Source organism: Streptomyces sp. NPDC101118 (genome assembly GCF_044759445.1).
Lineage (GTDB): Bacteria > Actinomycetota > Actinomycetes > Streptomycetales > Streptomycetaceae > Streptomyces.
The window spans coordinates 1-54,142 of record NZ_JBIVZG010000002.1 but is presented as its reverse complement, the minus strand read 5'-3'; the positions used below and the strand labels follow the sequence as shown (position 1 = coordinate 54,142).

Genomic DNA, 54,142 nt, shown 5'->3' with positions numbered 1-54,142 from the left:
CCCCGCCCCCGCGCCCCCCCCGCCGGGGCCCCCCCCCGGGGCGCCCCCCCCCCGGGGGGGCCGGGGGGGCCGGCGGCCGGGGGGGGGGGGGCCCCCGCGGGGGGGGGCGGCCGCCCCGCCGCCCGGCGTGAAGGCGGCTCCCCCGTGCTGCGGCCTGCACCGTTCCTCAGGCGGCGATGAGTTCCCGGCCGATGTGGTGGGCCCAGGTCTGGATCCGCTCGGGGTTGCGGAAGTCGCCTCCCTTGCCCTGGCGGACCATCGCCCTGGCGATGAGACCGGGCGTGCCGTCGGTGATGCTGCCGCCGAAGGTCATGTGCTCGCGCGCGCCGAGCCGTTCCATCTGCCGTGCCACTGCCTTGACCGGCGGGATCTCGTGCTGCTCCGCGGAGCTGTCGACCGGCCCGCTGCTGAACAGCCAGACGGGGCGGTTCCTGAGGTACTGCTCGTTGCGTTCGGCGCAGCGCTTCGCCTTGCCGCTCCAGCGCCCGGCGTACAGGGCGCCGCCGAGCACGACGGCGTCGAAGCTGCGTACGTCGGCCACGTCGTCGGCGGGCAGGACGACGGCGTCGAGGCCGTCCTCGCGGAGGGTCCTGCCGATTTCCTCGGCGATCCCCGCCGTCGCACCGTGCCTGGTTCCGTAGGCGACCAGGACCCGCTTGGTGTTCATGACTCTCCCTCCGTGGCATCGCCACCGCCGCGTACGACGGGGATGCTCCGGCCGGTCCGGGCGGCCGGCAGGCGCCCCGGACGGTTTCCGGTTCCAATGTCGGGCGCCGGCGGTCGGCGGCGCTTGGGCCGGTCGGTCCCCGTCGGGGACCGACCGGGCTCCTCCCGCCCGCGCCGGCGGGGACTCGTCCTCCACCCCGGCGGGCACATCCTCGGCTCCACCTGGGCGAGCCTGACCCTGGAGGACGGCCACACCCTCGCCTTCAGCGGTGACCTCGGCCGGCCCGGCCACCCGCTCCTCCTGCCGCCCGAGCCGTTCTCGGGGGCCGACGTCCTCCTCATGGAATCCACGTACGGCGACCGCCGCCACGACCACGAGGGCGCACGGCGCGCATTCGCCTCCGTCGTCGCCCGCACCCTCGCCCGTGGCGGCACCGTGGTCGTCCCGGCCTTCGCGATCGACCGCACCGAGGTCGTCCTCCACGAACTGGCCGCCCTCCGCGCCGAGGGCACCCTCCCGCCCGGCGTACCGGTGTACGTCGACAGCCCCATGGCGCTGGCCGCCCTGGACGTCTACCGCGACGCCCTGCGCACCCGCTCCCCCGAGCTGCGCCCCGAGGTGGTGGCCCGCGGCGAGGCGGCACTCAGCCCCGAACCCTTCCTGGCCGCCTCTCCGCACACGCCGACGCCGGCCAGGTCGTCGACTGGCTGCGGGGCGCCCCCGCCCCGCACACCACCTACCTGGTCCACGGCGAGGAGGGCGCCTCCGCGGCCCTGCGGGACCGCATCGACCGGCAGTTGGGCTGGACGGCGGTCGTACCCCGGTCCGGCGAGGCCGTACTGGTCCGCTGACCCGGCCCCGGGAGGGCCCGCGTGTCAGCGGCGGACGCGGGGCATGCCCAGGCCGATCCACGAGATGATCTCGCGCTGGATCTCGTTGTTGCCGCCGCCGAACGTGAAGATGACGGCGGAGCGGTAGCCGCGTTCGAGTTCGCCGTGGAGGACCGCGCCGGCGGAGCCGTCCTTGAGGGGGCCGGCCGCGGCCACCACCTCCATCAGCCAGGCGTACGCGTCGCGGCGGGCCTCGGAGCCGTAGACCTTGACGGCCGAGGCGTCCTGGGGGGTGAGCGTGCCGTCCTGGACGGCGTTGACCATCTGCCAGTTGAGCAGCTTCATCGCGTCGAGGCGGGCGTGGGTGCGGGCCAGGCGGCCGCGGACCCAGCCGAGGTCGATGACGCGGCGGCCGTCGGCGAGCTTGGTCGCGGACGCCCAGCGCTGTACGTCGTGCAGGGCGCGGATGGCCATGGTGCCGTGGGCGGCGAGGGTGACCCGCTCGTGGTTGAGCTGGTTGGTGATCAGACGCCAGCCCTTGTTCTCCCGGCCGACCCGGCGCGAGGCGGGGACGCGGATGTCCTCGTAGTAGCTGGCGGTGGTGTCGTGCGAGGCGAGGGTGTTGATGAGGGTGCAGCTGTAGCCGGGGTCGCTGGTGGGGACCAGCAGCATGGTGATGCCCTTGTGGGCGGGGGCATCCGGGTCGGTGCGCACGGCGAGCCAGACCCAGTCGGCGATGTCGCCGTTGGTGGTCCAGATCTTCTGGCCGTTGACCACGTACGTGCCGGTCTCCTCGTCGCCCTCCCGTACCGCCTTGCACTTGAGGGCCGCGAGGTCGGTGCCGGCGTCCGGCTCGCTGTAGCCGATGGCGAAGTCGATCTCACCGGACAGGATGCGCGGCAGGAAGTACGCCTTCTGTTCCTCGGTGCCGAACTGCATGATCGTGGGGCCGACGGTGTTGAGCGCCATCAGCGGCAGCGGCACCACGGCCTGGGCGGCCTCGTCGAAGAAGATGAACTGGTCCATCGGGGACATGCCGCGGCCGCCGTACTCCTTCGGCCAGCCCACCCCGAGCCAGCCGTCGGTGCCCAGGCGGCGGATGGTTTCGCGGTAGAAGCGCTTCTGGGCGGCCGGGTCCTCGTAGCGGGCGTAGACGTCCTCGGGGACCAGCTCGGCGAAGTAGGCGCGCAGTTCGGCGCGCAGCCGCTGCTGCTCAGGCGTGTATTCGAGGTGCACGGCCCCTCCAGGAGTCTCCCGTGGCGAACTGTTCCGTCCACTGCGCGGCGCACAGACTAGAACCTGTTCCAGGATTCCGGAAGGGTCGTGACGTGCCGTCAGATCCGGGCGCGGGCCGGCACTCCGGCCCGGAGGGCGGTGATCAGGGCGGCGGCGGTGCGGACCATGGCGGCCCGGCCCTCGGAGAGGTACTTGCGGCTGTCCACCGCGCTGGGATGGGCGGTGAGGTACGCACGGATGGCGTCGGTCATGGCGAGGTTGAGGGCGGTGCCGATGTTGACCTTGCTGATGCCGCCGGCGACGGCGGCGGCGAGTTCGGCGTCGGGCAGGCCGGAGGAGCCGTGCAGGACCAGGGGCACGCTCAGCGCCGTGGAGAGCCGGGCCAGCAGGTCGTGGTCGAGGGCCGCCGTGCGGGTGGTCATGGCGTGGCTGGAGCCGACCGCGACGGCGAGGGCGTCCACACCGGAGGCCCCGACGAACTCGCGGGCCTCCTCGGGGTCGGTGCGGGCACCGGGGGCGTGCGGGTCGAGCGGGGCGGCACCGTTCTTGCCGCCCACCTCGCCCAGTTCCGCCTCGATCCAGAGGCCGTTGGCGTGCGCCCAGTCGGCGGCGGCGCGGGTGGCGGCCAGGTTCTCCGCGTACGGCAGGTGCGCCGCGTCGTACATGACGGAGCCGAACCCGGCGTCGGCGGCCTGGCGGAGCAGCTCGGGGCTCTTCACGTGGTCGAGGTGGAGGCCGACCGGCACGGTGGCGGCCGCCGCGGCCGCCGCGGCGGCCCGGGCCAGCGGGAGCACCCGGCCGTGCCGGTACTTGACGGCGTTCTCACTGATCTGGAGGACGACGGGCGAGCCGACGGCCTCGGCGCCGGTGACCACGGCCTCGGCGTGCTCCAGGGTGATGATGTTGAACGCGGCGACGGCACCGCCGGTCGCCGCGGCCTCCGCGACCAGGTCTCCGGTGTTGACCAGGGCCATCAGTGCTCATCCTCCAGGACGACGGAGCGGGTGAGGTGGCGCGGCCGGTCCGGGTCCAGGCCCCGCGCGGCGGCGACCGCGAGCGCGAGGCGCTGCGCGACGACCAGTCCGGCGAGCGGGTCGAGCGTGACGTTCACCCAGCGGGCGCCGGTGGCGCGCACCTGCTCCTCCAGCCCGTACGGCGCCTGGCCGAGCATCACGGTGGCGCCGCCGGAGGTGGTGACGCTGATCGGGCCGTGCCGGTATTCCATCGCCGGGTACGCCTCGGCCCAGGAGAGGGAGGCCTCGCGCATCTTGAGCGCCGCCTCCTCGGCGAGGCCGGTGGTCCAGCCGCGGCCGAGGAAGGTGAACTGGCCGCAGGCGGCGAGCCCGGGCGGGAGGGGCTCGGCGAGGGCGGTGCGGGCGTCCTCGACCAGCCATTCGGGGTTCAGGCCCAGGTGGGCGCGGAGCAGGGTGAGGGCCGTGGTGGCGAAGCGGGTCTGGACGACGGAGGACTCGTCGGCGAAGTCGAGTACGACGAGGTCGTCGGCCAGGTCGACGACGGGGGTGCCCGCGTCCCCGATCACGGCGGTGGTGCGGGTGGTGCCCCGCACCCGGGCCAGGAGGTCCAGCACCTCGGTGGTGGTGCCGGAGCGGGTCAGGGCGACCACCCGGTCGTAGCTCCGGCCGACGGGGAACTCGGAGGCGGGGAAGGCGTCCGTCTCCCCCAGCCCGGCGCGCTCGCGCAGCACGGCGGCGGCCTTGGCCATGTAGTAGGAGGTGCCGCAGCCGGTGATCGCGACGCGCTCGCCGGGGGCCGGGAGGCGGTCGCGGTGGCCGGGCGCGAGGTCGGCGGCGCGCTGCCAGCACTCGGGCTGGGTGGCCAGTTCACGGGCGGCGTGGCTGGTGGTCGCGGCGTGGCCGGCGGCGGTGCGGCCGGGGGCGGCGACGCTCGCGCCGGCCGCCGGGCGGCGGGCGCCCTTGGTTTCCGTACTGCTGGTTCCTGCGCTCACGTCTGCGCTCATTCCTGACGGACTCCTTCGAGATGCTCGTTCTTGCAAGTTAGCGCGTGGTTTCGAGCAACTTCAAGCATCTGGCCGCGTTATTGTCGGGATAGGGTGCAGGCGGTACGGCCGGACGCCGTCCCAAGACTCGTCCCCCGAGAGGTTGGGAGCCGCCTCCATGTCCCGCGACGCGCGCTGGAAGACACTGCTGGACCTGCTCGTGGAGCGGGGGCGCCTCGACGTGGAGGCCGCCGCGGAGGCCCTCGGGGTGTCCGCGGCCACGATCCGGCGGGACTTCGACCAGCTCGCGGAGCAGCAGTTGCTGGTCCGCACCCGCGGCGGTGCGGTGCTCCACGGGGTCTCGTACGAACTCCCCCTGCGCTACCGCGGCTCGCGGCGGGCCGCCGAGAAGCAGCGGATCAGCGCGGCGGTCGCGGAGCTGGTCGCGCCCGGCGAGGTGGTGGGCCTGACGGGCGGTACGACGACCACGGAGGTGGCCCGCGCGCTCGCCGCCCGCCCGGAGCTGGCCGAGGGCTCCCCCGCGCTCACGGTGGTGACCAATGCCCTCAACATCGCCGCCGAGCTGGCCATCCGCCCCCAGTTCAAGATCGTGGTGACCGGCGGGGTCGCCCGTCCGCAGACGTACGAGCTGATCGGCCCGCTCGCGGACGGCGTCCTGGGGCAGATCACCCTGGACACCGCGCTGGTCGGCGTGGACGCCTTCGACCCCGAGCACGGCACCGCCGCGCACGACCAGGACGAGGCGGCCATCAACCGGCTGCTGTGCGAGCGGGCCCGGCGGGTCGTGGTGGTGACGGACTCCAGCAAGCTCGGCCGGCGGGCCTTCGCCGCCATGTGCCCCACGGAGCGGGTGGACGTGCTGGTCACGGACGCGGCCGTGCCGGCGGAGACGGCGGAGCGGTTCCGCGAGGCGGGCGTCGAGGTGATCGCCGTCTGACCGGCGAGCCGCCGGACCGGCGGCCGGACCGGCGGCCCGACCACTCCGGCCGCCCCGGCCGCCCCGCCCGGAAGGGGGCGCACCACTCCCCGACCGTCGGTGTGATGCGCGCCACCGCCCGGCCGGTCCGGGTCCGGACGTACACGACCATGAGCGGATGGACGCCCACTTCCTCGCGATCGACGACCTGGCCGAAGTCCCGACCGTGGCGGTCGTGGTCGACGTCATGCGGGCCTTCACGGTGGCCGCCTGGGCCTTCGCCCGGGGGGCGGAGAAGATCGTTCTTGCCGAGTCGCTGGACGAGGCCCTGGAACTGAAGGCCCGCCACCCGGCCTGGGTGGCCCTCAAGGACGGTCCGCCCTCGGCCGGTTTCGACCACGTCAACTCGCCGGGACTGCTGCGGTCCGCCGACCTCGGCGGACGCACGCTCGTGCAGAAGACCACCGCAGGGACGGTCGGCGCCCTCGCAGTGAAGGAGGCGTCGCTGGTGCTGTGCGCCTCGTTCGCGGTGGCGGAGGCGACGGCCCGGCTCCTGCGGTCACGCGGGGGCGACAGCATCACGTTCGTGGTCACCGGCGAGGACGGGCGCGCCGAGGAGGATCTGGCGTGCGCCCAGTACATCGCCCGGCGGGCCACCGGGGCCCGGACGGACGCCGCCCCGTTCCTCCACCGCGCCCGCACGTCGCGCGCCGCCGCCGAGCTGGCGGAGGGCGTGCGCCGGGGCGTGCATCCCGACGACGTCGCCCTGTGCCTGGAGCTGGACCGGTTCCCGTTCGCCATGGTGGCGTCCCCGGAGGACTCGCTGATGGTCCTCCGCCCGCACTCCGCGCCCTCGCCGGCCCCCGGCGCATCGGTCTGACCGCTCCAGCGCATCACGGCCCCGAACGCGCCGAGGGCCCCGGAACCGGTTCCGGGGCCCTTCGCGTCCCAGAACGCGGTTCTGCGGCGCGGACGCGGCCGGTCCGTCTGAACCCCCGTACGAGACGGCGCCGGGTGTCACCTCGCGTCTTCCTAGAGGATGGATCAAGCCCCCGACCAGGAACAACGCCAAAAGCTGCAACAATCGGTCACCCAGGATTACCGATAGGAGACACGGTGCTGGAGCGCCACGAGATGGACGCCTTCCTCGTGCTGTCCGAGGAGCTGCACTTCGGCCGCGCCGCGGACCGGCTCCTGGTCTCACGCGCCCACATCAGCCAGACGATCAAGAAGCTGGAGCGGCGGATCGGCGCCCCGCTCTTCCTGCGCACCAGCCGCACGGTGGCCCTGACCCCGCTCGGCCGGCAGCTCCTGGACGACCTGGCCCCGCACCACCGGGCGATCCTGGAGGCGGTGCGCCGGGCCATCGCCACCGCGCACGGGACCACCGGCACGCTCCGCGTGGGCTTCGTCGGCGCCCTCTGGGGACAGATCTTCGTCTGCGCCGCCGACCACTTCCGCACCACGCACCCCGACTGCGAGGTGCGGCTGTCGGACGTGCCCTTCGGCGTCGCGCAGGACCCGGTGCGCGAGGGGGAGCTGGACCTGATCAACGCGAGCTTCCCGGTCCGCGAGGACGACGTGGTCACGAGCGAGCCCCTGGTGCGCGAGCCGCGGCTGCTGGCCGTCTCGGCACGGCACCCGCTGGCCGCGCGGCCGGAGGTGACCCACGCCGAGATGGCCCGGGTGACGATGCTGAGCACGCCGACGATGCCGGACTACTGGGCGCGGGAGCGGACGCTCCGGGAGGAGGCCGACGAGGAGCCGCCGCCCCCGCCCGGGCCGCGGATCGCGTCGCTCCAGGAGGGGCTGGCACTGATCGCGGCCGGCAAGGGGGCCTTCCCGGTGGGCGCCCAGGTGACGCGCTTCTACCAGCGCTCGGACATCGCGTACGTACCGATCGTGGACGCCCCGCCGCTGGAGTGGGGGCTGGTCTGGCGGGCGGGCGCCGAGACGCCTCTGCTCCGGGCCTTCATGGGGGCGGTGGAGTACGTGGTCGAGCGGTACGAGCGCGCCGGCGGCGCGGCGGCGGACGGCGGCCGGCCCGCACCCCAGTCGATGGCCTGACGCCGGGCGGTCCCGGAACGCCGCGGCACCGAGCGGCCCGGACGGCGGCCCCCTCGCTCAGCGCGACGTGGACAGGTTCCCGGCCTCCCGCCGCAGCGCGTCCAGCACCGGGCGCAGCAGCGGGTGGGCCTCGGCGCCGCGCCGGGTGGCCGCGAAGACGCGGCGGGTGGCGGCGGGGCCGGTGACGGGGCGGACCACGGTGTCCTTGAGCTCCATGCCGCGCAGCGCGGAGCGGGGTACGAGCGCGACGCCGGCGCCCGCGCCCGCGAGGGCGACCACGGCCCGGAAGTCGTCGGAGGAGTGGGCCAGCCGGGGCTGGAAACCGGCCTGTTCGCAGGCGGTGACCATCACGTCGTGGCAGGGATTGCCCGGGTAGGGGCTGATCCAGTCGCTGTCGGCCAGCTCGGCGAGGGCGACGGCGGGGTGGATGCTCAGCGGGTGCGAGGCCGGCAGGACGGCGTCGAACGGCTCTGCGTACAGCGGTACGAGGGACAGCCGGCCGTCGTCGGGGGCCGGGCCGCCCCTGTACTCCACGGCCAGGGCCAGGTCGGCCTCGCCGTCGAGCAGCAGGGGGAGGCTCTGGTCGCCTTCGGCGTCGCGCACCCGGACGCGTATGCCGGGGCACTCGTGGGCGAGCCGGGCGATGGCGGGGGCCAGCACCTCGGCGATGCCGCTGGCGAAGGCGGCGACGGTGACCTCGCCGGCCGCACCGCCGGCGTAGGCGGCGAGTTCGGCTTCGGCGCGCTCCAGCTGGGCCTGGACCTCGTGGGCGTGGGCGAGGAGGATCTCGCCGGCCGCGGTCAGGCGTACGCCGCGGCCGCTGCGGGAGAGCAGGGCGTGGCCGGTCTCCTGTTCCAGCGCGGCGAGCTGCTGGGAGACGGCGGACGGGGTCAGGTAGAGCGCGGCTGCCGCAGCGGTCACCGTGCGGTGGTCCGCCACGGCGCGCAGGATGCGCAGCCGCCGTGGGTCGATCACTCCGCCATTGTGACAGGCGGGACGCGGGGGTCCGTACCCCCGCGTCCCGCCTGCGGTTCCGGAGGGACACGCCGGCCCGGTCGGGCCGGCGGTGTCCGGCGGGCGCGGCCCGGGGGTCTCCCGGGCCGGGCCCGTGATCAGCCCTGGAGGGCGGCGCGGGCGTCGGTGAAGGCGGCGACGGCGCGCTCGACGTCCTCGGTCGAGTGGGCCGCGGACAGCTGCACGCGGATGCGGGCCTGGCCCATCGGCACGACCGGGTACGAGAAGCCGATCACGTACACGCCGCGCTCCAGCAGGAGCTCCGCCATGCGGGCGGCCTCGGCGGCGTCGCCGATCATCACCGGGGCGATGGCGTGGTCGCCGGGCAGGATCTCGAAGCCGGCCTCGGTCATCCTGGTGCGGAACAGCTTGGTGTTGTCCGCCAGCCGCTCGCGCAGGTCGCCGGCGGACTCCAGCAGGTCGAGGACCTTGAGGGAAGCGGCGGCGATGACCGGGGCGAGGGAGTTGGAGAACAGGTACGGGCGCGAGCGCTGGCGCAGCAGCTCGACGATCTCGGTGCGGGCGGCGACGTAGCCGCCGGAGGCGCCGCCGAGGGCCTTGCCGAGGGTGCCGGTGATGATGTCGACCCGGTCCATGACGCCGTGCAGCTCGGGGGTGCCCCGGCCGCCGGCGCCGACGAAGCCCACCGCGTGGGAGTCGTCGACCATGACCATGGCGTCGTAGCGGTCGGCCAGGTCGCAGATCTCGGTGAGCGGCGCGACGTAGCCGTCCATCGAGAAGACGCCGTCGGTGACGATCAGCTTGCGGCGGGCGCCGCCCTCGACGGCGGCCTTGAGCTGGGCCTCCAGGTCGGCCATGTCGCGGTTGGCGTAGCGGAAGCGGCGGGCCTTGGAGAGGCGGATGCCGTCGATGATCGACGCGTGGTTGAGGGCGTCGGAGATCACCGCGTCCTCGGCGCCGAGGAGGGTCTCGAAGACGCCGCCGTTGGCGTCGAAGCAGGAGGAGTAGAGGATCGTGTCCTCCTGGCCGAGGAAGCCGGAGAGACGGGCCTCCAGCTCCTTGTGGACCTCCTGGGTGCCGCAGATGAAACGGACGGACGCCATGCCGTAGCCCCAGCGGTCCAGGGCGTCCTTGGCGGCGGCGACGACCTCGGGGTGGTCGGCGAGGCCGAGGTAGTTGTTGGCGCAGAAGTTCAGCACCTCACCGGGCGCGCCGCCGGCGGTGACGGCGACGGAGGCGCTCTGCGGGGTGCCGATGACGCGCTCGGGCTTGTGCAGGCCGGCGTCGCGGATCTCGTCGAGGGTGCTGCGGAGGTCGGCGCGTACGGACTCGAACATGCGGCTCTGGGCTCCTTGTGCGGCGGAGTGCGGCTGACTGGTGACGGCGGGGGGCCGGGTCCCGCGGGAGGGGGAGGGTCGGGCGGGACCCGGCCGGGGAGGGTGGTCCGAGGAGGTCCGGACCGCTTACGCGGTCCAGTCCAGGATGATCTTGCCGCTGCGGGCCGTGGCGGCCTCGTCGAAGGCGGCCTCGAAGTCCTGGTAGGCGTACTTGCCGGTGATCACGGGGGTGAGGTCGAGGCCGCCCTCCAGGAGGACGGTCATCGCGTACCAGGTCTCGAACATCTCGCGCCCGTAGATGCCCTTGATGGTGATCATCGAGGTGACGACCTTCGCCCAGTCGACCGGGAACTCCTGCGCCGGCAGGCCCAGCATGGCGATGCGGCCGCCGTGGGTCATGTTGTCGATCATGTCGCGCATGGCCTCGCCGCGGCCGGACATCTCCAGGCCGATGTCGAAGCCCTCGCGCAGGCCCAGCTGCCGCTGCGCGTCGGCGATGGAGGACTCGGCCACGTTCACGGCGAGTGTGGCGCCGGCCTTGCGGGCCAGTTCCAGCCGCTCGGGGCTCACGTCGGTGATGACGACGTTGCGGGCGCCGGCGTGCTTGGCGACGGCCGCGGCCATGATGCCGATCGGGCCCGCGCCGGTGATCAGCACGTCCTCGCCGACCAGCGGGAAGGACAGCGCGGTGTGCACGGCGTTGCCGAACGGGTCGAAGATCGCGGCCACGTCGAGGTCGACCCGGGTGCGGTGCACCCACACGTTGGAGGCCGGCAGGGCGACGTACTCGGCGAAGGCGCCGTCGCGGCCGACGCCCAGGCCGATGGTGGAGCGGCACAGGTGGCGGCGGCCGGCCAGGCAGTTGCGGCACTTGCCGCACACGAGGTGGCCCTCGCCGCTCACGAGGTCGCCGACGGCGATGTCCCGCACGTCATGGCCGATCGCGGCGACCTCGCCGACGAACTCGTGGCCGAGGACCAGGGGCGTCTTGACCGCGCCCTGCGCCCAGCCGTCCCAGCTGCGGATGTGCAGGTCGGTGCCGCAGATGCCGGTGCGCAGCACCTTGATGAGCACGTCGCCGGGGCCGTACTCGGGCTCGGGCACGTCCATGAGCCAGAGTCCGGGTTCGGCCTTGTGCTTGACGAGTGCCTTCATGGGTGCGGCTCCATGCATGCGTGCGGGCGCGCGTCTGGTGGGGCGCGCGGTGCGGGTGTGACGCGATCGCGTGACGGGACCAATCTGCCGACAGGGGAAGGTTTCAGTCCATCGAGGATTTCTTAAGCGGGTCGACAGCAGAACTTCACGCCTATGCTCCGTACGTGACGTCGCCAGGGGTGGTTGGGGAGGAGAAGGACGTGCCGAGCCTGCGCAGCCGTGCGCTGTCCGCTGCATTGATGGCCTCGGGCCGTCGCAGGCGGTGGTCGAGCGCGGAGGCGGTACGTGAGGTGGTGGCGGCCAGCGCGCGCCGTCCGGCCTCCCACCTGCCCCCCAGGGCCCTGGGGCGGGTGGCCGAGCTGTCGCGGACGATCGTCGGCGCCTGGCCGGTGTACGACGCGGCGCCGCTGGGCGTGGAACCCACGGCCCGGGTGCTGTACCTGCACGGCGGGGGGTTCATCCACGAGCTGCGCCGGCAGCACTGGTCCCTGGTCCGCACGCTGGTGACGGAGGCGGGCGCGCAGTGCGTGGTGCCGGCGTACACGCTCGCGCCGCGGGGCACGGCGGACCGTACCGTGCCGGTCGCCGCGGACCTGCTGAGCGGGCTGATCGAGAGCGGCGGGGCCGGCGGCACCGTGCTGGTGGGCGACTCCGCGGGCGCGGGACTGGCCCTGGCTGCCGCGCAGCGCCTGCGGGAGCGGACCGGGGCGCAGCCGTCGCGGATTGTGCTGATCTCGCCCTGGCTCGACGTGTCGATGAGCCATCCCGGGCAGGCGGCGATAGAGGCCAGGGACCCGATGCTGGCACGGGCGGGGCTGCTGGAGGCGGGCCGGCTGTACGCGGGGACGCTGTCGGCGGCCGACCCGCGGGTGAGCCCGCTGCACGGCGACTTCGAGGGGCTGGCGCCGATGACGGTGTTCACCGGCACGAGGGACGTGCTGGGCACGGACGCCAGGGAGCTGGTGAACCGGGCCCGCGCGGCCGGCGTCGAGGTCGACCTCCACGAGGCCGAGGGCCTCCCGCACGTGTACCCGCTGCTCCCGGTCCCGGAGGGCCGCGAGGCCCGCCGCCGCCTGGTGGACCTGGTCCGCACCGCAGCCTGACGGCGCGGCAGCCGGCCGGCCGCCCCACCGCCGCCACGGCCTGCCGGGCTCGCCGACGCCGGCAACGCCGGCAACGGCGGCAGCGCCCGCGGCGCTCGGCCCCCTACGACCACGACGACCGCCCGCCGCGCCGCGCAGGGCGGCGGGGCGGGCGGTCGTGGGTGTACGGCTCCCCCCGGGGGGATCAGGCGTCGACGCCGCCGAAGCGGGCGCGGTACGCCTCCAGGTCCTCCTCCGCGATCTTCGCGAAGAGCACCGGCGGGACGGTGAATGGCGTGCCGGCCGGCACCGCGTCCAGGGCCTTGGCCTGCTCGGCGGTGACCCAGGTCGCGGTGTCGTCCGCGAGGGAGAACGCACCGCGCATGGCGGCGGCCGAGGCCGGGATGAAGGGCTCGGAGACCACCGCGTACAGGTGGATGAGGTTCATCGCGGTGCGCAGGGTCAGCGCGGCGCCCTCGGGGTCGGTCTTGATCTCCAGCCAGGGGGCCTTCTCCTCCAGGTAGGAGTTGCCCGCGGACCACAGGGCGCGCAGCGCCGCTGCGGCCTTGCGGAACTGGAGGGCCTCCAGGTGCTCCTCGTACTCGGCGAGCAGCCGGGCGATCTCCTCGCCGAGACGGGTCTCGGCCTCGCCGGCCGCGTTGCCGGCCGGGACCTCGTCGCCGAACCGCTTGCGCGAGAAGGACAGCACGCGGTTGACGAAGTTGCCGAGGGTGTCGGCCAGGTCCTTGTTGACGGTGGCGGTGAAGTGCTCCCACGTGAACGACGAGTCGTCGGACTCGGGGGCGTTGGCGATCAGGAAGTAGCGCCAGTAGTCGGCGGGCAGGATCTCCAGCGCCTGGTCGGTGAAGACACCGCGCTTCTGGGAGGTGGAGAACTTGCCGCCGTAGTACGTCAGCCAGTTGAAGCCCTTGACGACGTCGACCTTCTTCCACGGTTCGCGCACGCCCAGCTCGGTGGCGGGGAACATCACGGTGTGGAAGGGGACGTTGTCCTTGGCCATGAACTGCGTGTACCGGACCGACTCGTCGGCCTCGTACCACCAGGACTTCCAGTCGCGGGCCTCGCCGTCGCCGGCGGCGTCCGCCCACTCCTTGGTGGCGCCGATGTACTCGATCGGGGCGTCGAACCAGACGTAGAAGACCTTGCCCTCGGCGGCCAGCTCGGGCCAGGTGTCGGCCGGGACGGGCACGCCCCAGTCGAGGTCGCGGGTGATGGCGCGGTCGTGCAGGCCCTCCGTCAGCCACTTGCGGGCGATGGAGGAGGACAGCTGCGGCCACTGGTCCTCGTGGCGGGAGACCCAGTCCTCGACCTCGTGCTGGAGCTTGGACTGCAGCAGGAAGAGGTGCTTGGTCTCGCGGACCTCCAGCTCGGTGGAGCCGGAGATGGCGCTGCGCGGGTTCACCAGGTCGGTCGGGTCCAGCACACGGGTGCAGTTCTCGCACTGGTCGCCACGGGCCTTGTCGTAGCCGCAGTGCGGGCAGGTGCCCTCGACGTAGCGGTCCGGCAGGAAGCGGCCGTCGACGGGCGAGTAGACCTGGCGGATCGCCCGCTCCTCGATGAACCCGTTCGCGTGCAGCTGGCGGGCGAAGTGCTGGGTGATCTCGCGGTTCTGCTCCGAGGAGCTCCGGCCGAAGTGGTCGAAGGAGAGCCGGAAGCCCTCGTAGACGGCCTTCTGCGCGTCGTGGGCCTGGGCGCAGAACTCGGCGACCGACAGACCGGCCTCCTTGGCGGCCAGCTCGGCGGGGGTGCCGTGCTCGTCGGTGGCGCAGATGTACAGCACGTCGTGGCCGCGCTGGCGCAGGTACCGCGAGTAGACGTCAGCGGGAAGCATCGACCCGACCATGTTGCCCAGGTGCTTGATCCCGTTGATGTAGGGAAGCGCGCTGGTGACCAAGTGTCGAGCCATCCTGGGATGCTCCATTTCGCATAAGGGGGTGACGGGCCGTGTCGGGCGGCCGCCGCCATCGTAACCAACCCACCGGGTCACTCCGCCCGCGGTTTTACCCCTCGGACGTGCCCGGGGGCCCGCGGCGGGTGACCGGAGGCACGGCGGGGCGGGGTACGGGGACAGGTCCGCCCGGCACCGGCCCGCCCGGAAGCCGCCCGATCCGACGACGCGGAGGGCGGGCCGGGGGGACCGCGCGACCGGACGCGCGGGGCGTCAGGCGGCCATCGGGCCCCGTTGGGCCGCACCGAATTCGGCGAGGAACGCCGCGCAGAAGGCGTCCAGGTCCTGCGGCTTGCGGCTGGTGACCAGCGGGCCGGCGGCCGCGTGGCAGACGACCGCCTCCTCGTCCTTCCAGGTGCCGCCCGCGTTGCGGATGTCCGTGCGCAGGCTCGGCCAGGAGGTGAGGGTGCGGCCGCGGACGACGTCCGCCTCGACCAGCAGCCAGGGCGCGTGGCAGATGGCCGCGACCGGCCTGCCGAGGCCGAAGAAGTGCCGGGCGAACCCGACGGCGTGCCGGTCCGTGCGCAGGAAGTCGGGGTTGGCCACGCCGCCCGGGAGGACCAGGGCGTCGTAGTGCTCGGCGGAGCTCTCCGCCACCAGCGCGTCGACCGGGAAGGTGTCGGCCCGGTCCAGGTGGTGGAAGGCCTGCACCCGTCCGCTCTCGGTGGAGAGCAGCTCCGGCCGGCCGCCCGCTTCGGCGACCGCCCGCCACGGTTCGGTCAGCTCGACCTGCTCCACGCCCTCGGGGGCGCTGAGGAACGCCACCCGCATGCCGTCGAGACCCTTCATCGTCACCACTCCTCTCGCCCGCGTCCTCCGTGTCCTCCCGCCCCTGCCCGGCCCGGCACCGTTTACGTGCCCGCCGGCCGGGCAGCCGGGGGGCATGGCACACGTGCTGGTGGCGGTGGAGGTCGCCGTGCCCGTCCGCACCGCCTACGACCAGTGGACGCAGTTCGCGGAGTTCCCCCTCTTCATGCCGGGCGTGGAGAGCGTGACGCAGCGGGCCCCGGACCTCACCCGCTGGGTGGTCGACCTCCAGGGCGTCCGGCGGACCTTCGACGCGCGGATCACCCAGCAGAGCCCGGACGAGCGGGTGGCCTGGGCGACGGTCGGCGGGGAGGTCAGCCACTCGGGTTCGGTGACCTTCCACCCGCTGGGCGACGCGGCCTGCCGGCTGGTGGTGCAGCTGGACTTCAACCCCTCGGGGCCGGCGGAGCGGACCGCGGCCCTGCTGGGCGTGGTGCCGCGCCGGATCAGGGTGGACCTGGAGGCGTTCCGTACGTTCATCGAGAAGCGCGGCGCGGCCACCGGCGGCTGGCGCGGCGCCATATGAGGGTGCGGGGTGCGGGCCCGCCCACGGGAGGCGGGCCCCACCCCGGGATCAGGCCGGGATCGTCCGCGAGCGGTCGATGAGGGTGCCGGTGTCGACGCCGGGCGGCAGGGTGCCGAAGGCTCCGCCGTGGTCGCCGCCGAGACGGCCGGCGCAGAAGGCGTCGGCGACCGCGGCCGGCGCGTGCCGCTGGAGCAGGGAGCCCTGGAGGACCAGCGCCATGGACTCGGTGATCCGGCGGGCCCGGTACTCGGCCCCGGCCGGGTCGGCGAGCTCCTTGCGCAGCTCCGCCACCGCGGTGTCGAGGTGCCGGTCGGCGCCCGCGGCCAGCTCGACCTCGCCGAAGAAGGCCTCCACGGACTCGGGCGACCGGCCCATCGCCCGCAGCGTGTCGAGCGCGGCGACGTTCCCGGAGCCCTCCCAGATCGAGGAGAGCGGCGCCTCGCGGTAGAGGCGGGGCATGCCCGAGTCCTCGATGTAGCCGTTGCCGCCGAAGCATTCCAGCGCCTCGGCCGCGTGCATCGGGGCGCGCTTGCAGATCCAGTACTTGGTGACGGCGAGCCCGAGGCGGCGGAAGAGCGCCTCGCCCTCGTCTCCGGCGACGGCCCGGTCGGTGGCGCCGGCCAGCCGCAGCGCGACGGTGGTGGCGGCCTCGGACTCCAGGGCGAGGTCGGCGAGCACGTTGCGCATCAGCGGCTGGTCGACGAGGGCCCTGCCGAAGGCGCGGCGGTGCGTGGCGTGGTGGACCGCGCGGACCAGGCCCAGGCGCATGCCGGAGGCGCCGCCGAGCGCGCAGTCGAGCCGGGTCATGTTGACCATCTCGATGATGGTGGCGACGCCCCTGCCCTCCTCGCCGACGAGCAGCCCGTACGCCTGCTCGTACTCGATCTCGGCGGAGGCGTTCGACTTGTTGCCCAGCTTGTCCTTGAGGCGCTGCAGGCGCAGGGCGTTGAGGGTGCCGTCGGGCAGCACGCGCGGCAGGAGGAAGCAGGACAGGCCGCCGGGCGCCTGGGCGAGGGTGAGGAACACGTCCGACATGGGGGCCGAGGTGAACCACTTGTGGCCGGTGAGCCGGTACGTGCCGTCGCCGGCGGGCACGGCCGTGGTGGTGTTGGCCCGTACGTCGGAGCCGCCCTGCTTCTCGGTCATCGACATGCCGGCGATGAGCCCCCGCTTGGTGCGGGGGTCGCGCAGCCCGAAGTCGTAGGTGCGGGAGGCGAGCAGCGGCTCCAGCCAGGAGGCGAGTTCGGGCGTGGTGCGCAGGGCGGGCACGGCCGCGTAGGTCATCGAGACGGGGCAGGAGTGGCCGGCCTCGGCCTGGCCCCACACGTAGAACTTGGCGGCGCGGGCGACGTGGGCGCCGGGGCCGGCCTCCTGCCAGGGGGCGGCGTGCAGGCCGTGGCCGACGGCGACGTCCATCAGCTCGTGCCAGTACGGGTGGAACTCGACCTCGTCGACGCGGTGGCCGTAGCGGTCGTGGGTGCGCAGCACGGGCGTGTTCTCGTTGGCGAGGCGGCCCCACTCGGCGGCCTCCTGGGAGCCGGCGAGCACGCCCAGCTCGTGGACCTCGCCGGCGGCCCAGCCGGCGCCCTCGCGGTGCAGGGCCTCGACGAGCGCGGGGTCGGCGGCGGCGTCGTACCCGTGGTGCGGGGGGACCTGGTTGGTGACCTCATGCGTGCTGGGCAACGTGTCCTCCAAGGGCGCGCTGGGTGAAGGTGAGCAGGGCGGGTACGAGCTCCCCGGCCGCGGCGTCGCCGTCGGCGAGGGGGCCGACGAGGGCCTCGGCGACGGCACCGACGAGGGCGGCGGCGGTCAGTTCGGGTGACTGGGGCGGGAGTTCGCCGGAGGCGACGCCCTCGGCGACCAGGCCGGCGTACACGTCGCGGAAGGCGCGGCGGAAGACCAGGCGCTCGGTGTCGACGGCCGGGTCAACGGGCTCGGCGAGCAGCGCGAAGGCACGGCGGGGCGCGGCCAGGGCTCGGGTGGCGAAGGTCTCCACGGCCGCGGCGGTGCGTTCGGCGGCGGTGCCGGGCCGGGTGGCGGCCTGGGCGACCGCCTCGACCTCACGGGCGGCCAGGGTCCGGAAGAGGGCGGTGGCCAGCTCGGACTTGCCGGAGAAGGACTGGTAGACGCTGCCGGTGGAGATGCCGGTTTCGGCCGCGATGGCTGCGACGGAGCAGCCGGCGTACCCCTCCCGGGAGAGCAGGCGGACGGCGGCTTCGAGCACCTGGTCGCGGCGTGCGTCGAGGCGGGCCTGGACGGCGGGGGTCCTGCGGTAGGGCATACGAAGGATTGAAGCACTGATTCAGTGCTTCAGCCAGACTCGGTGCGGCACGTGCGTGAGGGCCGGCGCGACCCCGCCCCCTTCGCCGCCGCCGTCCGAACCCGGGCCGTACGCAGGGGAAATGCGGGATGGCCGAAACCTTTCGGAGCCTTTCGGAACCGTTCCTACCCACTGGTAGCTTCCGGTGTTCGATCTTGCCGGGCGGCCTTCGCGCGCGCCCGGAAACCCCTCACGCAAGGAAGCTCCATTGGCTGCCCAACGGCTCCGCCGCACCGCCCCCGCCGCCCGCACCGCGGTCACCGCCCTCTCCCTCGCCACCGCTCTCGCCCTCCCGGCGCACCCGGCCGCCGCCGACTCCGGCACCCCCACCCCCTACCTCGACGGCATCGAGCAGGTGCTGCGCCAGGTCTCCCCCGGCCTGGAGGGCCAGGTCTGGGAGCGCACCGCGGGCAACCGCCTGGACTCCTCCGCCCCCGACGGCGCGGACTGGCTGCTCCAGACGCCCGGCTGCTGGGGCGACGCCACGTGCGCCGACCGCCCGGGCACCCGGCGGCTGCTGGCGAAGACGACGGAGAACATCGCCGCCGCCACGCGCACCGTCGACATATCGACCCTGGCCCCCTTCCCCAACGGCGCCTTCAAGGAGGCGATCGTCGCGGGCCTGAAGGCCTCGGTGGCCAAGGGCAACAAGCCGGTCGTCCGGATCATGGTCGGTGCCGCGCCGCTGTACCACGCCAACGTGGTGCCCTCGAAGTACCGCGACGAGCTGGTGGCCGACCTGGGCGCGGCGGCCCCGTCCGTCACCCTCAACGTCGCCTCGATGACCACGTCCAAGACGGCCTTCTCCTGGAACCACTCCAAGCTGGTGGTGGTCGACGGCCGCTCCGTGATCACCGGCGGGATCAACAGCTGGAAGGACGACTACCTCGACACCACCCACCCGGTGGCCGACGTCGACCTGGCCCTCACCGGCCCCGCGGCCGGCTCCGCGAGCCGCTACCTCGACACCCTGTGGGCCTGGACCTGCCAGAACAAGTCCAACTTCATGAGCGTCTGGTTCGCCTCGACCAACGGCGCCGGCTGCATGCCGACGCTGGGGGCGGCCTCCCGTACCGCCTCCGCCGGGAGCGAGGGCGACGTACCGGTCATCGCGGTCGGCGGCCTCGGCGTCGGCATCAAGTCCGTGGACCCGGCCTCGACGTTCCGGCCCACGCTGCCCACCGCGCCGGACACCAAGTGCACGGTCGGCCTGCACGACAACACCAACGCCGACCGCGACTACGACACGGTCAACCCGGAGGAGAGCGCCCTGCGCGCGCTCGTCGCGAGCGCCCGCAGCCACGTCGAGATCTCCCAGCAGGACGTCAACGCCACCTGCCCGCCGCTCCCGCGCTACGACATCCGCCTGTACGACACCCTCGCCGCCAAGCTGGCCGCGGGCGTGAAGGTCCGCATCGTGGTCAGCGACCCGGCGAACCGGGGCGCCGTCGGCAGCGACGGCTACTCGCAGATCAAGTCGCTGTCCGAGGTCAGCGACGCGCTGCGCGGCCGGCTCGCGCTGCTGCCCGGCGGGGAGCCCGCCGCACGCGCCGCGATGTGCGCCAACCTCCAGCTGGCGACCTTCCGCGCCTCGGACGCACCGCGCTGGGCGGACGGCCGCCCGTACGCCCAGCACCACAAGCTGGTCTCGGTCGACGACTCGGCCTTCTACATCGGCTCGAAGAACCTCTACCCGTCCTGGCTGCAGGACTTCGGCTACATCGTCGAGAGCCCGCGGGCCGCGGCCCAGCTGCGCACGGACCTGCTGGCCCCGCAGTGGCGGTACTCCGCCGCCACGGCCACGTACGACTACGCCCGCGGGATCTGCTGACCACGACGCACCACGCCCCGCGCACGCCGGCCCGCCGCCGCCCCCTCCCCAGGGGACGGCGGCGGTGCCGCATCCGGTCCCGCCCCTCCGGCGGCGCGGCACCCGTCGTGACGATCTTTCTCCCGACTGACGCAACCGGCACCCCGCCGGAGCGCGTGTCCGCAGTCGGACGAAACCCGCAGGACCTTCCGACGAGAACGGGGACCGGCACCGCCGTGGACCGAGAACTAGTGCTCGAAGCCTTCCGCCTGGAATCGGAGGCCCTGACCGATGCGGTGGCAGGGCTGGCCCCGGCCGAGTGGGACCTTCCGACACGCTGCGCCCCCTGGACCGTCCGCGGCCTCCTCGGGCACGTGTGCGTCGTGATCGACTGGCTCCCGGGCATGCTGGGCGCTCCGGCACCTGCGCCGGGTGAGGCCGCGGTCTCCGCGGCCGGGTACTACCGGCCGGACGACCGCTTCTCACCCCGTACCAACGGCACCCGGATCTCGCTGGCCCAGGACCGTGCGGGCCGGGCGGCCGACGGCCGTGGAATCGCCGAGGACTTCGCCTCGACGTGGCGGAACGTCGACCGGCTGTGCCGCGACCAGCCGGCCGGCCGCTCGGTACGGACACGCCATGGTGACGCCATGCTCCTGTCCGAGTTCCTCCTCACCCGCGTGGTCGAAGTCGCCGTCCACGGTCTCGACCTCGCCGACGCACTCGGTCACGAGCCCTGGCTCACTCCGGCTGCCGGTGACGCCGTCGCGGAGTTGCTCCTCGGCACGGAGTACGCCGCGGCCACCAGGGAACTGGGGTGGAGCCGCACGCGTTTCCTGCGCAAGGCCACCGGCCGGGAGCCCCTCGACGAGGCGGAAGCCGGACAGGTCGAACGGCTCGGCCTCCGGTGGCTCGCCCTGGGCTAGATGTATTGAGCACGAGCGTTGTTAACAGGTCCCGGGTCTTGATCATGGCGAAGACCTCCGGTGTGGTGGAGGTGTCTAGGACTACACCGCACGGAGGTCTTCGTGTCCCACCGTAATGCCCGGCTGACCGTTCACGGCAGGCGGATCCTGGTCGAACGCGTCTTGTCCGGCCGACCGGTCGCGCACGTGGCCGCGGAGATGGGCATATCCCGCCCCACCGCACACAAATGGGTCCGCCGCTGGCGCGCCGAGGGCGATGCAGGGCTGCACGACCGCTCCAGCCGCCCCCACGCGACCCCGCACCGGACATCCGCGGCGGTCGAGAGGCGGGTCTGCCGCCTGCGGACCGAACGCAAACTCGGCCCCGCGCGGATCGGCCCGATCGTGGGCCTGCCGGCCTCGACGGTCCACCGGACCGCCCGACCGGCCGGATGATCCGCCGCTACGAACGAGCCCGGCCCGGCGAGCTGATCCACGTCGACATCAAGAAGCTCGGGAACATCCCCGACGGCGGCGGCTGGCGAGCTGTCGGCAGATCCGCCGGCGACCGCAACCGCCAGGCCACCACGACCGAGCGCAAGAGCTGCAAGCCGGTGATCGGCTACTCCTTCATCCACTCCGCCGTCGACGACCACTCCCGCCTGGCCTACAGCGAAGTCCTCCCCGACGAACGCCAGCACACCGCCATCGCCTTCTGGCAACGGGCCCAGGCCTTCTTCACCGCCCACCAGATCACCGTCGAACGGGTGCTGACCGACAACGGCTCCTGCTACAAGTCCAAGCTGTTCACCCAGACCCTGACGGCGGCCGGCATCGCCCACAAGAAGATCCGCCCCTACCGGCCCCAGACCAACGGCAAGGTCGAACGCTTCAACCGCACCCTCGCCGAGGAGTGGGCCTACCAGCGGCCCTACCGATCCAACGACGAACGGACCAGGGCCCTGGCAGACTTCCTCCACACCTACAACCACCACCGCTGCCACACCGCCCTCGGCGGACACCCACCCATCACCCGCGTCAACAACCCTGCGGGCCAATACAGCTAGACCGTGTCTTTCGGATCAGGCCGGTTCCGGCGGATCAGGCCGGTTCCGGGTCATGCCGGCGAGTTCCGCCTCCACCGCCTCACGCCGGCCCGACCGCCGGACGGTCCGGTCGGTGAGGTGATCCGAAGGAGACGGCCCGGGGCCGTCCGGCCCCGATCCGCCTGACACCTTTAGGCCCTGTCCCGCGCCATACTTGCGACTTGCGCCGCGAAGCGTTCAGCCAGTCTCTCAGGAGGAACCCATGAGGATGCTGATCAACGTTCCGGAGACCGTCGTCGCCGACGCGCTGCGCGGCATGGCCGCCGCGCACCCCGAGCTCACCGTGGACGTCGAGCGCAGGCTGGTGGTGCGCCGCGACGCGCCCGTGGCGGGGCGGGTGGCGCTCGTCTCCGGCGGGGGCTCGGGGCACGAGCCGCTGCACGCCGGGTTCGTGGGGCCCGGCATGCTGGCGGCGGCCTGCCCCGGAGAGGTGTTCACCTCGCCGGTGCCGGACCAGATGGTGCGGGCAGCGGCGGCCGTGGACAGCGGGGAGGGCGTGCTGTTCGTCGTCAAGAACTACACCGGCGACGTGCTGAACTTCGAGATGGCCGCCGAGCTCGCCGAGGAGGAGGGAATCCGGGTCCAGCGGGTGCTCGTCAACGACGACGTGGCCGTCACCGACAGCCTGTACACCGCCGGCCGGCGCGGCACGGGCGCCACCCTGTTCGTCGAGAAGATCGCCGGCGCGGCGGCCGAGGAGGGCGCGCCGCTCGACCACGTCGCGGCCGTCGCCCGCCGGGTCAACGAAGGCTCCGGCAGCTTCGGCGTGGCGCTGTCCCCCTGCACCACGCCCGCCAAGGGCAGCCCCACCTTCGAACTCCCCGCGGGGGAACTGGAGCTGGGCGTCGGCATCCACGGCGAGCCCGGCCGGGAGCGGCGGCCGATGATGACCTCGGGCGAGATCGCGGACTTCGCCGTGCACGCCGTCCTGGACGACCTCGAGCCGCGCGGGCCGGTGATCGCCCTCGTCAACGGCATGGGCGCCACCCCCCTGCTGGAGCTGTACGGGTTCAACGCGGAGGTGCAGCGGGTGCTCGGGGAGCGCGGCGTGCCGGTGGCCCGCACCCTGGTCGGCAACTACGTCACCGCCCTGGACATGGCGGGCTGTTCGGTCACCCTGTGCGCGGTCGACGAGGAGCTGCTGCGGCTGTGGGACGCGCCGGTGTCCACCCCGGCGCTGCGCTGGGGGCGGTGAGCGGCCCGAGTCCGTAGGCTGGGCGGCGACGAAGGACGACGGAGGAGGCCGGGTGCGCGACGCGGAGTTCTTCCGCCGCTGGATGGCGGCGACGGCGGCGGCCGTGGAGCGGGAGGCGGACCGGCTGACCGAGCTCGACTCGCCCATCGGCGACGCCGACCACGGCAGCAACCTCCTGCGCGGGTTCACGGCCGTGACGGCCGCGCTGGAGTCGGAACGGCCGGACCGGCCGGGTGCGGTGCTGCAGCTCGCCGGACGCACCCTGATCTCCACCGTGGGCGGCGCGTCGGGACCGCTGTACGGCACGCTGCTGCGGCGCGCCGGCAAGGAGCTCGGGGAGGCCGCGGAGGTCTCCGACGAGGAGGTGCGGAAGGCCCTGTACGCCGGGGTGGGCGCGGTGGCCCAGCTGGGCGGAGCCGCGCCGGGCGACAAGACCATGCTGGACGCGCTGGTGCCCGGGGTGGCCGCGCTGAGCACCTCGTACCGGGCCGCCGGGAACGCGGCGGAGAACGGCGCGCTGGCGACCGTCCCCCTCCAGGCCCGCAAGGGCCGGGCCAGCTACCTGGGCGAGCGGAGCATCGGACACCAGGACCCCGGGGCCACCTCCTCCGCACTGCTGCTGGGGGCACTGGCCGACGCCGCCGAGACGGCCGGGGACGGGGAGGGCGGCGCGTGAACACCGAGGCACAGGTCGGGATCGTGCTGGTCTCGCACAGCGCGCGGGTGGCCGAATCGGTGGCGGAGCTGGCCCGGGGGCTCGCGGCGGGCGGTCCGCCGGTACCGCTGGCCACCGCGGGCGGCACGCTGGACGGCGGCCTGGGCACGAGCGCGGAACTGATCGTGGCCGCCGCCCGGTCGGTGGACCGCGGGGCGGGCGTCGCACTGCTGGCCGACCTCGGCAGCTCCGTACTGACCGTCAAGGCCCTGCTGGCCGAGGAGGGCGAACTGCCCGAGGGGACCGTGCTGGTGGACGCGCCGTTCGTCGAAGGCGCGGTCTCGGCGGTCGTCACGGCCTCGGCCGGCGCCGGCGTCGAGGCGGTGGCCGCCTCGGCGGCCGAGGCGTACACGTACCGGAAGATCTGACCGCTCCCCCGCCGACGAACGGAGCCCGGCCCCCTCCCGAGAGGGTGCCGGGCTCTTGTCGTACGGGCCGCCCGCTGCCCACGGGCCTGGCGACGTGCCTAACGCCCGCGGAGCTGGTCGAGGTCGCGGCGCTCGCGCTTGGTGGGGCGGCCGGCGCCGCGGTCGCGCAGGCCCGTCGCGCCGGCCTCGACCCGGGTCGGGGGCGGCGGGCTCTTGTCGATGAGGCATTCGGCGGCGACCGGCGCGCCCACCCGCTTGGTGATCACGCGCTGGACGATCACGATGCGCTCACGGCCCTCGTGGAAGAGCCGGACCTCGTCGCCCGGCTTCACGGTCTGGGCGGGCTTGGCCCGGTCACCGTTGACCCTGACGTGGCCGGCCCGGCAGGCGGAGGCCGCGGCGGACCGGGTCTTCGTCAGGCGTACGGACCAGATCCAGGCGTCGACGCGCGCGGTGCCGCCCTGGTCGGGGGCGGCGGAGGAGGTCTGTGCGGACATGCGGCGACTCTAGCCCGGATCGCCCCGGTCTTCGTGGGATTAACCAAGTGGACAGCATCTGCCATGTACAACTTCAAGACAGAATTGCAAATGCGGTGAAGATCCCCCTACCTTGTCGCAGGTGCGGCGACACGCCGTACCACCCGCTCGATCAGAAGAGCCCGCGCCGCCCGTCACCGGCGGGGTTCACCCGCTGCGCGGACCGGCACGCACCGGCCGCAACCCCCGAGGAGCCACCCTCATGTCCCCGATGAACCGCCGCCGTGCCGCCGCCGCCCTGCTCAGCGCCGCGCTGATCCTGCCGCTCAGCGCCTGCGGAAGTGACGACAAGAAGGACGCCGCGAAGGACTCCGCCGCTTCCCCGTCGGCCGGGGCGAAGGGCGCGAAGCTCACCGTCCTCGCCGCGTCCTCGCTGACGAACGTCTTCGAGAAGGCCAAGGCGGCCTACGAGAAGTCCCACCCGGGCACGCAGATCACCTTCTCCTTCGCCGGCTCGCAGGAGCTGGCCGCGCAGGTCAAGCAGGGCGCCCCGGCCGACGCCCTGGTCACCGCCGACACCAAGACGATGGACGGCCTGAAGGCGGAGACCGGCACGCCGGCCGTCATCGCCAAGAACCGCCTGGTCATCGCCACGGGCAAGGGCAACCCGCACAAGGTGGGCGCCCTGAAGGACCTCGCCGACACCAAGCTGAAGGTCGTGCTGGCCGCGCCGGAGGTGCCGGTCGGCCGCTACAGCAAGAAGATCCTCGACGCGCAGAAGATCGTCGTGAAGCCGGTCTCGCAGGAGCCGAACGTCCGCGCCGTGCTGAGCAAGGTCGAGCTCGGCGAGGCCGACGCCGGTCTGGTCTACAAGACGGACGTGACCTCCGCCGCGGACAAGGTCGACGCCGTCGAGATCCCGGACGACCAGAACGCCGTGGCCTCGTACCCGGCCGCCACGCTGAAGGGCTCCGGGAACGCCGAGGCCGCCGCCGCGTTCGTCGCGTGGCTGAGCTCCCCCGAGGCGCAGAAGATCCTCCAGGACGCGGGCTTCCAGAAGCCGTAGTCCCGAGGAGGGGGGAGCGGGTCTGCCCGGACGGGGGGACGGGCAGGCCCGCCGTGTGCCTACGCTGCCCCCGTACGTCCCCCCGCCCCCGGCGCCGACCAGGAACGACCCCGACGCATGAGCCCCCTCCGCACCCGCACCCCGGGCCGCCCCCGTGCCCCGCTGGCCCTGGCGCTGCCCGCCCTGCTGGCCGTGGCGTTCCTGCTGCTGCCGCTGATCGGCATCCTGGTCCGCACCGAGTGGGACGAGCTCGGCGCGCACCTGAGCAGCCCCGGCGTGGTCGAGGCCCTCAAGCTGTCGCTGCTGGTCTCCTTCTGGGCGCTGCTGCTGTCGCTGCTCCTGGGCGTGCCGCTGGCCTGGCTGCTGGCGCGGGTGGACTTCCCGGGCAAGGCGGTGGTGCGCTCGCTGGTCCTGCTGCCGATGGTGCTGCCGCCGACGGTGGGCGGTGTGGCCCTGCTGCTCGGCTTCGGCCGGCGCGGCCTGCTGGGGCCCTGGCTGGAGGACACCTTCGGGGTGACCCTCCCGTTCCACACCTCGGGCGCGGTGGTCGCGGCCACCTTCGTCGCGATGCCCTTCCTCGTCATCAGCCTGGAGGGCGCGCTCGGCGGTCTCCGCGTGAGTTACGAGGAGACCGCCGCCTCCCTCGGCGCCTCGCCGGTACGGGTCTTCTTCACGGTCACCCTCCCCATGGTGGCGCCCGGCCTGGTCGCCGGTGCCGCGCTCACCTGGGCCCGCGCGCTCGGCGAGTTCGGCGCGACCATCACCTTCGCGGGCAACCTGCCCGGCACCACCCAGACCCTCCCGCTCCAGGTGTACCTGCTGCTGCAGGACCGGCCGGAGGCGGCGACCTCCCTGTCCCTGCTGCTGCTCGCCATCGCGATGGCGGTGCTGATCGCGCTGCGCGGCCGCTGGACCGGAACGCCGCTCGCGGGCCGGGCCGGGGAGCGGGTGGCGGCGGAGGAGCCGGAGTCTCCCGCTGCCGCTGCCGTTCCCGTTCCCGTTTCCGTTTCCGGAGCGGGCGCGGGCGACCGGCCCGTCGCGGCGCCCATGCCCGCGCCCGTACCCGTACCGGAGTCCGACGGATCCTGGCCCCTGCACGCCGAGGTCACCGGCTTCAACCGGCTGACCCTGGACGCGGATCCGGGCACCACCATCGCGGTGGTCGGCGAGAACGGCGCCGGCAAGACCACGCTGCTGCGGGCCCTGCTGGGCCTCACCCCCCGCGCCCACGCCGTCCTGCGCCTGGGCGACACCGACGTCACCGCGCTGCCGCCGCACCGGCGCGGCGTGGCCTGGGTGCCGCAGGACGGCGCCCTCTTCCCGCACCTGACCGCGCTGGCCAACACCGCGTACGGGCTGCGCGCCCGCGGTGTGCCACGGGCAGGGGCCCGGAAGGCCGCGCAGGCCTGGCTCGACCGGCTCGGCGTCGGTCACCTGGCCCACCGCAAGCCCGCCCAGCTGTCCGGCGGGCAGGCACAGCGGGTGGCCCTGGCCCGGGCGCTGGCCGCCCGGCCGCGGCTGCTGCTGCTCGACGAGCCGCTGGCCGCCCTCGACCAGACCACGCGGGCCCACGTCCGGCACATGCTGCGCACGCACCTGGACGGCTTCGGCGGCGTCTGCCTGATCGTCACGCACGACCCGGTGGAGGCGGTTTCGCTGGCCGACCGGGTCCTCGTACTCGACGGCGGCCGGGCCCTCCAGGACGCGCCGCCGCCCGAGGTCACCCGGCACCCCAGGTCGCCCTGGGTGGCCCGGATGCTCGGCCGCAACGCCTGGCCCGGCACCTTCGGCGGCGACGGCCTGGCCCTGGAGGGCGGCGGCCGGCTCATCGTCGCCGACGGGGCGCCGGAGGGCGGCCGGGCGCTGGCGATCATCGCGCCGGAGGCCGTCTCCGTGCACCGCGAGAAGCCCGGGGGCAGCCCCCGCAACGTCTGGTCCGGCACGGTCCGCGAGGTCACCGCGGTGGGCAGCAGGCTGCGCGTGCTGGTCACCTCGGCCGAGGCGCCGGACCTGGTCGCCGAGGTCACCCCGGCCGCGGCGGCCGAACTGGGCCTGGTGGAGGGCACGGACGTGTGGACCAGCGTGAAGGCCACCGAGGTCACGCTGGTCACGCTGTAACGGCGCGGCCGCGGCACGGCGTACCCCTTGGAACGCCCGGCGGCCGGGGACACAAGAGCGCAAAACCCCACCTGGGGTGGCTTCGGCCATTCGTCCGCGAACCCCTGAAAAGCGCTCACGGGCCCCGCTAGCGTCGAAGGCGCTCGACCGAGCACGCCGCACAAGAAGGGGGAACTTCATCGTGCGCACTCGTGTCCTCGGCGTCCTCGCGGCCACCGCCGCGTTCGCCGGTGTCATGGCAACCGCCCCGTCGGCCTCCGCCGAGGGGGACCCGCCCGGCTGTCCCAAGGGCTACTTCTGCGCGTACTCCGGATACGACCAGTCCGGGACGCTGCTGCTGAAGACCTGGGGCAACTGGTCGGGGTCGATCCCGAACGTCAAGTCGACCTTCAACAACGGCCTCCCCGACGCCGGGGCGGACCACGTGGACCAGTCCTACCGCTGGCGCACCGGCGCCTACACCGCGTGCATGCACTACAACCCCGGTCCCGGCGAGTACAAGGTCAACTGGGACAACATCACCCTGACCGCGGTCCGCTGGCGAGGCGAGTGCTGATCCGGCACCCGTCCCGCCGCCTCCCCTGACCGGGCCCGGCCGCGCCCACCGCGCGTCCGGGCCCTCCGCTGCCGTACCGGAACGCCGTCGGCATCTGGGGCGCCAGCACCCAGTTCGACCCCGGCGGCCACTACCGCCGCGTGTCGGCCGCGCCGGTAACGCCTGGTGGGCGGTGTACGTCGGGGGCTGCGCTTCGTAAGGAAGCTGACGGCCATGCAGCACCGCAAGGCCACCGAGGGGCCCGTCGCCGCGGTCTGAGCCGGCGTCAGCCGGGGCTATCCGGCGGCCGGTACGGCGAACTCGCACCACACGCACTTGCCGCCGCCCCGCGGTTCCACGCCCCACGCGTCCGACAGGCCGTCGACGAGCATCAGCCCGCGCCCGGACACGGCGAAGTCGTCGGCCTCGCGGCGGCGCGGCAGCGCGCTGGAGGTGTCCTCCACCTCCACCCGGATGCGGCCCTCGGCGGTCAGCCGGAGGGTCACCGTGCCGCCGCCGTCGGTGTGGACCAGGGCGTTGGTCATCAGCTCGTCGGCGGCCAGCTCGATCTCGTCGGCGCGTTCCCAGGCACCCCAGGCGGCTGCCGCGGCCCGGATCAGGTGCCGGGCGCTGGCCGGGGCGTCCGCGTCCCCGGGCGTCAGGTGCTGGCGCAGCGGGCCGCCGCCGCGCGGGCCCGCGGTGCCGTGCCGGCGCAGCAGGAGCAGGGCCATGTCGTCCCCGCCGCCGGCGTCGCCGACCAGGTCGGAGACCCGGTCCGCCAGCTCCTCCAGGTCCGTGGGCCCGTCGCGCACGGCGGCCATGAACTCCCGCATGCCGACGTCCGGGTCGAGGCCGGGGCGTTCGATCAGCCCGTCGGTGCAGAGCAGCAGCGTTTCGCCGGGGTGGAGTTCGAGCGCGGTCACCGGGTAGCCGCCGCCGGCGGGCCGGCCCTCCTTGTGCGCCAGGCCCAGCGGCAGACCGCCGGCCACCACGACGCGGTGGCAGCTGCCGTCGCCGCGCCGCACCACCGGGTCCAGGTGTCCGGCGCGGACCAGCTGGAGCAGGCCCGTGTTCAGGTCGGCCTCCGCGTACGTGCACGTGGCGAAGCGTTCGGTGTCGAGTTCGCGCAGGAAGGCGGAGGCGCGGGCCATCGCGGTGCCCGGGGTGTGGCCCTCGGTGACGTACGCGCGCAGGACGATCCGCAACTGGCCCATCACGGCGGCGGCGTCCGTGTCGTGGCCCTCCACGTCCCCGATCATCACGCCGACGCGGCCGTCCGGCAGCGGGATCACGTCGTACCAGTCACCGCCGATGTTCCGGCCCATCCGGGCCGCCCGGTAGCGTACGGCGATCTGCGCGCCCGGCACGGTCGGGATGCTGCGCGGCAGCATGGCCCGCTGGAGTCCCTCGGCGAGGTCGTGTTCCTGTTCGAAGAGGATCGCGCGCTGGAGGCTCTGCGCGATGCCGCTGCTCAGCGCGACCAGCAGGTTCCGCTCCTCGGCGGTGAAGTCGCCGTCGCGCACGTACAACAGCCCCAGCGCGCCGACCGGCCGGCCCTGGGCGATCAACGGCAGGTAGGCGCCGCTGCGCACCTCCAGCGGCGCGATGTACGGCCACAGCATCGGGAAGCGGGCCTGGAACTCCTCCCGCGAGGTGATCAGCACCGGCCGCATGGTGCGCACCGCCTCGCTCATCGGGAAATCGGCGTCGATCCGGGTGTACTCGATCTCCGGCACGTACGAGCCGAGCTGCCCTTCGGCCACGAGGTGGATCCGGCCGCCGTCGACGACGCCCAGCATCACGCTGACCGCGCCCAGGTGCCCCAGGGCCTCGGGGTCCTTGAGGATGTCGGTGACGTCGTTGACCGTACGGGCGTGGGCGAGGATCGCGGTGGTGCGCTCGACGACCCCGGTCATCCGGCGCCGGCCCTCGTCCAGCTCCGGGCCGGCGCCCGGGTGGCGTGGGTCGAGCGAGGCGTCCCGCACGATGCCGATGATGCGGAACGGGCGGCCGTCGGCGTGCCGCAGGATGTGGCCCTGCGTGTGGGTCCAGCGGGGGCTGCCGTTGCGGAGCCGGATGCGGAAGTAGGCCCCGTACTCGGCACGGCCGTTCTTGAGCGCCTGGGCGATGCGGGCGTCGAGCCGGGCGTCCTCGCCGGGCGGGATGCGCTGGCGCAGGGAGCCGGCGGTGCCGCCCCACTCGTACGGGCGCAGGTCGAACACCTCGAGGGCGGTGGGATCGAGGTGCATCTGTCCGCTGTCGAGGTTCCAGTCGAAGGTGCCCAGACCGGTGAGCGCGAGGCTCTGTTCCGGCCGGGCGGGCCACTCGTCCGGTGCCGGCGCGGCGGTCCGGGGCAGTCCCCTTTCGGCCATGCAGCCACTGTCTCACCGATCGGCGCCGCGCGGGGGACCGAACGGAGGGTGACAATCCGGTTCATGGGAAACCCTCAAGTCTCGGTGGACCGGCAGGTCCACGCACCGCTGGAGCGCGTCTGGCGGGCCATGACCGACCTGGAGGCCATGCCGGCCCGGCTGAGCGGCGTGGAGGGCGTGGAGGTGCTCACGCCGGGCCCCTTCGGCGTGGGCACCCGATGGCGGGAGACCCGGCGGATGTTCGGCAAGCAGGCCACCGAGGAGATGTGGGTGACGGCCTGTGACGCGCCCACCCGCTACGTGGCCGAGGCGGACAACTCGGGGATGCACTACGTGTCGGAGTTCGTGCTGACGGAGACGGGGCCGGGCCGGACCAACATCCGGATGATCTTCTCCGCCCGGCCGCAGGAGGGGCACCGGATGCCGCTGGTCGCGCGCCTGCTGGGCGGGCTGGGCCGGCGGGCGGTGGCCAAGGCCATCGAGAAGGACCTGGCGGACGTGGCGGCACACGTCGAGGGCGGCACGGCGTAGGGGCGTCCGGGGAAGCCTCCGCCCGGGGCCTCCCGCACACGCGGGGGAGCCCCGGAGGCCGGCGCTTGGCCTCCGGGGCTCCCCGGGCCCTCCTCAGTGGTTCAGTAGCCGGGCTGCTCGGCGGGTGCCGGGACGGAGGAGCTCGGCGGGGCCGGCGGGGTGGAGGTGGATGCCGGAGCCGGCGGCTGCGACAGGGGCCGCTGCTCGGCCGGCGGCGCGGGCGCCGATGACTGCGCCGGGGTCTCCGAGTAGGGGGCGGGCGAGTCGGGCGAGGCCGGCGTCGTCTCGCCCGGCGGCGGCTTCAGCGGCGGACAGGGCGTCGGCGGCGTCTCCCCGGGCTTCAGCGACGGGGTCACGATGACGGTGCCTTCGAGGGACGGGCACGGCTTGGGCGTGGGCGTCGGGGGCGACGAGACGGAGGTCGACCCGGACGGGTAGCCGGACGTGGACTCCGAGGGCGACACCGACGGCGAGACCGACGGGGAGACCGAAGGGGACACGGACGGCGACACAGACGGCGAGGGGCTCGTCGGCGTGACGATCGGGGACGGCTTCGGCGGCGGGACCGGACGGTCGTGCTTGCCGTGTCCGCCGTGCTCCCGCTCGAACCACTTGCGGTCCTTGTGGTCGTAGATCACGAACTTGTAGACCACGGTGGTGGACGGCGCGATCACGACGACCTTCTGCGGCTGGTACGCGGCCCAGGGCTCGCCGTACCGCTTCGGGTCGGCCTGGAGCGGCACCGGCTGACCGAGCGGGTTGCCGCAGGCGCAGCGCACCCGGGGCACGCCGCGGTCGTCGACGAGCACGGCGGTGCCGGCCTGGAGCACGGCCTGGTAGGCGGTGGCCTCGCCGTTCTCGTAACCGTGGTTGGTCACCCGGGTGTCGCTGCGCAGCTGGAGCGGGGTGAGGGAGCGCAGGTAGTCGGGGACGTCCGAGGACTGGATGCCGAGGGCGGAGGCGAAGGCCGCGTTCTTCGGGGGCTGCGAGGTGAGGGAGGTGATCTGCTTCTCCACGTCGCAGGCGGCCACGTTCTGGGTGCCGCCGTAGAGACCGGGTGCGGAGCCGCTGACACTGCGGGTGGCCGCGGTCTGGCCGGTGGCGGTCGGGGACGCGGGCTGCGTGGTCTGCGTGCCCTGGGACTCCGGGATGACGGAGCCCTGGGCCGTGGAGTCGGTGAAGGGCGCCTCGCCGGTCGAGGCCGCGGGCTCCAGGAAGACCTCGCCGCTGGCCTGCGGGGTGTCGCCCCCGCCGCCGTCGGGACGGGTCAGCACGATCGCCAGCACGGCCGCCGCGACCACGGCGACGGCGGCGGTGGCGATCCGCGGCACCGACTTCCACCAGGGCTTCCCCCCGGGTTCCCCACCACCGGGCGCGCCGGGCCCGCCGCCGGACGGGCCGGACGGCCCGGAAGGGCCCGAGGGGGGTGGTCCGGGCGGGGTACCGGGAGGAGGCGTGGCGGCTCCCCCTTGGGAGGGTCCGGAGAGCGGACCTGAAGGGGGACCTGAGGGGCGGCCGGAAGACGGCCTGCCGGAGGGTTGTGTGGTCACGGGCTCTTCTTCCCAGGCGGAGGATTCGGTCTTCGAGACGGGCCCCCAGGGGGGACAAACCGGACTTCTTCACTCCTGCGGACCATTCTGTACGCCACCCGGACGGCCGCAAGTCCTGCAGGTCCGCGCCCCGCGCAACGAGCCGCAAAGCCGGAGACCGACGCGCAGCACCGACGGCAGAGCTCTGACCGGCACCGACCAGCCCCGGGCACGGCGAAGCCACGCCACAACCTCCCGACACGAGGGATTCGGCACCCACCGGGCCGTGAGATCCGCTGAGCGGAACTGCGGGCAGGTCATCCGCGGGTGCAGACGCCGGGAGGGCTCGGACCGGCATGACTCGCCCGCCGGCACGGCGAAAAGCACGCCGCGACCTCCCGGCACAAGGGAATCGGCACCTACCGGGCCGTGAGATCCGCGGAGCGGAACTGTCGACAGGTCATCCGCGGGTCGAGACGCCGGCAGGGCTCGGACCGGCACGAATCGCCCGCCAGCATGACGAAAAGCACGCCGCAGCCTCCCGGCACAAGGGAATCGGCACCTACCGGGCCGTGAGATCCGCGGAGCGGAACTGTCGACAGGTCATCCGCGGGCTCAGACGCCGGGAGGGCTCGGACCGGCATGATTCGCCCGCCGGCACGGCGAAAAGCATGCCGCGACCTCCCGGCACGAGGCAGTCGGCACCTACCGGGCCGTGAGATCCGCTGAGCGGAATTGTCGGCAGGTCATCCGCGGGTGCAGACGCCGGGAGGGCTCGGACCTGGCTGCTTCGGCAGTGCCGGCGGCATGATCAGCCCCGGACGGCCTGTCGGCCGCCGAGACGACGGGAGCGCGTAGCGATCGGTGGCGGCTTATGAACGGGCACGGACGGCCCGGAGGCCGCTGAGACGGCTGGTGGGCCTACGGACGGGGGTGCGCGCCCCGTGGGGCGGGGGCTGGGCGGGAGCGTTGGTGGGCGGAGGTCGTGCTGCCGTCTGGTGGGATGCTTCCTCCCCCGACGCCGGGCAAGGGCTCTGAGTGTGGTGGGTGGCTTGTGTTCCTCCGGGGCGTTTTTCGGGGGTTGTCCGCCGAGGGATTTTGCCTTCCGGACCGGGGTGGGCGGTCAAGGGTGACCCGAAGGGTCATCGCGCAGCGACGCGCAGCGCCCTTGAGGGCCCGCCCCGGTCCGGAAACCCTCGGTCGGCGGACAACCCCACGCCGGGCGGCATCTAGGCACAGGCCCCGCGGCCCCTCCGTGTTCGGGGGCTTTGGGTGCTGGCCGGTCTGGGGGGGACACCTCAGGCCTGACGGTGCCGGGTGCGATTCCCCGCACCAAGACGAGAGCCCCCGCCCCAAGGGGCGGACGCGACAGCGTCCGTAGGCCCACCAGCAGTCTCAGCGGCCTCCGGCCCGTCTGTGCCCCTTCATAAGCCGCCACAGATCGCTACGCGCTCCCGCCGTCACGGCGGCCGCCAGGCCGTCCGGGGCTGATCAGGGAGCCCACACTGCCATCAGTGCCGGGCCCGAGCCCTCCGGGCGTCTGGACCCGCGGATCACCTGTCGACAGTTCCGCTCAGCGGATCTCACGGCCCGGTAGGTGCCGGAGGCCTCGTGCCGGGAGGCCGCGGCATGCTTTTCGCCATGCCGGCGGGCGAATCATGCCGGTCCGAACCCTGCCGGCGTCTGCACCCGCGGATCACCTGCCCACAGTTCCGCTCAGCGGACCTCACGGCCAGGCAGGTGCCGGAGGCCTCGTGCCGGGAGGCTGCGGCGTGCTTTTCGTCATGCCGGCGGGCGAATCATGCCGGTCCGAGCCCTCCCGGCGTCTGGACCCGCAGATGACCGGTCGACAGTTCCGCTCCGCGGATCTCACGGCCCGGTAGGTGCCGATCCCCTCGCGCCGGGAGGCCGCGGCGTTGATTTCCCTGTACTGGTGGCCGGTTCAGGCTGGGGTCCGAGCCCTCCCGGCGTCTGGACCCGCGGATCACCTGCCCACAATCCCGCTCAACGGACCACACAGCCCAGCGGGCGCCGGCTGCCGCGGGTCGGGAGGCCGCGACGCTGTTCCGCCATGCCGATGGCGCGATTCATGCCGGATCCGAACCCTCCCGGCGTCTGCGCCCGCAGATGACCTGGCCACAGTTCCGCTCAGCGGACCTCTCGGCCCAGCAGGTGCCGGACGTCCCGTCCCCAGAGGCCGCGGCGTGCCTTTCCCCATGCCGGCAGGCGGTCCGTGCCGGACCCGAGCCCTCCCGGCGTTCTGGCCCGCGCATGACCCGCCCAGAATTCCGCCCGGCGGACCCCACGGCGGGCGGCCGTGAACCGGGAGCGTGGTGCGGGGCAGCGATGTCCGGCTCTCGCGCTCTCCGCGCCGCGCAGCCGCACCGCGGCCCGCCTCGACGGGCGGGCCGACCCCGGGGTGCTTACGGTGGCAGGGTGAGCCGGACGGCAGCGAACTCCCAGGGGGCCGCCACCCGCGCGGCCGCCGTGCACGGCTGGCGCGACGCGCTCCTCGCGGTGGTCGCCGGCTTCGCCGCGATGATCGTCACCGCCTCGCTCGGCCTCTGGGCGGCCGGCGCCGCCGACCTCCCCGAGGGCGCCTTCCCCCGGGTGGTCGCGGCCGTGGTCGTGATGGCGGCCGGCGGTTCCGTGGAGGTGTCCGGCGGTGCCGGGTTCCTCGCCGACGCCGACGCCTCGATCGTCGTACTCCCCCTCTCCGTCACCCTGGCGGGCGCACTCGCCGCCGGGTACTGCTTCGTCCGCCCGCTGCGGCACCGCGCCGTCGCCACCGCCGGCGAGCTGGGGCTGCGCGGCGCACAGCTGGTCCTGCTATGGCTGCTGGCCCTCGCCGGGTGCGCGGCCCTGGCCCGGCAGACCTTCGGCATCGACGTGGGCGACAACCCCCTGGGCGAGCTCGGCGAACTCCTGGACGCCTCCCCGTCCGTGGGCTTCCGGGCCGACATGGGCGCCACCCTCGGCTTCGGGCTGCTGTGGATCCTGGGCCTGCTGGTCCTGGCCCTGCTGGTGTCCCCGCGGGCCCCGCTGCCGGCCCGGCTGGTGCGCTTCCACGAGGCCGTGCGGCCGGCCGCCTCCGCCACGGTCCTGCTGCTCCTCGCGTACGTGCTGGTCGCCCTGGTCATCGGGCTGGTGGTCGCCGCCACCCGGGGGCACGTCGCCGAGACCTTCGCCGTGATCCTGCTGGGCCTGCCGAACATCGCCTGGCTCGGGTTCACCGTGGGGCTGGGCGGCGCGTGGGAGGGTCAGGTGCAGGGTCCGTTCGGGCTGCCGATGCCGCAGATCCTGGACGACGTGCTGCGCACCCCGGACGTCTCCCGCGTCGACCTCGGCACGCTCACCGAGTACGACGGCCGGGCCTGGTGGCTGCTGGTGGTCGCCGCGGTCCTGGTGCTGGGCGCCGCCGTGCTGACGGCCGTACGTTCCTCCGCCCGCGTCCGCCCCTGGCAGCACGCCCTGCGCTTCGGCGTGGCGCTGGCCCTGGCCGCGCTGGCCGTGTCGCTGCTGGGGAACGTCGAGGCGCGCTTCGGCCTCTCGCTGCTCGGCATCGGTGACGTGGACGGTCTCGGCGGCCGGGTGGAGCTGAGCCCGCTGTTCTGGCGGAACGTCGGCGTGGCGCTGCTGTGGGGCGCGGCCGCCGGATTCCTCGCCGGCCTGCTCGCCCCCCGCCTCCGCCACCACGGCGAGGCCCCGGCCAGGCCCCCGGGACGGGGGTCCTAGGAGCGCGCCGGAGACCGGAAGACCGGCAGGGCCCAGGGCGGGGGCGGCTGGGGCGGCCCGGGGGCCGGTTCGCCGGCGACCGGGGGCTCGGCGGACGGCGGGGGCGCCGCGGGCTCGACGGCCGCGCCGGCCAGCCGCAGGGCGGTGATGAAGCCCAGGCAGGTGTCGTAACGGTCCTCGGGCGACTTGGCCAGGGCCTTGGCGAGGACCTCGTCCACCGCGTGCGGGAGGTCCGAGCGGTGGGACGAGACCGGCGGCGGCGGGTCGTACTGGTGGGCCCACAGCAGGGCCAGGTCGTCGTCCCGCTGGAAGGGCGGGCCGCCGGTGAGGGTCTCGTACACCACGCAGGCCAGGCTGTAGACGTCGCAGCGCCCGTCCGTCGGCTTGCCCGAGATCTGCTCGGGGGCGACGTAGTCGAGGGTGCCGACGAACTGCCCGACGCTGGTGAATCCGGTCAGGGAGAGGGACTTCTTCGTCAGGCCGAAGTCGGTGAGGTAGACGTGCTCGGGGTGGTCACTGTCGGTGCCCTCGGCGACCAGGATGTTGCCGGGTTTGACGTCGCGGTGGACCAGGTCGTGGTCGTGGGCGGCGTCGAGGGCGGAGGCCACCTGGGCGGCGATGCGGGTCGCGGTCTTGAGGGGCAGCGGGCCGGTGCCGTCCAGCAGGTGGCGCAGGTCCTGGCCGGAGACGAAGCGCATGGCGATGAAGAGCACGCCCTCGGTCTCGCCCGCCTCGAAGACCGGCACGATGTGCGGGTGGTCGATGGCGGCCGCGACCCGTGACTCGTGGGCGAAGCGCTGCCGGAAGGTGTCGTTGCGGGCCAGTTCGGGGGCGAGCAGCTTGAGGGCGACCGTGCGTTCCAGGCGCAGGTCCCGGGCCCGGTAGACCACCGCCATGCCGCCGCGGCCGATCTCCGCCTCGACGCGGTAGCCGGCGATCTGCCGGCCTCGCAGGTCGGAGGCCCGGCCGCTGGGGAGTCCGGGGTCGGGGTCCTGCGCCATCACCGGTCACCGGGGCCGTCGGGCACGCCGGTCACCCGGGTGGGCTCGTGGCCGAGGGAGGGGGCGGGGCGGGTCTCGTCCTCGGAGCCGCCCCGCTCCGGTGCCGGGGTGGCGGCGGGCGGGGCTCCGGGTGCGGGCGGGGCCGCCGGGGGCGGTGTTCCGGCGGCGGGCGGGGTCTCGGGGGTGGCTCCGGAGAGCCGCTCCCCCGGTCCGGCGGCGGCGTAGGTGGTCAGCCGGCTGCCCTCGCCGTACATCCACCGGCCGGCCGAGTCGTCGTACACCCACACGTCCTCGCCGTCGACGACGATCCCGGTGCGCAGGCCGCGGGTGGCCCGCCGGAAGCCCTCCGCGTCGGTGCGGCCGGCGGCGAGGTCGGCGGCGGCGCGCCGGTAGCGTTCGAGGGCCTCGGCGCTGCGGTCGAGCAGCGGCTGGGGGTTCTCGGTGCGCGAGAGGGGCCGGCCGCCGGTCGGCGGCGCCTGGGGTACGGCGACCAGGAGCCGGCCGTCGACCCAGGCGCTCCAGCCGTTGGCGCACAGGATCTGCCCCCATTCGCCGCGCCGGGCCAGGAGCTGCACCGGCAGGAACGGGTCGAGCGGTTCGGTGGGCCGGGACACGTCCGGGGCCTCCCAGGCGGGCAGGCCCTCCTGGGGGACCACGTGCGTGGGGCGGAAGTCCGGGGCGTACGCGTCGTCGTATCCGGTCATGGAGGGCTACTTCCGCATGATGGCGGGCTCGTGGCGGCGCAGCAGCCGCGCGACCAGGACGCCGAAGAGCACGGACAGGGCCACGAGCATCCCGGCGCACAGCAGCCAGGTGCCCGTCTCGTGGTCGAAGAGGGGGTCGGTGCTGATCGGGCCGGGCACGATCCGCTCCAGCTCGATGGTGCCGGCCATCGCGCCGAGCGCCCACCGGGAGGGGATGAGCCAGGCGAGCTGTTCGATGCCGGGGACGCCGTGCAGTTTGAGCAGCGCCCCGCAGAAGACCACCTGCACGATGGCCAGCAGCACCAGCAGCGGCATGGTGACCTCCTCCTTGCGCACCAGGGCGGAGACGAGGAGGCCGAGCATCATGGCGGTGAAGGAGAGCAGGGCGACGGCGAAGGCGATCTCGGGCAGCGGGGGCAGCAGGACGCCCTTGCCACCCGGGGCGTTGAGGTTCACGCCGAGCAGGGCCACGAGGGTGAGGACGACGGCCTGGACGACCGTGATGGTGCCGAGCACCACGACCTTGGACATCAGGTAGGCGGAGCGGGAGAGGCCGACGGCTCTCTCGCGCTGGTAGATGGTGCGTTCCTTGACCAGTTCCCGTACGGCGTTGGCGGCGCCGGTGAGGACGCCGCCCACGCACAGGATGAGCAGCGCGTTCAGTGCCGTCTCCTGGGTGAGGGCGCTGCCGGCGAGGGCGCGGGCCATGGCGCCCATCACGAACGGCAGGGCGATCATGATGATCAGGAAGGTGCGGTCGGCGCTGAGGGCGGCGGCGTAGCGGCGGACCAGGGTGCCGAGCTGGGAGCCCCAGCTCTGCGCCTTGGGCGGGGGCGCGGCGGGCGGCGCCGGGGTGCCGGGGGTGCCGTCGGGGCCGGGGAGGCCTGCCTGGCGGGGCTGTCCGCCGGCGTCGGCGACGTACTGGCGGTGGTGGGACGAGGCCCGGTACTCCCCCGCCCAGTCGCGGTCCTGCTGGGTCTCGAAGGCTTCGAAGGCCTCGGGCCACTGGGTGAAGCCGAAGAACTCCAGGGTGTCTCCGGGCGGCCCGTAGTACGCGATGCGGCCCCCCGGCGCGAGGACCAGCAGCCGGTCGCACACGTCGAGGCTGAGCACGCTGTGGGTGACGACGATGACGGTGCGGCCGTCGTCCGCGAGTCCGCGCAGCATGTGCATCACGGAGCGGTCCATGCCGGGGTCGAGGCCGGAGGTGGGTTCGTCGAGGAAGAGCAGGGAGGGCTTGGTCAGCAGTTCCAGCGCGACGGAGACGCGCTTGCGCTGGCCGCCGGAGAGGCTGTGGATGGGCTGGTCGACGCGCTGGGTGAGGCCGAGTTCGTGGATGACCTCGGTGACCCGGGCCTCGCGTTCGGCCGGGTCGGTGTCCTGCGGGAAGCGGAGCTCGGCGGCGTAGGCCAGGGCCCGGCGGACGGTGAGCTGGGCGTGCAGGATGTCGTCCTGGGGCACGAGGCCGATGCGGCTGCGGAGCTCGGCGTAGTCGCGGTAGAGGTCGCGGCCGTCGTAGAGGACGGTGCCCTGGTCGGCGGGGCGGAGCCCGGTGAGGGCGCCGAGCAGCGTGGACTTGCCGGCGCCGCTGGGGCCGACCACGGCGAGCAGGCACTTCTCGCCGACCGGGAAGGACACGTGGTCGAGGAGGACCTTGCGGCCGTTGTCGACGGCGACTGCGAGGTCCTGGACGTCGAGGGAGACCTCGCCGGTGTCGACGTACTCCTGGAGCTGGCCGTCGACGAGGCAGAAGGCGGAGTGGCCGATGCCGACGATGTCTCCGGGGCCGACGACGGCGTGGTGGACGAGGGCGCCGTTGAGGAAGGTGCCGTTGTGGCTGCCGAGGTCGATGATCTCGTGGCCGCCCTCGGGCAGGGCGCGCAGTTCTGCGTGGTGCCGGGAGACGACGAGGTCGTCGATGAGCAGGTCGTTGTCGGGGGCGCGGCCGATCCGGACGGTGGTCTGCGGCAGCGGGCGGACGGAGCTGGGTGCCCGGAAGGTGCCGGTCATCCGCGGGTTGGCGACGGCGGACAGCGCGGCGCCCCGGCCGGGTGGGGCCGGTGGTGCGGCGGACAGCACGGCGCGGGGCCCGTCCTCGGCGCTGCCGAAGCGGATGACGCTGCCGGGGCCGACGCCCCACTCGTGGACGCGGCGGCCGTCGGCGTAGGTGCCGTTGGTGCTGTGCTCGTCCTCCAGGGTCCAGTGGTCGCCGTCGGGGCGCAGGACCGCGTGGTGCCAGGAGACGCGCGCGTCGTCGAGGAAGATCTCGCTGAGCGGGTCCCTGCCGACGTGATAGGTCCGGCCGGGGCTCATGACGGTGGAGCCCCCGTCGGTCTCGAGAACGAGCTCGGGCGCAGTCGGCGCGCCGGGACGCTCAACCATGACTGGATTTTCCCACGATCCTTTCGGGCTGGCATCGTCGCAGGTCAGAGGGCTCTTATAGGTAATGACAACGGTCACCGGTGCAGCCTTTGCCTTCGTGGCGGCGGTGCGCTTCACTGCACGGGTCGAGGGCAGACGCACACGGGTACGAGAACCGAACCGGGGGACCTCATGGGCGCACACGACCACGCGCACGCAGACGGGCACGACCACGCACGCGACGCCGCGGACGGCCGCGAGGACGGCCACGCCGGTCCCGGTCACCGTCACGATCACGGAGGGCAAGGTCACGGAGGGCACGGTCACGGCGGGCACTCCCACGGGGTGGCCGAGAACGCCGACCGGCGCTGGCTGACCCTGGCGCTCACCCTCATCGGCACGTTCATGGCCGTCGAGGTCGTCGTGGCCGTGTTCGCCCGCTCGCTGGCGCTGCTGTCCGACGCCGCGCACATGCTGACCGACGCCGCCTCGATCGTGCTCGCGCTGATCGCGATGCGGCTGGCGGCCCGGCCGGCCCGCGGCGGGTTCACGTACGGGCTGAAGCGCGCGGAGATACTCTCCGCCCAGGCCAACGGCCTCACCCTGCTGCTGCTCGCGGCCTGGCTCGGCTACGAGGCCGTACGGCGGCTGCTCGACCCGCCCGAGGTGCACGGCGGTCTGGTCCTGGTGACGGCGCTCGCGGGCATCGCCGTGAACGTGGCGGCGGCTTGGTGCATCTCGAAGGCGAACCGCACCTCGCTCAACGTCGAGGGCGCCTACCAGCACATCCTGAACGACCTGTTCGCCTTCATCGGCACGGCCGTGGCGGGCCTGGTCGTGCTGCTCACCGGCTTCGTGCAGGCCGACGCGATCGCCACGCTCGTGGTGGTGGCGCTGATGGTCAAGGCCGGGTACGGGCTGGTGCGCGAGTCCGGGCGGATCTTCCTGGAGGCCGCCCCGGCGCACCTCGACCCGGACGCGGTCGGCGACCGGCTGGTCGGGCTGGCACCGGTCACCGAGGTGCACGACCTGCACATCTGGACGATCACCTCCGGCGAGGCCGCGCTGTCCGCGCACATCCTCGTCGAGCCCGCGGGCGACTGCCACGCGGTACGCCGCGACCTGGAGCGGCTGCTCCGGGAGGAGTACGGAATCGGCCACACCACCCTCCAGGTGGACCACGCGGCGGAGGAGCTGCTCAGCGTGGGGCTCGCCGGCGCGGCGGACGGCGGCCCGCACTGCGCCGCGCCGCACGGTCCGGTCCACCGCGAGGGCCCGCACGGGCACTGACGCCGCCCGGGCGGTTTCCCGCGGACACCGGGCGGGCCCTGCGGGCCGCCGGGCACCATGGGGCCATGACGCCGAAACGCAGTGCCGGACTGCTGCTCTTCCGCAGGACCGGTGGGGACCCGACCGGATTCGACGTACTGCTCGGGCACATGGGCGGTCCCTACTACGCCGACCGGGACGCGCGGGCCTGGTCGATCCCCAAGGGCGAGTACGGCCCGGAGGAGACCGCCTGGGACGCGGCCCGCCGGGAGTTCGAGGAGGAACTGGGGCTGGCACCGCCGGAGGGCGAGTACCTGGAGCTCGGCGAGGTGACCCAGGCCAACCGCAAGATCGTGACGGTCTGGGCGGTGGAGGCGGAGCTGGATCCGGCGGCCGTGCGGCCGGGCACCTTCCGGATGGAGTGGCCGCCCTTCTCGGGCCGGTACGAGGACTTCCCGGAGATCGACCGGGCGGCCTGGTTCCCCCGCGAGGAGGCCCGCGGGAAGCTCGTCGCGGCTCAGGGTGCGTTCCTCGACCGACTGGCTGAAACCCTCACCCACCTGGCAGAGGATTGACCGTTCGGTGACCCGACCGTGACGTGTCAACCAGCACACCCTCGTGAACATTACAAATATGACGATCGTCGTGCTGGTGGGAACACTGGACACCAAGGGCGTGGAGTACGGCTGGTTGCGCGAGCGGCTGCGGCGCACCGGCGTGGAGACGGTAGTGGTCGACGCGGGGGTGATGGGGGAACCCCGGGTGCCGGCGGACGTGCCCCGGGCCGAGGTGGCCCGGGCCGCGGGAGTGGACCTGACGGAGCTGCGGGCGGCCGGTGACCGGGGGGAGGCCGTGACCGCCATGGCCCGCGGCGCCGCCGCGACGGTCTTGAGGCTGCACGCCGAGGGCCGGCTGCACGGAGTGCTGGCCATCGGTGGCAGCGGGGGCACCTCCATCGCCTCACGGGCGATGCGGGCGCTGCCCCTCGGGGTGCCGAAGCTGATGGTGTCGTCGATGGCGTCGGGGGACGTCTCGGCGTACGTCGGAGCAACGGACATCACGATGATGTACAGCGTCGTGGACATCGCGGGCATCAATTCGGTCTCGGCCCCGGTGCTGGCGAACGCGGCGGACGCGATCGCCGGGATGGCCCGCGGCTTCGCCGAGTCCTCCCGCGCGGTGGACACGGCCGATCTGGGCGACGGCCGGCCGCTGGTCGCGGCGAGCATGGCGGGGGTGACCACCCCCGGTGTGGACGCGGCCCGCGAGCGGCTGACCGAACTGGGCTACGAGGTGCTGGTCTTCCACACCAGCGGCGCGGGCGGCCGCACGCTGGAGCACCTCGCCGGCCAGGGCCTGTTCGCCGGGGTGCTGGACCTGACGCTCAGCGAACTCGCCGACGACCTGTGCGGCGGGGTGCTGACGGCCGGCCCCGACCGGCTCAGCGCGGCCGGGCGGTGCGGCACCCCGCAGGTGGTGAGCCTGGGGGCGCTGGACATGGTGAAGTTCGGGCCCCTGGACACCCTGCCGGAGCGGGTGCGCTACCGGCGGGTGCGGGTGCACAACCCGTCGATCACCGTGATCAGGACCACCGAGGCGGAATGCGCGGAGCTGGGCCGCCGGGTGGCGGCGAAGCTGCGTGCGGCGACCGGGCCCACGGCGGTGTGCGTGCCGCTGCGGGGGCTGTCGACGCTGGGCGCGCCGGGCGGCCCGTACCACGATCCGCGCGCCGACCAGGCACTGTTCGGGGCGCTGCGGGAGGGGCTCCGCGACAGCGCGGCCGAGTGCTTCGACTACGACACCCACATCAACGATCCCGTGTTCGGCCGGGCGGCGGCGGACCGGCTGCACGCGATGATCGGGACCCACGACCGGGTGGCGCCCGCCTCCGGCTGACTCCCCCGGGCCCGCGGCGGGGCGGTGCGCGTGCGCTCCCGCCGCGGGCCGGTCACGGGTTGGAACCGGCCGTGGCGGAAATCGTGTCTGGTGAGGTGTCCGACACGGCAGACGCCACGGCAGGGGGCGCGATGGACGGGTGGACGGTCCCCGGGTACACGGAGACCAGGGAGCTGGGTTCCGGCGGCAGCGGCCGCGTGGTGCTGGCCGTGCACGACACGACCGGCACCCCGGTCGCGGTGAAGTACCTCAGCGAGCGGTTCCGCCGGGACCCCGCCTTCGTACGGGAGTTCCGGGCGGAGGCGCGGCTGCTGGGCGGCCTGCGGTCGCCGTACGTGGTGGGCCTGTACGAGTACGTGGAGGCGCCCGGCGGCGCCGCCATCGTGATGGAGCTGGTCGACGGGATCGCGCTGCGCGCGCTGCTGGCCCAGGAGGGCCGGACCGATCCCGAGCCCGCGCTGGTGGTGCTGAAGGGCTCGCTGCTGGGCCTGGCGGCCGCGCACCGGGCCGGTGTGGTGCACCGCGACTACAAGCCGGAGAACGTGCTGGTGGCGGCCGACGGCTCGTCGAAGCTGGTGGACTTCGGCATCGCGGCGGGCCGGGGCAGCACGCCCGGGGTGGCGGGCACGCCCGCGTACATGGCGCCCGAACAGTGGCAGGGGCAGCCGGCTTCCCCCGCGGCGGACGTGTACGCGGCCACGGCCGTGTTCTTCGAGTGCCTGACCGGGCGCAAGCCGTTCCGCGGGGAGAACTTCGCGGAGCTGGCCCTCCAGCACATCGAGGCGCCCGTGCCCGAGGAGGAGGCTCCCGAGCCGGTACGCCCGCTGATCCGGCGGGGACTGGCCAAGGCGCCCGGGGAACGGCCCGGGGACGCCGAGGAGTTCGTGGCCGAGCTGGAGGCGGTCGCCGGGGCGGCGTACGGGCCGGACTGGGAGCGGCGCGGACAGCGCAGGCTGGCCGCGGTGGCGGCGCTGCTGCCGCTGCTGTTCCCCTCGGCGGGCGGTCCGCCGGCGGTCGGCACGACGGCACTGGCCGAGACCTCGCTGGGCGGCGACGGGAGTTCGCTGGGGGCGTGGCAGCCGGGCCGGCGCGGCTGGCTGGCGGCCGGGCTGTCGCTGGTGACGGGCGCGGTGCTGGTGTTCGCCTCGCAGGCGGCCGGCGGCGAGCCCCACGGCCGCGAGGCGGTCAGCGTGTTCGCGACGACCAGTGCCTCCCCGGGCACGACGGCCCCCGGGCCGACCGGCTCGCCGGGGCCCTCGCCCTCCCCGTCCCCCTCCGTCGAGGCATCGCCGAGCGCCTCGCCCGGGGCTACCACGACCTCGCCGGCCCCGTACCCGACGGCCACCGCCACCACCTGGCCCACGGTCACCCCGAGCACGGCCACGGCCTGGCCGACCACGACGCCGACCCCGACCTGGACGGACCCGCCGCCCACCACGCCGCCGCCGACCACCGAGCCGCCCGCGCCGACGGTGTACGTCCGGGCGGTGGGGGTCTCCTCCTTCCGGCAGACCGGGGTGGGCACCGGCGAGGCGAAGGTGGCGGTCAAGACCGAGGGCGAGGGGGCGGTGACCGTCACCGTCGAGTGGTTCACCAGCGACGAGCAGGGCCACCTGGGCGCCTCCGAGGGCTCGCAGTCCTTCCCGTACGAGGGGTCCGCGCTGACCGTCACGCACACCTTCACCGGCGGCGGCTGCTACTGGGGCGTGCGCGCCACGACCCGGCCGGCCGCCGACAACGGGTCCTCCGTCCAGCAGGTCTTCATCAGGCGGTGCACGATCACTTGACGTCCTCCCCGCCTCAACGGGTGGGGTTTCCCGCCTGGCTGCCGGTGGTGACCGGCTGGGCCTTCGGGTGGGTTCCCCGTTCGACGGGCCGTGCCTGGCGTGGGATCTCCACTCCGGGTCTTACCGGGCCTCCAGGGGCGTTTAGCCTCTCCGCCCGTCCGGCGGCGAGGATCACACGCGACGCATTGAGGTCACGATCATGCTCGGTACCGCAGCCCTCGCACCGCCAGGTGCGCACGTGCAGCGGCTTCCTCCCGCCCACCACCCAACACACCGAACACGTCTGGGAGGAGGGCAGCCAGCGCGACACCACCCCGACGTGCCGGCCGTACCAGGCGGCCTTCTCCTCCAGGACGCGGCGGAACATGCCCCAGGCTGCATCGTGGACGGACTTCGCAAGGCGGGTGCGCGCACGGCGCAGGAAGCGGGGGTTGTCGATCACAGTGCCGTCGGACAGGACGGCGTAGTGGGTCAGGCCCAGGTCGATGCCGACCTCGGCCTCCACCGGCGGGAGTGTCTCGGGCTCGACGTCCACCACGAACGAGGCGAAGTACCGGCCCGAGGGGTCCTTGACCACGGTCACGCTGGACGGGGCAGCGGGCAGGGGACGGGACCAGCGCACGCGCACGTCACCGATCTTCGCGAGGTTCAGCCGTCCGTTGTCCCGCAGCCGGAACCCGTTCTTCGAGAACCGGACCGACTGCCGGCTGTCCTTCTTCGACTTGAACACCGGCAGACCCATACGACGACCGGGCCGCTTCCCCGACACCGACGCGAAGAAGTTCGCGTAGGCGCTGTCGAGGTCCCGGAGAGAGGACTGGAGCGCGTCCACGGACACCTCCGCGAGCCATGCCCGCTCGGGCGTGCGCTTCGCGTCGGTGATCACCCGCTTCGCCAGAGTTCCCGTTGGAATCTTCGACCGGTCCGCCTTCCAGGCGGCCTTACGGGCGGCCAGCGCATCGTTGAAGACCACCCGGGCGCAGCCGAACGTACGGGCCAGCGCAAGACGCTGACCCGCAGTGGGATCGATCCGGAAGGTGTACCGCAGATGCACGCACGCAACCTGCCGGCCGCCACTGACAACGCCGTTCCGCCCAGCGGGCGAACCGGCCTTCCCTGCCCCGCTCCGCGGGTGCTTCGTTTCCTCCCCGGCCTGAAGGCCGGGGTATCCACGAAGGAGTCCCGATGAACGATCCGCGGATTCCCTACGCGCCCGAGCCGGAGCCGGCGGCCGAGGCGGAGTACAGCGCGACGGTGCTGGGCAGCCACTGGTTCGACGGCCCGGTGCCGGACGGGCACGCGACGACGGTACGGGAGCCCCGGGTGCCCGGCGGCACGGACGGGGACGGGGACGGGGACGTGACGGTGCCCGTACCGGTGCCGGAGGTGGTCCCGGACCGGGTGGAGGGCTCGGTGCTGCGCTTCGGGCCCGGGGTGACGGCCGGGGCGGGACAGCGGTCCCCCGGCATCGGCACCACCCAGGTCTGGCACGGCGGCACGCTCGGCGGCGCACCGCCGCCGCGCCCGTCGCGCTGGGCGGGGCTGCGCCGGTACACCCTCGCCGCCGTGGTGCTGCTTGCGGTGCTGGTGTACCTGGGCTGGCAGCGGTACGGGCCCACGGTCGGGGTCCGGTCGGTGGCGGTGCAGACGGCCGCGGAGGGGCCCGGCTGTGACTCGGCTGCCGACGTGGTGGCGGTCGTGCGGACCGACGGCCGGCCGGGGACGCTCACGTACCGCTGGGTCAGGAACGACGGGTCGCGCTCGGACGTGCTGGAGGAGCGGGTGGCGCGCGGGCAGCGCGAGGCCCGGCTGCACCTGCTGTGGACGTTCCGCGGCGAGGGCGTGTACCGGGCGCGGGCGGAGCTGGTGCTGCTCACGCCGGAACACCGCACGGCGGCCGGGGAGTTCGTCTACCGCTGCGGTGGCTGAGGGCGGGGCGGGCACGGGCCGGCCCCGGCGCGACGGGGGTCGCGCCGGGGCCGGGTGCGGGGACTCAGCAGACGGGGATGCTGTTGAGGTTCTCCGCGTACCGGGCCGAGATCCAGCCACGGCCGTCGGCGAGCTTGTACCAGACCTTGTTGCCGTCCACGCTCTGACCGTTCTTGGTCTTGCACTGGACGCCGACCGTCGTGCCGTTGGCGATCCGGCCGCTCTTGGCGTGCGCGGTGCTCGGGCCGGAGCGGATGTTCAGCGAGCCGTCAGAGGACACGATCCGGGCCGAAAGCTTGTTGGTCTTGGGCGTCTTGCCCTTGTCCTTGCCCTTGTCCTTGTCCTTGCCCTTGTGGTCCTTGCCCTTGCCGTGCTTGCCCTTGCACTTGCAGTCGCCCTTCGGGCCCTGCGGTCCCGGCTTGCCCTGCGGTCCCGCGGGACCGGGGTTGCCCTGGGGACCCTGCGGACCCGCAGGACCCTGCTGGCCGTTCTCGCCGCGCGGGCCGCGGTAGCCGTCCTTGCCCTTGTCGCCCTTGGGGCCCTGCGGACCAGCCGGACCCTGGGGGCCGGCGGGACCCTGCGGACCGCCCGCCGGACCCGACGGACCCTGCGGTCCCTGCGGACCGGCCGGGCCGGCGGGACCCTGCGGACCCTGGACGCCGTTCTCACCCTTCGGCCCCGCCGGACCCTGCGGACCGGCCGGGCCGGCCGGACCCTGCGGACCACCCGACGGGCCCTGCGGTCCCTGCGGACCGGCCGGACCCTGCGGACCGGCCGGGCCGGCCGGACCCTGCGGACCACCCGACGGACCTTGCGGTCCCTGCGGACCGGCCGGACCCTGAGGACCCTGAGGGCCACCGGGACCCTGCGGACCGGCCGGACCCTGGTCTCCCTTGTCGCCCTTGTCGCCCTTGGGACCCTGCGGTCCGGGGGGCCCGGGCTTGCCCTTGTCCCCGTGCTTGCCGTGCTTGCCGTCCTTGCCGTGCTCGCCCTTGTCACCCTTGTCGCCCTTGTCACCCTTGGGGCCCTTCGGACCCTCGGGGCCGGTGACCGGGGTGGCGACCGCGTACGGCACCTCGTCGTCGGAGTCGACGGACCACTGCCCGCCGTCGAGCGTCGTGCCCTCCGGCGCGTCCGCGGCGACCTTCACCGCCACCGCGAGCCGGGTCTGCTCCCGCTCCGGGAACACGAACCCGGCGCGGGTGGCCGCGTTGCACGTGAGCTGGCGCAGGTCCGCCGAGCGGTCGCACGGCACCGTTGCGCGCTGCCCGCCCCAGGTGATGCCCGACTCGGGGAAGGTCACGTGCTCCGGGGCGATGATCCGGAAGGAGGAGCTGTACGCGGGGTCGGCCCCGTTGGAGGCCACGATGACGACCCGGCCGGTCTTGCCCGGGGCGATCGAGGGCACGTACGGCTGGGAGAAGCGGATGTTCTCGGAATCGGCGAGGGCCGGCGCGGCCGGCAGCAGACACGTCGCGGTCACGGCCGCGACGACCAGCGCGGCGGACGTGGAGCGGGCAGCAGACAAGAGCGTTCCTCTGCGTGCGTGAGTGAACCGGCGCGCAGCCGTCTGGCGCGGTCGGCCGGTTGGGCGGGAAGCCACCCCTAGTTAAGGACGCCCGGTTCCGCAACTCACGCGCGGCACGGGTGTGATCACTCGGAAGCCGCAGCGGGGACCGCCGGTCAGGCGAAGGTGACGTCGGTGAACAGGTCGTCGAGCGCACGGTGGGCCACCCGTACGGGCGTCACGCGGACCAGCAGGTCGCGGGCGGCGGCCGCCAGCGGGTGGGTGAGCTGCACGGCCCGGCCGGCGCGACGGGCGCGCAGGGCGATGGCGTTGGTGCGCCGGTGGCGGGCCCTGGTGTACGCGGCCAGCGCGGCCGGCACGTCGGAGTGCGCGTCGCCGTCGCCGACGAGCCGGGCGAGCACCACGGCGTCCTCGATGGCCTGGCAGCCGCCCTGGCCCAGATTGGGCGTCATGGCGTGGGCGGCGTCGCCGAGCCAGGCCAGCCGTCCCTCGTGGAAGCGGGGCAGCGGCGCGGCCAGGTCGTACAGGTCGTGGTGGAGCACCTTCGCCGGGTCGGTCCGCTCCAGGAGTGCGGGGATCGGGTCGTGCCAGGCGCCGAAGCGGCGGAGCAGTTCGGCGCGGTGGTCGGCGTACGAACTGCCCTCGGGGGCCAGCGCCGTGCCGTACACGTACACCTGGCCGTCGGCGAGCGGGACGACGCCGAAGCGCTCACCGCGGCCCCAGGTCTCGGCGACGGCCAGGCCGGGGAGGCCGGTGCCGGGCACGACGGTCCGCCAGGCGGCCTCCCCGCTGTAGTGCAGCCCCGGATGGCCGGGGAAGTGCCGGCGGCGCAGCGCGCTGTGGATGCCGTCGGCGGCCACGACCAGGTCGGCGGTGAGCTCGCCGTCCGGGGTGCGGACGACGGGGTGGGCGGTGCCGGTTCCGGCGACCTCCGTGACGGCGGCGCCGAACCGGACGGTGCCCGCGGGCAGGGCGCCGGCGAGCGCCTCGGCGAGGGCGGGCCGGTGGACGGCGAGCGGGGCGCGGCCGTAGCGGGCGGTGAGCGCGGCGGAGTCTCCGCGGTTCAGCCAGCGGCCGTCGGGGCGCCTGATGCCCATGTCGGCGACGGCCGCGTCGCCGGCCCAGTCCGCGGCCGGCGCGCCGATGGCCTCCAGGGCGCGCAGGCCGTTCGGGGCGAGGACGATACCGGCGCCGGCTGCGGAGAGCTCCGCCGCCCGCTCCAGGACGGTGACCCGCCAACCCCTTCGGGACAGGGCCACCGCGGCCGTCAGCCCGCCGATGCCCGCTCCCGCCACCACCGCGTGCCGCTGGGTCATGGCCGTTCCCCTCTCGTTGCACGGAAATCCGCCGGATCCTCTACATCCGTAGAGGCCGATGCCCTCACTCTACAGCTGTAGAGTGAGGGCATGTCCACCACCTCCGCCCGGGGCCCCGCCGACGGTCCCGCCCCCGCCCGGCCCGGCACCGACCGCCGCACGCTCATCGCCGACGCCGCGATCGCCACGGTGGCGGCCGCGGGGCTGCGGGGGCTGACGCACCGCGCGGTGGACACCGCCGCGGGGCTGCCGGCCGGGAGCACCTCGTACTACTTCCGGACGCGCACGGCCCTGCTCGGGGCCTGCTTCGAGCGACTGGCGGAGCTGGACCTCTCCGACTTCGACGCCCGCGACGGCGCACCGCCCCCGGCCGTGCCGGCGGGGCCCGCGGAGGCCGCGGACCTGATGGCGGACGTGCTGCACCGGTGGCTGACCACGGGCCGCGAACGGCAACTGGCCCGCTACGAGCTGAGCCTGGAGGCGGCGCGGAACCCGGAACTCGGGGCGCGGCTCCACGAGGCGGGCCGCGGCGCGCGCGACGGCGCGGCCGCCCTGCTCGCCGCCCTGGGCGCGGAGCGGCCGCGGGAGGCGGCGGAGGCGCTGGTCGCGTGGACGGACGGGGTGCTGTACGACCGGCTGGCCGGCGCCCTCGCCCACACCCGCCCGGCTCCCACCAGGGAGGAACTGCGGGCCCTGGCGGACGTGATGGTACGGGCGGCCCTGACGGTCTGAGGGAACCTACGCGGTCTGAGAGAACCGACGGCCGGGGTCAGGCGTGCGGGAGGCGGATGACGGCCCTGCCGCCGTCGAGGTCGACCCGGGTGCGGGGCGGAGCGCCGTCCTCCTCGTCGTCGCGCATGACCAACGCGCTCTGGCGTTCCTTGAGTTCGTTCTGCTTGCCCGGGGAGAAGCTGGCGTGCAGCTGCTCGAAGCCGGTGGACGCCACCTGGCCCTGCCGCCCGTTCCACCGCCAGGGCAGCAGCCCGGCGCGTCCGGCGCGCACGAGCGCCAGGTCGAGGAAGGCCATGGCGGTGAGCAGCACGGCGAGCCCCGGCAGCGTCATGAAGACGACGAACCCCATCCCGCTCCTCCGCCCGTGTCCCGGCCCGCGCGACAGGCGCCTGTGGCACCCCCGGACGACGCGCCCGCGCGGCACGCCCGTACGGCGTGCCCTCGGGTCGACCGTAACCCATGCCCACGGCCGGCCGGCAGGGCACCGGGCTCGTCCCTTCGGCCGGGGCCGGTCTGCCCGGACGGCCGAGGCGGCGGGCGGGCCCGCGCTGGTTGACTCGAAGACGCACGGGACACCGGCCCGTTCCGCGGAGCACCCCCTTCCGCGGGCCGCCGGAACCCTCCCGTGGGCACCGGTCGTGCCGCGTTCCAGCCGGCGACACACCCCCAACGGAACGCGGCCGTTCCGCGCGCACCACGCGCGGAAGGCCCGCAGTGCTTTGGGGAGTGCTGCGGGCCACAACGGGTGGTCGCCGCACCCACGCCCGCGAGTCGGGGCCTCCTCCTCAGGAGCGGGCGTGGGCGGTGATGTCCTGCTCAGAACCTCGCGTGGGCGGTGATGTCCGCCTCGAACTCCCCCGTCATCGCCGGGGTGACCGTCGGCCGGCACTGCGCCACGGCCGCCAGGTAGTCCTCGGTGCTCGCGCCGGGCGGCGGCAGCAGCGCGCCGGACCGGCTCCCGACGGCCTCCAGGTCCCGCTCGAACGACACCTGCGCCGCGATCCGCGCCGCGTGCTCGATGTCCGCGGGCGTGAACAGCTCCGTCTCCGCCACCAGCGCCGCCACGTCGACGTCCGGCCGCCCGGCCGTGTACCGGGACCAGATCGCGGCCCGCGCCCCGGCGTCCGGGGTGCCGATCGGGATCAGGTAGTCGAAGCGGCCCGGCCGCAGGAACGCCGGGTCCAGCGAGCGGATGGAGTTGGTGGCGCACACCAGCAGCCGCTCGTCGCCCTCACGGAAGCCCGGGATGAGCTTCAGCAGCTCGTTCGTCACCCCGTGCATGCCGCCCGGCTGGACCGGCTCGGTGCGCACCGGGGCGATCTCCTCGACCTCGTCGATGAAGACCAGCACCCGCTCCAGCTCGGCGACCCGGGCGAAGGCGTCGCGCAGAGCGGTCGCCAGGTTGCCCTCGTCGGCCAGCCGGGACGGGAAGAGCTCGACGAAGGGCCAGCCGAGCCGGGAGGCGATGGCGCGGGCGAAGGTGGTCTTGCCGGTGCCGGGCGGGCCGAAGAGCGTGATCGCGCGGGGCGGCCGGACGCCGTGCTGCGCGGCCCGCTCGGGCTCGGCGAGCGGCAGGACGACCCGGCGCTCGATGAGGTCCTTCTCCTTCTCCATCCCGGCGACCCCGGTCCACAGGTCGTTCGGCAGGAAGCGGCCCCCGAGGTCGTCGAGGAGGCCCGCGGCGGGCCCGTGCAGGGGCTCGGTCTTCTCGAAGTACGCGACCGCCGGCTGCCGGGTGTAGCCGGCGTTGAGCAGTCCCTCGCCCAGCAGGTCCTCCTCGGGCAGGACGTACGCGATCCTGCCCACCCGGGCGGCGATCAGGCGCCGCTCCAGCTCGACGAGGAGGGCGCTGGCCAGGCCCCGGCCGCGCCAGCCGGAGTTGATGGCGATCCGCATCACCCAGGCCCGCTCCCCCGCGACGCAGGCGAGGGCCGCGCCGATGGGGACGCCCTGGTGGACGGCGACGACGGCGGGCTGCCGGTCGGTCAGCGCGCTGATGCACTCGGCGAGCGAGAAGACGGACTCCTGCCCGAGCTCGGCCGTGGTGTCGATGAGATGGACCACCGCGGCGAGATCGCTCTCGCGGTAGTCGTGGATCAGCCAGTTCACCGGTACCGCCCCTCGTTCGTGCTCCTGCGGCGAGGCTAGGCGGGCGCGGGCGGCGGGCTCGTCCGACAGGTTGCACAAAGCGGAGCCGGGCATCCCGCCGTCGCGTCGATAGACGGGGGAGGTTCGGCGGGGAATGTCCGGGTCCGTACGGCCGGGCAGCCGAATTCACAGGCGATTCATATGGAATACCGGCCTCCGGTCATAGCCTTCTGGCACAGGCTCGGGGCATGATCCGCCGCATGCTCATCCGTCAGGCCGGGCGCGCCCGCACCGCCGTGCGCGTGCTCGCGGCGATGACCCCGCTCGTCGCCCTGCTCACCACGGGAGGTGCCGCACACGGCACCCACCTCCCGCTGGGCACGACCGTGCGGGCGGCGGCGACGGAGGACAGCGACCGGGTCGGCGCCCTCTTCACGGGCGGCCTCGACGGCGGGCACTTCTGCACGGCGTCAGTGGTGCGCAGCGCCGGCCGGAACCTGATCGCCACCGCCGCCCACTGCCTCGGCGGCGGCGAGGTGGCCGACACCGTCTTCGCGCCCGGCTACCGCGAGGGCGAGGCGCCGTACGGGGTCTGGCGGCTGACCGCCGCGTACGTGGCCGACAGCTGGACCGAGGACGAGGACCCGGACGCGGACGTGGCCTTCGCGACCGTGGCCCCACTGGACGGCCGGCAGGTCGAGGACGTGCTGGGCGGCTTCCCGGTCGCCACGGAGGAGCCCGGCGACGTGGCGGTCACGGTGATCGGTTACCCGCGCACGGACGCCGCGCCGCTGCTCTGCACCAACACGACCACGCTGTTCGACGACACCCAGCGGCGCGTCGAGTGCCCCGACTACAGCGGCGGGACCAGTGGCAGCCCGTGGCTGACCGCGCGGGGCGCCCTGGCGGGCGTACTGGGCGGTTACGAGGGCGGCGGGACCGTACCGGACGTCTCGTACAGCGCCGTCCTGGGCCCGACCGCCCACGCGCTGTACCGCGAGGCGGCGATGCCGGGCGGGTGAAGGTGCTTGCCACATCGCGGCACGCTGCACCGAAGACTGGCCCGAGCCGGGGATGGCCGAAGGCCAGGACGAAGTGCTCCAGCCCCCCGGGGGGCCCCGGCGGGGGCCGGGCCGGCCGCCGGCCGCCCCCGCGGGGGTCCGGTGGGTCAGGCGGCCGCCGGGCCCCGCCCCCCCCGCGACACC

At 74.2% G+C, this 54,142-nt stretch carries 45 protein-coding genes and 1 pseudogene; 24 read left to right on the top strand and 22 right to left on the bottom strand.

What is annotated here, in order from left to right:
• Positions 1-166 precede the first annotated feature (166 nt).
• Positions 167-667 carry a flavodoxin domain-containing protein gene (locus ACIQUQ_RS03215; protein WP_403970737.1) on the bottom strand — a complete coding sequence of 167 codons (501 nt, stop codon included), beginning with the start codon at positions 665-667 and terminating at the stop codon, positions 167-169.
• A 344-nt stretch (positions 668-1,011) separates the two neighbouring features.
• Here ACIQUQ_RS03215 and ACIQUQ_RS03210 point away from each other — a divergent pair, with 344 nt between their 5' ends.
• On the top strand, positions 1,012-1,518 hold the full coding sequence (locus ACIQUQ_RS03210; RefSeq protein ID WP_403971784.1) for an MBL fold metallo-hydrolase RNA specificity domain-containing protein: 507 nt from the start codon (positions 1,012-1,014) through the stop codon (positions 1,516-1,518).
• Between the two features lie 24 nt (positions 1,519-1,542).
• Here the strand turns inward: ACIQUQ_RS03210 and ACIQUQ_RS03205 are convergent, their stop codons facing one another.
• The 3 genes from ACIQUQ_RS03205 to ACIQUQ_RS03195 form a co-directional block, all read right to left on the bottom strand.
• Positions 1,543-2,733: an acyl-CoA dehydrogenase family protein gene (locus ACIQUQ_RS03205; protein WP_403970734.1), complete on the bottom strand. Its 1,191-nt coding sequence runs from the start codon at positions 2,731-2,733 to the stop codon at positions 1,543-1,545.
• Positions 2,734-2,831: 98 nt separating this feature from the next.
• Positions 2,832-3,707, bottom strand: coding sequence for a ketose-bisphosphate aldolase (locus ACIQUQ_RS03200; RefSeq protein ID WP_403970731.1), 876 nt, complete (start codon positions 3,705-3,707; stop codon positions 2,832-2,834).
• The gene (locus ACIQUQ_RS03195; protein WP_403970728.1) at positions 3,707-4,711 is read right to left on the bottom strand and encodes an SIS domain-containing protein; all 1,005 of its coding nucleotides are present in this window, start codon (positions 4,709-4,711) and stop codon (positions 3,707-3,709) included. Before ACIQUQ_RS03195 ends, ACIQUQ_RS03200 begins: the two co-directional genes overlap by 1 nt.
• Before the next feature lie 157 nt (positions 4,712-4,868).
• Between ACIQUQ_RS03195 and ACIQUQ_RS03190 the strand changes: the two genes are divergently transcribed.
• From ACIQUQ_RS03190 to ACIQUQ_RS03180, 3 genes are all read left to right on the top strand, one after another.
• Complete coding sequence (locus ACIQUQ_RS03190) at positions 4,869-5,648, top strand: DeoR/GlpR family DNA-binding transcription regulator (RefSeq protein ID WP_403669624.1); 780 nt, start codon at positions 4,869-4,871, stop codon at positions 5,646-5,648.
• Between the two features lie 157 nt (positions 5,649-5,805).
• Positions 5,806-6,507 (top strand): 2-phosphosulfolactate phosphatase, encoded by a 702-nt coding sequence (locus ACIQUQ_RS03185; protein ID WP_403970725.1) that lies wholly within the window; start codon positions 5,806-5,808, stop codon positions 6,505-6,507.
• A 236-nt stretch (positions 6,508-6,743) separates the two neighbouring features.
• Positions 6,744-7,694 (top strand): LysR family transcriptional regulator, encoded by a 951-nt coding sequence (locus ACIQUQ_RS03180; protein WP_403970722.1) that lies wholly within the window; start codon positions 6,744-6,746, stop codon positions 7,692-7,694.
• Positions 7,695-7,751: 57 nt separating this feature from the next.
• On the opposite strand, the gene ACIQUQ_RS03175 is transcribed toward ACIQUQ_RS03180, so the two are convergent.
• From ACIQUQ_RS03175 to tdh, 3 genes are all read right to left on the bottom strand, one after another.
• Positions 7,752-8,669, bottom strand: a complete 918-nt coding sequence (locus tag ACIQUQ_RS03175) for a LysR substrate-binding domain-containing protein (RefSeq protein WP_403970719.1) — start codon at positions 8,667-8,669, stop codon at positions 7,752-7,754.
• 137 nt (positions 8,670-8,806) lie between these two features.
• On the bottom strand, positions 8,807-10,006 hold the full coding sequence (locus ACIQUQ_RS03170) for a glycine C-acetyltransferase (protein ID WP_403970716.1): 1,200 nt from the start codon (positions 10,004-10,006) through the stop codon (positions 8,807-8,809).
• 126 nt (positions 10,007-10,132) lie between these two features.
• Entirely contained in the window at positions 10,133-11,161 is a 1,029-nt protein-coding gene (gene tdh / locus ACIQUQ_RS03165) for an L-threonine 3-dehydrogenase (RefSeq protein WP_403970713.1), read from the bottom strand.
• Positions 11,162-11,325: 164 nt separating this feature from the next.
• Between tdh and ACIQUQ_RS03160 the strand changes: the two genes are divergently transcribed.
• Positions 11,326-12,264, top strand: a complete 939-nt coding sequence (locus ACIQUQ_RS03160; protein WP_403970710.1) for an alpha/beta hydrolase fold domain-containing protein — start codon at positions 11,326-11,328, stop codon at positions 12,262-12,264.
• A gap of 184 nt (positions 12,265-12,448) precedes the next feature.
• Here ACIQUQ_RS03160 and metG read toward each other — a convergent pair whose 3' ends face one another.
• Together metG and ACIQUQ_RS03150 are read right to left on the bottom strand one after the other, a co-directional pair.
• Positions 12,449-14,170, bottom strand: coding sequence for a methionine--tRNA ligase (gene metG, locus ACIQUQ_RS03155; protein WP_403970707.1), 1,722 nt, complete (start codon positions 14,168-14,170; stop codon positions 12,449-12,451).
• A 255-nt stretch (positions 14,171-14,425) separates the two neighbouring features.
• On the bottom strand, positions 14,426-14,983 hold the full coding sequence (locus ACIQUQ_RS03150) for a type 1 glutamine amidotransferase domain-containing protein (protein ID WP_403971782.1): 558 nt from the start codon (positions 14,981-14,983) through the stop codon (positions 14,426-14,428).
• 112 nt (positions 14,984-15,095) lie between these two features.
• Between ACIQUQ_RS03150 and ACIQUQ_RS03145 the strand changes: the two genes are divergently transcribed.
• Complete coding sequence (locus ACIQUQ_RS03145; protein ID WP_403970704.1) at positions 15,096-15,545, top strand: SRPBCC family protein; 450 nt, start codon at positions 15,096-15,098, stop codon at positions 15,543-15,545.
• A gap of 48 nt (positions 15,546-15,593) precedes the next feature.
• Here the strand turns inward: ACIQUQ_RS03145 and ACIQUQ_RS03140 are convergent, their stop codons facing one another.
• Positions 15,594-17,228, bottom strand: coding sequence for an acyl-CoA dehydrogenase family protein (locus ACIQUQ_RS03140; protein WP_403970701.1), 1,635 nt, complete (start codon positions 17,226-17,228; stop codon positions 15,594-15,596).
• Positions 17,212-17,826, bottom strand: a complete 615-nt coding sequence (locus tag ACIQUQ_RS03135; protein ID WP_403970698.1) for a TetR/AcrR family transcriptional regulator — start codon at positions 17,824-17,826, stop codon at positions 17,212-17,214. Before ACIQUQ_RS03135 ends, ACIQUQ_RS03140 begins: the two co-directional genes overlap by 17 nt.
• Before the next feature lie 247 nt (positions 17,827-18,073).
• Between ACIQUQ_RS03135 and ACIQUQ_RS03130 the strand changes: the two genes are divergently transcribed.
• The 6 genes and pseudogenes from ACIQUQ_RS03130 to ACIQUQ_RS03105 all read left to right on the top strand — a co-directional run bounded on the left by ACIQUQ_RS03130 (position 18,074) and on the right by ACIQUQ_RS03105 (position 23,964).
• Positions 18,074-19,696 carry a phospholipase gene (locus ACIQUQ_RS03130; RefSeq protein ID WP_403970695.1) on the top strand — a complete coding sequence of 541 codons (1,623 nt, stop codon included), beginning with the start codon at positions 18,074-18,076 and terminating at the stop codon, positions 19,694-19,696.
• Positions 19,697-19,911: 215 nt separating this feature from the next.
• A complete protein-coding gene (locus tag ACIQUQ_RS03125; RefSeq protein ID WP_403970692.1) occupies positions 19,912-20,601 on the top strand; it encodes a maleylpyruvate isomerase family mycothiol-dependent enzyme in 690 nt (229 codons plus the stop codon).
• 102 nt (positions 20,602-20,703) lie between these two features.
• Positions 20,704-21,647: pseudogene (locus tag ACIQUQ_RS03120) on the top strand (IS481 family transposase).
• A gap of 241 nt (positions 21,648-21,888) precedes the next feature.
• Positions 21,889-22,881: a dihydroxyacetone kinase subunit DhaK gene (gene dhaK, locus ACIQUQ_RS03115; protein WP_403970689.1), complete on the top strand. Its 993-nt coding sequence runs from the start codon at positions 21,889-21,891 to the stop codon at positions 22,879-22,881.
• Between the two features lie 82 nt (positions 22,882-22,963).
• Positions 22,964-23,557: a dihydroxyacetone kinase subunit DhaL gene (gene dhaL, locus ACIQUQ_RS03110; RefSeq protein ID WP_403971780.1), complete on the top strand. Its 594-nt coding sequence runs from the start codon at positions 22,964-22,966 to the stop codon at positions 23,555-23,557.
• Positions 23,554-23,964: a PTS-dependent dihydroxyacetone kinase phosphotransferase subunit DhaM gene (locus ACIQUQ_RS03105; protein ID WP_403970686.1), complete on the top strand. Its 411-nt coding sequence runs from the start codon at positions 23,554-23,556 to the stop codon at positions 23,962-23,964. Before dhaL ends, ACIQUQ_RS03105 begins: the two co-directional genes overlap by 4 nt.
• A 98-nt stretch (positions 23,965-24,062) precedes the next feature.
• Here the strand turns inward: ACIQUQ_RS03105 and ACIQUQ_RS03100 are convergent, their stop codons facing one another.
• The gene (locus tag ACIQUQ_RS03100) at positions 24,063-24,461 is read right to left on the bottom strand and encodes an RNA-binding S4 domain-containing protein (RefSeq protein ID WP_399942239.1); all 399 of its coding nucleotides are present in this window, start codon (positions 24,459-24,461) and stop codon (positions 24,063-24,065) included.
• 250 nt (positions 24,462-24,711) lie between these two features.
• Here ACIQUQ_RS03100 and modA point away from each other — a divergent pair, with 250 nt between their 5' ends.
• The 3 genes from modA (at position 24,712) to ACIQUQ_RS03085 (ending at position 28,180) form a co-directional block, all read left to right on the top strand.
• Positions 24,712-25,506, top strand: a complete 795-nt coding sequence (modA, locus tag ACIQUQ_RS03095; RefSeq protein ID WP_403971778.1) for a molybdate ABC transporter substrate-binding protein — start codon at positions 24,712-24,714, stop codon at positions 25,504-25,506.
• Between the two features lie 117 nt (positions 25,507-25,623).
• A complete protein-coding gene (locus ACIQUQ_RS03090) occupies positions 25,624-27,624 on the top strand; it encodes an ABC transporter permease (protein ID WP_403970682.1) in 2,001 nt (666 codons plus the stop codon).
• 181 nt (positions 27,625-27,805) lie between these two features.
• Entirely contained in the window at positions 27,806-28,180 is a 375-nt protein-coding gene (locus ACIQUQ_RS03085; RefSeq protein WP_403970679.1) for a peptidase inhibitor family I36 protein, read from the top strand.
• 275 nt (positions 28,181-28,455) lie between these two features.
• Here ACIQUQ_RS03085 and ACIQUQ_RS03080 read toward each other — a convergent pair whose 3' ends face one another.
• On the bottom strand, positions 28,456-30,531 hold the full coding sequence (locus ACIQUQ_RS03080) for a SpoIIE family protein phosphatase (protein WP_403970676.1): 2,076 nt from the start codon (positions 30,529-30,531) through the stop codon (positions 28,456-28,458).
• 63 nt (positions 30,532-30,594) lie between these two features.
• Between ACIQUQ_RS03080 and ACIQUQ_RS03075 the strand changes: the two genes are divergently transcribed.
• Entirely contained in the window at positions 30,595-31,062 is a 468-nt protein-coding gene (locus ACIQUQ_RS03075) for an SRPBCC family protein (protein WP_403970673.1), read from the top strand.
• A 101-nt stretch (positions 31,063-31,163) separates the two neighbouring features.
• On the opposite strand, the gene ACIQUQ_RS03070 is transcribed toward ACIQUQ_RS03075, so the two are convergent.
• Entirely contained in the window at positions 31,164-32,612 is a 1,449-nt protein-coding gene (locus ACIQUQ_RS03070) for a DUF6777 domain-containing protein (protein WP_403970670.1), read from the bottom strand.
• Positions 32,613-35,027: 2,415 nt separating this feature from the next.
• Between ACIQUQ_RS03070 and ACIQUQ_RS03065 the strand changes: the two genes are divergently transcribed.
• The gene (locus tag ACIQUQ_RS03065) at positions 35,028-36,326 is read left to right on the top strand and encodes a streptophobe family protein (protein ID WP_403970667.1); all 1,299 of its coding nucleotides are present in this window, start codon (positions 35,028-35,030) and stop codon (positions 36,324-36,326) included.
• On the opposite strand, the gene ACIQUQ_RS03060 is transcribed toward ACIQUQ_RS03065, so the two are convergent.
• The 3 genes from ACIQUQ_RS03060 to ACIQUQ_RS03050 are packed head-to-tail and all read right to left on the bottom strand — an operon-like array spanning position 36,323 to position 40,413.
• Positions 36,323-37,327, bottom strand: a complete 1,005-nt coding sequence (locus ACIQUQ_RS03060; protein ID WP_403970664.1) for a serine/threonine-protein kinase — start codon at positions 37,325-37,327, stop codon at positions 36,323-36,325. The two genes, ACIQUQ_RS03065 and ACIQUQ_RS03060, sit on opposite strands and share 4 nt — an antisense overlap.
• On the bottom strand, positions 37,327-38,031 hold the full coding sequence (locus ACIQUQ_RS03055) for a hypothetical protein (RefSeq protein WP_403970661.1): 705 nt from the start codon (positions 38,029-38,031) through the stop codon (positions 37,327-37,329). Before ACIQUQ_RS03055 ends, ACIQUQ_RS03060 begins: the two co-directional genes overlap by 1 nt.
• Before the next feature lie 6 nt (positions 38,032-38,037).
• Entirely contained in the window at positions 38,038-40,413 is a 2,376-nt protein-coding gene (locus ACIQUQ_RS03050) for an FHA domain-containing protein (RefSeq protein WP_403970658.1), read from the bottom strand.
• Between the two features lie 171 nt (positions 40,414-40,584).
• Here ACIQUQ_RS03050 and ACIQUQ_RS03045 point away from each other — a divergent pair, with 171 nt between their 5' ends.
• The 4 genes from ACIQUQ_RS03045 to ACIQUQ_RS03030 all read left to right on the top strand — a co-directional run bounded on the left by ACIQUQ_RS03045 (position 40,585) and on the right by ACIQUQ_RS03030 (position 45,344).
• Positions 40,585-41,682, top strand: coding sequence for a cation diffusion facilitator family transporter (locus tag ACIQUQ_RS03045; protein WP_403970655.1), 1,098 nt, complete (start codon positions 40,585-40,587; stop codon positions 41,680-41,682).
• 65 nt (positions 41,683-41,747) lie between these two features.
• Positions 41,748-42,236 carry an NUDIX domain-containing protein gene (locus ACIQUQ_RS03040; protein ID WP_403970652.1) on the top strand — a complete coding sequence of 163 codons (489 nt, stop codon included), beginning with the start codon at positions 41,748-41,750 and terminating at the stop codon, positions 42,234-42,236.
• A gap of 58 nt (positions 42,237-42,294) precedes the next feature.
• Positions 42,295-43,557, top strand: a complete 1,263-nt coding sequence (locus tag ACIQUQ_RS03035; protein ID WP_403970649.1) for a Tm-1-like ATP-binding domain-containing protein — start codon at positions 42,295-42,297, stop codon at positions 43,555-43,557.
• Between the two features lie 131 nt (positions 43,558-43,688).
• A complete protein-coding gene (locus ACIQUQ_RS03030) occupies positions 43,689-45,344 on the top strand; it encodes a serine/threonine-protein kinase (protein ID WP_403971776.1) in 1,656 nt (551 codons plus the stop codon).
• A gap of 13 nt (positions 45,345-45,357) precedes the next feature.
• Here the strand turns inward: ACIQUQ_RS03030 and ACIQUQ_RS03025 are convergent, their stop codons facing one another.
• Complete coding sequence (locus tag ACIQUQ_RS03025; RefSeq protein WP_403970646.1) at positions 45,358-46,398, bottom strand: RNA-guided endonuclease InsQ/TnpB family protein; 1,041 nt, start codon at positions 46,396-46,398, stop codon at positions 45,358-45,360.
• A gap of 131 nt (positions 46,399-46,529) precedes the next feature.
• Between ACIQUQ_RS03025 and ACIQUQ_RS03020 the strand changes: the two genes are divergently transcribed.
• The gene (locus tag ACIQUQ_RS03020) at positions 46,530-47,273 is read left to right on the top strand and encodes a hypothetical protein (protein ID WP_403970643.1); all 744 of its coding nucleotides are present in this window, start codon (positions 46,530-46,532) and stop codon (positions 47,271-47,273) included.
• 64 nt (positions 47,274-47,337) lie between these two features.
• On the opposite strand, the gene ACIQUQ_RS03015 is transcribed toward ACIQUQ_RS03020, so the two are convergent.
• Both ACIQUQ_RS03015 and ACIQUQ_RS03010 read right to left on the bottom strand, forming a co-directional pair.
• A complete protein-coding gene (locus tag ACIQUQ_RS03015; protein WP_403970640.1) occupies positions 47,338-48,801 on the bottom strand; it encodes an SH3 domain-containing protein in 1,464 nt (487 codons plus the stop codon).
• 155 nt (positions 48,802-48,956) lie between these two features.
• Positions 48,957-50,117: an FAD-dependent monooxygenase gene (locus tag ACIQUQ_RS03010; protein ID WP_403970637.1), complete on the bottom strand. Its 1,161-nt coding sequence runs from the start codon at positions 50,115-50,117 to the stop codon at positions 48,957-48,959.
• 90 nt (positions 50,118-50,207) lie between these two features.
• On the opposite strand from ACIQUQ_RS03010, the gene ACIQUQ_RS03005 reads away from it, so the two are divergent.
• Entirely contained in the window at positions 50,208-50,849 is a 642-nt protein-coding gene (locus tag ACIQUQ_RS03005) for a TetR/AcrR family transcriptional regulator (RefSeq protein ID WP_403970634.1), read from the top strand.
• Positions 50,850-50,886: 37 nt separating this feature from the next.
• Here the strand turns inward: ACIQUQ_RS03005 and ACIQUQ_RS03000 are convergent, their stop codons facing one another.
• Entirely contained in the window at positions 50,887-51,198 is a 312-nt protein-coding gene (locus tag ACIQUQ_RS03000; RefSeq protein WP_403970628.1) for a DUF6191 domain-containing protein, read from the bottom strand.
• A 467-nt stretch (positions 51,199-51,665) separates the two neighbouring features.
• Positions 51,666-52,958, bottom strand: a complete 1,293-nt coding sequence (locus ACIQUQ_RS02995; RefSeq protein WP_403667151.1) for a GNAT family N-acetyltransferase — start codon at positions 52,956-52,958, stop codon at positions 51,666-51,668.
• Positions 52,959-53,197: 239 nt separating this feature from the next.
• Here ACIQUQ_RS02995 and ACIQUQ_RS02990 point away from each other — a divergent pair, with 239 nt between their 5' ends.
• Entirely contained in the window at positions 53,198-53,959 is a 762-nt protein-coding gene (locus tag ACIQUQ_RS02990) for a trypsin-like serine peptidase (RefSeq protein WP_403970625.1), read from the top strand.
• Positions 53,960-54,142 lie beyond the last annotated feature (183 nt).

Coding starts and splice junctions, on each gene's coding strand:
- ACIQUQ_RS03195 (WP_403970728.1), bottom strand. CDS start 4,711: ATGAGCGCAGACGTGAGCGCAGGAACCAGCAGTACGGAAACCAAGGGC.
- ACIQUQ_RS03050 (WP_403970658.1), bottom strand. CDS start 40,413: ATGGTTGAGCGTCCCGGCGCGCCGACTGCGCCCGAGCTCGTTCTCGAG.
- ACIQUQ_RS03185 (WP_403970725.1), top strand. CDS start 5,806: ATGGACGCCCACTTCCTCGCGATCGACGACCTGGCCGAAGTCCCGACC.
- ACIQUQ_RS03145 (WP_403970704.1), top strand. CDS start 15,096: ATGGCACACGTGCTGGTGGCGGTGGAGGTCGCCGTGCCCGTCCGCACC.
- ACIQUQ_RS03010 (WP_403970637.1), bottom strand. CDS start 50,117: ATGACCCAGCGGCACGCGGTGGTGGCGGGAGCGGGCATCGGCGGGCTG.
- ACIQUQ_RS03170 (WP_403970716.1), bottom strand. CDS start 10,006: ATGTTCGAGTCCGTACGCGCCGACCTCCGCAGCACCCTCGACGAGATC.
- ACIQUQ_RS02990 (WP_403970625.1), top strand. CDS start 53,198: ATGCTCATCCGTCAGGCCGGGCGCGCCCGCACCGCCGTGCGCGTGCTC.
- ACIQUQ_RS03020 (WP_403970643.1), top strand. CDS start 46,530: ATGAACGATCCGCGGATTCCCTACGCGCCCGAGCCGGAGCCGGCGGCC.
- ACIQUQ_RS03200 (WP_403970731.1), bottom strand. CDS start 3,707: ATGGCCCTGGTCAACACCGGAGACCTGGTCGCGGAGGCCGCGGCGACC.
- ACIQUQ_RS03215 (WP_403970737.1), bottom strand. CDS start 667: ATGAACACCAAGCGGGTCCTGGTCGCCTACGGAACCAGGCACGGTGCG.
- tdh (WP_403970713.1), bottom strand. CDS start 11,161: ATGAAGGCACTCGTCAAGCACAAGGCCGAACCCGGACTCTGGCTCATG.
- ACIQUQ_RS03150 (WP_403971782.1), bottom strand. CDS start 14,983: ATGCGGGTGGCGTTCCTCAGCGCCCCCGAGGGCGTGGAGCAGGTCGAG.
- modA (WP_403971778.1), top strand. CDS start 24,712: ATGAACCGCCGCCGTGCCGCCGCCGCCCTGCTCAGCGCCGCGCTGATC.
- ACIQUQ_RS03005 (WP_403970634.1), top strand. CDS start 50,208: ATGTCCACCACCTCCGCCCGGGGCCCCGCCGACGGTCCCGCCCCCGCC.
- ACIQUQ_RS03135 (WP_403970698.1), bottom strand. CDS start 17,826: ATGCCCTACCGCAGGACCCCCGCCGTCCAGGCCCGCCTCGACGCACGC.
- ACIQUQ_RS03090 (WP_403970682.1), top strand. CDS start 25,624: ATGAGCCCCCTCCGCACCCGCACCCCGGGCCGCCCCCGTGCCCCGCTG.
- dhaL (WP_403971780.1), top strand. CDS start 22,964: ATGGCGGCGACGGCGGCGGCCGTGGAGCGGGAGGCGGACCGGCTGACC.
- ACIQUQ_RS03075 (WP_403970673.1), top strand. CDS start 30,595: ATGGGAAACCCTCAAGTCTCGGTGGACCGGCAGGTCCACGCACCGCTG.
- ACIQUQ_RS03060 (WP_403970664.1), bottom strand. CDS start 37,327: ATGGCGCAGGACCCCGACCCCGGACTCCCCAGCGGCCGGGCCTCCGAC.
- ACIQUQ_RS03040 (WP_403970652.1), top strand. CDS start 41,748: ATGACGCCGAAACGCAGTGCCGGACTGCTGCTCTTCCGCAGGACCGGT.
- ACIQUQ_RS03100 (WP_399942239.1), bottom strand. CDS start 24,461: ATGTCCGCACAGACCTCCTCCGCCGCCCCCGACCAGGGCGGCACCGCG.
- dhaK (WP_403970689.1), top strand. CDS start 21,889: ATGAGGATGCTGATCAACGTTCCGGAGACCGTCGTCGCCGACGCGCTG.
- ACIQUQ_RS03055 (WP_403970661.1), bottom strand. CDS start 38,031: ATGACCGGATACGACGACGCGTACGCCCCGGACTTCCGCCCCACGCAC.
- ACIQUQ_RS03045 (WP_403970655.1), top strand. CDS start 40,585: ATGGGCGCACACGACCACGCGCACGCAGACGGGCACGACCACGCACGC.
- ACIQUQ_RS03080 (WP_403970676.1), bottom strand. CDS start 30,531: ATGGCCGAAAGGGGACTGCCCCGGACCGCCGCGCCGGCACCGGACGAG.
- ACIQUQ_RS03035 (WP_403970649.1), top strand. CDS start 42,295: ATGACGATCGTCGTGCTGGTGGGAACACTGGACACCAAGGGCGTGGAG.
- ACIQUQ_RS03190 (WP_403669624.1), top strand. CDS start 4,869: ATGTCCCGCGACGCGCGCTGGAAGACACTGCTGGACCTGCTCGTGGAG.
- ACIQUQ_RS03000 (WP_403970628.1), bottom strand. CDS start 51,198: ATGGGGTTCGTCGTCTTCATGACGCTGCCGGGGCTCGCCGTGCTGCTC.
- metG (WP_403970707.1), bottom strand. CDS start 14,170: ATGGCTCGACACTTGGTCACCAGCGCGCTTCCCTACATCAACGGGATC.
- ACIQUQ_RS03030 (WP_403971776.1), top strand. CDS start 43,689: ATGGACGGGTGGACGGTCCCCGGGTACACGGAGACCAGGGAGCTGGGT.